The organism is Clostridium chromiireducens, assembly GCF_002029255.1.
GTDB classification, from domain to species: Bacteria; Bacillota; Clostridia; order Clostridiales; family Clostridiaceae; genus Clostridium; species Clostridium chromiireducens.
Map to the genome: position 1 here is coordinate 1 of NZ_MZGT01000048.1, position 42129 is coordinate 42129.

31 protein-coding genes and 1 other annotated feature are annotated in these 42129 nt (G+C 30.6%); of the genes, 8 read left to right on the forward strand and 23 right to left on the reverse strand.

What is annotated here, in order from left to right; translation table 11 throughout:
* Window positions 1-201 precede the first annotated feature (201 nt).
* The 4 genes from CLCHR_RS16550 to CLCHR_RS16565 all read right to left on the reverse strand — a co-directional run bounded on the left by CLCHR_RS16550 (window position 202) and on the right by CLCHR_RS16565 (window position 6886).
* On the reverse strand, window positions 202-1458 hold the full coding sequence (locus CLCHR_RS16550; protein ID WP_079440932.1) for an efflux RND transporter periplasmic adaptor subunit: 1257 nt from the start codon (window positions 1456-1458) through the stop codon (window positions 202-204).
* The gene (locus CLCHR_RS16555) at window positions 1448-4621 is read right to left on the reverse strand and encodes an efflux RND transporter permease subunit (protein WP_079440933.1); all 3174 of its coding nucleotides are present in this window, start codon (window positions 4619-4621) and stop codon (window positions 1448-1450) included. The genes CLCHR_RS16550 and CLCHR_RS16555 overlap by 11 nt, the downstream gene beginning before the upstream one ends.
* A gap of 435 nt (window positions 4622-5056) precedes the next feature.
* Complete coding sequence (locus CLCHR_RS16560; protein WP_079440934.1) at window positions 5057-6070, reverse strand: pirin family protein; 1014 nt, start codon at window positions 6068-6070, stop codon at window positions 5057-5059.
* 540 nt (window positions 6071-6610) lie between these two features.
* Window positions 6611-6886, reverse strand: coding sequence for a hypothetical protein (locus tag CLCHR_RS16565; RefSeq protein ID WP_079440935.1), 276 nt, complete (start codon window positions 6884-6886; stop codon window positions 6611-6613).
* Between the two features lie 385 nt (window positions 6887-7271).
* On the opposite strand from CLCHR_RS16565, the gene CLCHR_RS16570 reads away from it, so the two are divergent.
* A complete protein-coding gene (locus CLCHR_RS16570; RefSeq protein ID WP_079440936.1) occupies window positions 7272-8270 on the forward strand; it encodes a CAP domain-containing protein in 999 nt (332 codons plus the stop codon).
* 384 nt (window positions 8271-8654) lie between these two features.
* Here the strand turns inward: CLCHR_RS16570 and CLCHR_RS16575 are convergent, their stop codons facing one another.
* Entirely contained in the window at window positions 8655-9644 is a 990-nt protein-coding gene (locus tag CLCHR_RS16575) for a Gfo/Idh/MocA family protein (protein WP_079440937.1), read from the reverse strand.
* A 242-nt stretch (window positions 9645-9886) separates the two neighbouring features.
* Here CLCHR_RS16575 and CLCHR_RS16580 point away from each other — a divergent pair, with 242 nt between their 5' ends.
* Window positions 9887-10279, forward strand: coding sequence for a bacteriohemerythrin (locus tag CLCHR_RS16580; RefSeq protein ID WP_079440962.1), 393 nt, complete (start codon window positions 9887-9889; stop codon window positions 10277-10279).
* Window positions 10280-10646: 367 nt separating this feature from the next.
* Here the strand turns inward: CLCHR_RS16580 and CLCHR_RS16585 are convergent, their stop codons facing one another.
* The 12 genes from CLCHR_RS16585 to CLCHR_RS16640 form a co-directional block, all read right to left on the reverse strand.
* Complete coding sequence (locus tag CLCHR_RS16585; protein ID WP_079440938.1) at window positions 10647-11672, reverse strand: Rpn family recombination-promoting nuclease/putative transposase; 1026 nt, start codon at window positions 11670-11672, stop codon at window positions 10647-10649.
* A 344-nt stretch (window positions 11673-12016) separates the two neighbouring features.
* Entirely contained in the window at window positions 12017-12829 is an 813-nt protein-coding gene (locus CLCHR_RS16590) for an ABC transporter ATP-binding protein (RefSeq protein WP_079440939.1), read from the reverse strand.
* 15 nt (window positions 12830-12844) lie between these two features.
* Window positions 12845-13891 carry a taurine ABC transporter substrate-binding protein gene (locus CLCHR_RS16595; RefSeq protein ID WP_079440940.1) on the reverse strand — a complete coding sequence of 349 codons (1047 nt, stop codon included), beginning with the start codon at window positions 13889-13891 and terminating at the stop codon, window positions 12845-12847.
* Window positions 13892-13920: 29 nt separating this feature from the next.
* The gene (locus CLCHR_RS16600; RefSeq protein ID WP_079440941.1) at window positions 13921-14709 is read right to left on the reverse strand and encodes an ABC transporter permease; all 789 of its coding nucleotides are present in this window, start codon (window positions 14707-14709) and stop codon (window positions 13921-13923) included.
* A gap of 14 nt (window positions 14710-14723) precedes the next feature.
* Window positions 14724-15836, reverse strand: coding sequence for an iron-containing alcohol dehydrogenase family protein (locus tag CLCHR_RS16605; RefSeq protein WP_079440942.1), 1113 nt, complete (start codon window positions 15834-15836; stop codon window positions 14724-14726).
* Between the two features lie 9 nt (window positions 15837-15845).
* A complete protein-coding gene (locus CLCHR_RS16610; protein ID WP_079440943.1) occupies window positions 15846-17180 on the reverse strand; it encodes an aminotransferase class III-fold pyridoxal phosphate-dependent enzyme in 1335 nt (444 codons plus the stop codon).
* Window positions 17181-17368: 188 nt separating this feature from the next.
* On the reverse strand, window positions 17369-18136 hold the full coding sequence (locus CLCHR_RS16615) for an ABC transporter ATP-binding protein (RefSeq protein ID WP_079440944.1): 768 nt from the start codon (window positions 18134-18136) through the stop codon (window positions 17369-17371).
* 17 nt (window positions 18137-18153) lie between these two features.
* Window positions 18154-18924: an ABC transporter permease gene (locus CLCHR_RS16620; protein ID WP_079440945.1), complete on the reverse strand. Its 771-nt coding sequence runs from the start codon at window positions 18922-18924 to the stop codon at window positions 18154-18156.
* Between the two features lie 33 nt (window positions 18925-18957).
* On the reverse strand, window positions 18958-19968 hold the full coding sequence (locus CLCHR_RS16625; RefSeq protein ID WP_079440946.1) for an aliphatic sulfonate ABC transporter substrate-binding protein: 1011 nt from the start codon (window positions 19966-19968) through the stop codon (window positions 18958-18960).
* A gap of 69 nt (window positions 19969-20037) precedes the next feature.
* Window positions 20038-20937 carry a (2S)-3-sulfopropanediol dehydratase activating enzyme gene (gene hpsH, locus CLCHR_RS16630; RefSeq protein WP_079440947.1) on the reverse strand — a complete coding sequence of 300 codons (900 nt, stop codon included), beginning with the start codon at window positions 20935-20937 and terminating at the stop codon, window positions 20038-20040.
* Window positions 20938-23421, reverse strand: a complete 2484-nt coding sequence (gene hpsG, locus CLCHR_RS16635) for a (2S)-3-sulfopropanediol dehydratase (RefSeq protein WP_079440948.1) — start codon at window positions 23419-23421, stop codon at window positions 20938-20940.
* 151 nt (window positions 23422-23572) lie between these two features.
* Window positions 23573-24805, reverse strand: a complete 1233-nt coding sequence (locus tag CLCHR_RS16640) for a PucR family transcriptional regulator (RefSeq protein ID WP_079440949.1) — start codon at window positions 24803-24805, stop codon at window positions 23573-23575.
* A 460-nt stretch (window positions 24806-25265) separates the two neighbouring features.
* On the opposite strand from CLCHR_RS16640, the gene CLCHR_RS16645 reads away from it, so the two are divergent.
* A complete protein-coding gene (locus CLCHR_RS16645) occupies window positions 25266-26195 on the forward strand; it encodes a metallophosphoesterase (protein WP_079440950.1) in 930 nt (309 codons plus the stop codon).
* Between the two features lie 188 nt (window positions 26196-26383).
* Here CLCHR_RS16645 and rsgA read toward each other — a convergent pair whose 3' ends face one another.
* Window positions 26384-27451 carry a ribosome small subunit-dependent GTPase A gene (gene rsgA / locus CLCHR_RS16650; RefSeq protein WP_079440951.1) on the reverse strand — a complete coding sequence of 356 codons (1068 nt, stop codon included), beginning with the start codon at window positions 27449-27451 and terminating at the stop codon, window positions 26384-26386.
* 894 nt (window positions 27452-28345) lie between these two features.
* Here rsgA and CLCHR_RS16655 point away from each other — a divergent pair.
* A complete protein-coding gene (locus CLCHR_RS16655) occupies window positions 28346-29287 on the forward strand; it encodes a CAP domain-containing protein (RefSeq protein ID WP_079440952.1) in 942 nt (313 codons plus the stop codon).
* Window positions 29288-29415: 128 nt separating this feature from the next.
* Here the strand turns inward: CLCHR_RS16655 and CLCHR_RS16660 are convergent, their stop codons facing one another.
* Window positions 29416-30384, reverse strand: coding sequence for a phosphotransferase family protein (locus tag CLCHR_RS16660; protein WP_079440953.1), 969 nt, complete (start codon window positions 30382-30384; stop codon window positions 29416-29418).
* A 468-nt stretch (window positions 30385-30852) separates the two neighbouring features.
* Between CLCHR_RS16660 and CLCHR_RS16665 the strand changes: the two genes are divergently transcribed.
* The 4 genes from CLCHR_RS16665 to CLCHR_RS16680 all read left to right on the forward strand — a co-directional run bounded on the left by CLCHR_RS16665 (window position 30853) and on the right by CLCHR_RS16680 (window position 35419).
* Window positions 30853-31905 (forward strand): galactose ABC transporter substrate-binding protein, encoded by a 1053-nt coding sequence (locus CLCHR_RS16665; RefSeq protein ID WP_079440954.1) that lies wholly within the window; start codon window positions 30853-30855, stop codon window positions 31903-31905.
* A 209-nt stretch (window positions 31906-32114) separates the two neighbouring features.
* Window positions 32115-32582 carry a MarR family winged helix-turn-helix transcriptional regulator gene (locus CLCHR_RS16670; RefSeq protein ID WP_079440955.1) on the forward strand — a complete coding sequence of 156 codons (468 nt, stop codon included), beginning with the start codon at window positions 32115-32117 and terminating at the stop codon, window positions 32580-32582.
* Window positions 32583-32620: 38 nt separating this feature from the next.
* Window positions 32621-34615 (forward strand): methyl-accepting chemotaxis protein, encoded by a 1995-nt coding sequence (locus CLCHR_RS16675; RefSeq protein ID WP_079440956.1) that lies wholly within the window; start codon window positions 32621-32623, stop codon window positions 34613-34615.
* A 39-nt stretch (window positions 34616-34654) separates the two neighbouring features.
* Window positions 34655-35419 (forward strand): DODA-type extradiol aromatic ring-opening family dioxygenase, encoded by a 765-nt coding sequence (locus tag CLCHR_RS16680; RefSeq protein WP_079440957.1) that lies wholly within the window; start codon window positions 34655-34657, stop codon window positions 35417-35419.
* Between the two features lie 50 nt (window positions 35420-35469).
* Here the strand turns inward: CLCHR_RS16680 and aspS are convergent, their stop codons facing one another.
* The 4 genes from aspS to CLCHR_RS16700 all read right to left on the reverse strand — a co-directional run bounded on the left by aspS (window position 35470) and on the right by CLCHR_RS16700 (window position 41964).
* Window positions 35470-36759, reverse strand: a complete 1290-nt coding sequence (aspS, locus tag CLCHR_RS16685; RefSeq protein ID WP_079440958.1) for an aspartate--tRNA(Asn) ligase — start codon at window positions 36757-36759, stop codon at window positions 35470-35472.
* A 265-nt stretch (window positions 36760-37024) separates the two neighbouring features.
* Window positions 37025-37249, reverse strand: a binding site (T-box leader).
* Window positions 37250-37320: 71 nt separating this feature from the next.
* A complete protein-coding gene (locus CLCHR_RS16690; RefSeq protein WP_139376254.1) occupies window positions 37321-37647 on the reverse strand; it encodes a hypothetical protein in 327 nt (108 codons plus the stop codon).
* Between the two features lie 68 nt (window positions 37648-37715).
* Window positions 37716-40784 carry an ABC transporter substrate binding protein gene (locus CLCHR_RS16695; protein ID WP_169896831.1) on the reverse strand — a complete coding sequence of 1023 codons (3069 nt, stop codon included), beginning with the start codon at window positions 40782-40784 and terminating at the stop codon, window positions 37716-37718.
* A gap of 52 nt (window positions 40785-40836) precedes the next feature.
* Entirely contained in the window at window positions 40837-41964 is a 1128-nt protein-coding gene (locus CLCHR_RS16700; RefSeq protein ID WP_079440961.1) for a response regulator, read from the reverse strand.
* Window positions 41965-42129 lie beyond the last annotated feature (165 nt).

The window sequence follows — 42129 nt, forward strand, 5'->3', positions numbered from 1 at the left end:
AATATCCGGTACTTTCATTTGGAATCCTCCCTTATTATTTTTAAGTATATTATTCCAAATCTACCATCAAACAATACAAAAAAAGAATGTAGTAGATTTGTTTTACACAAATCTATCTACATTCCTTTTGCTAGTACAATTTGACTTGTTATTTTCTTTAAATATGAATTAAATCTTACAATTTTTACTTGAGTCGTTAGCCTATTGCACCAAATTCACCTTTTCTCCATCACTTAATAAATTTTGGCCTTCAGTAATTACATCTATGCCTTCCTCCACTTTGCCTGTCACTTCTGTAAATTTCTCATTTGAAATTCCGATTTCAACTGCTATCTTTTTCACCTGGCCACTGTTAACTGTATAAAGATAATTTACACCATTCTCCATTTTAATTGTTTCATTTGGAACCATTAAAATGTTGTCCTTCTTTTCAGCTGGTAAGGATATTTTAGCAAACATACCTGCTTTTATTTCATCATTAGAATTATCAATTTTAACCTTCACAACATAGAAGTTGTTTTTTGAACTTGTATTTGGGCTGATATTTTCTATTACTCCAACTATTTTTGCATCTGGTAATGCATTTATATCAACCTGTACCGATTGCCCTACTTGAATTTTCTCAAGCATTTTATCAGGAATATTTATTTCTGCTTCTAAACTGCTAGAATCTATAACAGTAACGGAACCTGACTGTGCGCTAGCAAGCTCACCTACTTCTACTGCTTTTTCTGACACAACTCCAGCTATTGGTGCAGTAATGGTAGCGTTATTTATCTGATTTTGCACTGCACTCACTCCTGCATGTGCTTGTTCAAGCGCTGCTGCAGCCGCCTTTGTAGCTTGAGGTCCTGACTTACTCTTTAATAGTTCCAAGCTATCCTGCGCATTTTTTAAGTCAATAGTTATAGCATCAAATTGGGCCTTAGCATCATCTAACTCCTTTTTAGATACTGCTTCAGCAGAATATAAAGTTTGTGTTCTGTCATAACTGTCTTTTACAGTATTATATTGAATTTGTAATTTTCCTACTAGCTGTTCCGCTTGCAATAATTGCTGCATAAACCCAGAGTCGCTAGTTCTTTCTAAGTTAGCACTAGCTGCACTCACTCCCGCCTCTGCCTGCTCAAGTTGTGCTGCATAATCTATAGTGTCCAATGTAAATAATGTTTGGCCTACACTAACCTTGTCTCCTACCTTTACATCTACAGTCGTAACTCTTCCTCCTGCTTTTGGCGAAACTACTACCTGTTTCGCAGGCTTTAGGTTACTTGCATATTCTACATTTGTTGAAATAGTTCCAGTTGTTATTTTTTGTGTTTTTACGTTTTTAACCTCTTGTACTATTTCTGCAGGTTTATTTTTAGCAAGGATTGAAATAACTATAGCCACAACAACTGCTAAAACTACACCTCCTATTAAAAGCTTTTTCTTTTTCTTTAACCCCTTAAACTTCATAGGTGCTTCCCCCCTCTAGGTTCTGATTTTTCTTCTTTTTAAAAGATACTACGCTTCTTAAATCAGCCATTAATGTATAAATAACTGGTAATACAATTGGTGAGAGTATTGTTGATGCAATCATACCACCAATTATTATAATTGCCATACTCTTTTTCATTTCGGTTCCCTCACCCATGGATAAGGCAACTGGCAACATGGAAACAATCATAGTTGCACTTGTCATGACTATTGGCCTTAATCTAGTAACACCAGATTCAATAAGAGCATCTCTTAAACTCATTCCTCTCTTCATAAGGGTATTGGTATAATCTATGAGTAATGTTCCATTTTTAGATGCTAATCCTTCTAACATAATTAATCCAATCATGGACATCAAGTTTAAAGTCTGTCCAGTTAGAGCCAGTAAAACAAAAGCACCTATAATAGCACAAGGCAGAGCCATCATTCTTATAAATGGAGTTAAGAAGGATTCATAAAGCACTACTAAAATCATATAAACAAGAGCTAAGGATGCACATAAAGCAAGTCCAAGAGAAGAAAAACTCTCTGCCATCTGTTTTTGATTTCCTCCAAAGCTTATACTATACCCATCTGGAACCGAAAGAGCCTTTAGTTTAGCATTAATATCATCGGTAACTTCTCCAAGAACTCTTCCTTGAATATTAGCTTCAACAGTCACCATATCCTGCTTATCTTCTCTAGATATCGAAGGGGCACCATCTATTTTTTGAACGGATGCAATTTGACTCAGTGGAATTTGCGCTCCTAAGGAATTTGTAATTTTCAAGGACTTAAGATCTTCAGGACTCTTGATTTGTCCATTTTCAAACTTAAGGGTTATGTCATTTTCCTCATTCTTTGATCTGTACACTCCCACATTGGTTCCTGCAAGTGCCATTCTAACAACACTTCCAACATTTGCTGTAGAAATATTGTACTGAGTAGCTGCTAGGTTATCTATATTTACCCTAAGTTCACTGCTTCTTGAACTTGTAGAGTTACTTATATCAGTGATTCCTGGAACCGTACTTAGTAACGTTTCAACTTCCTTTGATAAATCTCTTATAGTATCCGAATCATTTCCTTTTATTTTAATTGATACAGGCTTACCACTACCGCCAGAGGACGATGACTCTGCTACATTAATATCTGCTCCAGACATTTTTTTACCAAAAGCACGTAACTCACTTGCAAGTTCACTTTGGCTTTTTTTACGTTCCCCCTTAGGAACTAAATTAATGAAAATTTGAGCAATAGATTTATCTGCAGTTGATTCTCCATCATGTCCAATCAAGGAAAAATAATTTTTTACTTCTTTCGTTTCTTGTAAATATTTCTCTAGCTCAGAGACCTTCTCATCCGTTTGTTTTAATGTAGATCCTGGGGCAAGCTTCACATTAATTTGAAGAGAACTCTGATCCGCCATAGGTATAAACTCTGACTTTATCGCTCCCATTGGAATTAGCATGACGCTAAACACAACTCCTGCAGTAACTATAGCTAAAACTTTTTTCCTGTTATCTAAAGACCATATTAAAGCTTTTTTATAGGCCTCTACAAGTTTCTCAAAAGACCCTTCTGTTTTAGCATTTATTCTGCTGAATTTAGAACTTATTCTACTAATAAATTTAGGAGTTATTTTACTTAATATTTTAGATTTTTCTTTTTGTACTAGCAGCTTTTTAAGGTTTTCATTTTTTAATAGCCTTGAAGAAAGCATTGGTGTAATTGTAAAAGATACAATTAGCGAAAACATTGTAGCTGCAACAATAGTAAGTCCAAATTCCCTAAACATCTGTCCAACTAAACCTGATACAAGAGAAACGGGAGCAAATACAACAATATCACATAAGGTTATAGCTATTGCTGCCATTCCTACTTCCCTACGACCTTCAATAGCTGCGTCTATAGGATTTTTCCCCATATCCATATGCCGCTGTATATTTTCTATAACAACTATAGAATCATCCACCAGAGTACCTACAACGAGCGATAAGCCCATGAGTGACAACATGTTCAAGGTAAAGTGCATCTGATACATCATAAAAAATGTAGCAACCAGTGAAGTTGGTATAGCAATTAAAACTACTAAAGAAGAACGGAAACTGCGGAAGAATAAGTAAAGTACAATTGCAGTAGTTAAAATTCCTTCAAAAAGATTATGTTTTATTTGAGTAAGTGAAGAATTAATAAAAGTAGTAGTATCCATTAAAATATTTACTTCTGTTCCCTTTGGAAGTGCTAATTTTATATCTTCCAGTTCCTTTTTTACAGCATCAGCAACTTCTACTACATTTGAATCACTTTGCTTTCCAAGTATCATAGCTATAGTCTTGTTACCACCAAACCTTGTTAATACTGTAGCATCTGGAACTTCTAAGTCAATTTTCGCAATATCCCCAAGACGAATAGTCACTCCATTGCCAGCAGGTATTAATAGATTTCGTACAGCATCAACGGAACTAAACTGACCAATAATTCTAACAGATTGATCTAAGCTGTCTTGTTTAATCTCTCCAGCTGGTATATTAACGTTTGACGCTTGCAAGGTTCCCATTAAAGTATCAATGTTGACTCCATAATACTCCATAGTAGCTTTGTCAATTTTTATCATCAATTGCTTCTTATCCGCACCTAGCAATGAAATATTGCCCACTCCAGGTACTTTTTCTAATCTTTGTTTTAAGATATCAGATTGATTGTAAAGCTCCTCATAACTGGCATTACCATTTATTGAGACTATCATCATAGGTATGGAACTCATATCCATTTTATATAAAATAGGCTTATCAGCAGCTTTAGGAAGTCTCGCCGAAGCAAGTTCAACAGCCTTTTGAACATCTAAATATGCGGTATTTATATTTGCACTCATTTTAAAGGTTATTGTAACAGTACCATAACCTTCCCCTGAAGTTGAATTTAGTACATCAACCCCGCTTATTCCTGAAACCGCATCTTCAATTGGTTTTACAATATCTTTCTTAATATCCTCTGCACTGGCTCCGTTATAAGTTGTCATTATTGATATAACCGGAATATTCATAGATGGCATTAAATCTGCCCCCATGCTTTTATATCCCATGATACCAAGTCCAACGAATAAGATTACCGCCATCCACATGGCAGCTGGTCTTTTTACTGATATTTCAGTTATACTCATTTCTCTCCCCCTTACTCTATGTTCTTTAATTTTTTCTCATTATCTCACTCATTATTAGTATATCATTATCCGGGAAACTAGAAAATATTTTCCATCACTTCAACATAAAAACAATTAAGTTCTAAATAATACCGATTCTAACATCTATGCTATTTGTACAAAAATTAGAATAGTCTTCTCTTTAAAATAATAAAGCTGAGACTTTCTAAATTCAGAAAATCTCAGCTCATTATTAAATTCTTATTTTTTCATTAATTTTTAATATATTGTCTGTGGATATAAAGTGAAACTTTTCAGGTGGAGTTATAACTCCACCTGAATTTAGTTGAACTTATCCAGGAGCGTGCAGCCGTTATCTCCCACTTGAAGAAGGGGGAGTGTTACGGATGCTAGCTATCGGATAAAAATGAAAATACTTCCGCTTATACATAATAATTATCTGTATTCTATTTTACCATTAGGATATTGTGCAAATCTTCCTTTTTCTCTTGGATGAACAAAATCATCACGTTCCCATGGCCATCCTCCAAAGCCAGTGCTTCTATAATCATCAAAAGCATCCTTAATTTCTTTATCAGTTGTCATTACAAAAGGCCCATAACTTACAACAGGTTCTCCAATTGGTTCTCCTTCTAAAAGTAGCAGGCAGCTTTCCTTTGTACCATTTTTTATTTCTACTATTTCATCTCCTGCAAGTTTTACACTATGATAAACCTCAACACTAGTTTCTTCAATATTTATTTTATCGCCTTCATAGAAGTAGACAGTTCTGTTTAGTGTAGAAGATACTTTAGGAAGCTCGATACTAGCTTCTGGTTCCATATGAATAATCCAGATTCCTACATTGTTATTCCTATTACTTGCCCATGAATTAGGCGAAGAATCCAAACTCCTAGTACCATTATAAGAACCTGAAATCAGTTTTATAGTACTTGTTTTACCCTTTTCATTTCGAGATTGTATAACCGGTATATCTTCTGCCCAAAGCATTTTATAATGTGGTTCCACAAATTTGTCTTTTTTAGGAAGATTGACCCAAATCTGAAATAATTCTAATGGATTATTTTTCTCTTTATTAATTAAAGGAAACATTTCTGTATGATTACAACCTCTTCCAGCAGTAAGCCATTGCACGTCGCCAGCTCCATATCTGCCTGTTGCACCTGCTGAATCTGCATGGTCAACATATCCTTCTAACACTATTGTAACTGTTTCAAAACCTCTATGTGGATGCTGTGGGAATCCCGGAATATTATCACCATGGTACATATTAAAGCCATCTATTCCCCGAAAATCATTGCCAATAATTCTGCCTGCTAGAGATGCATTGGGTCCCATCTCATCATTCCCCTTTGGATAAGCATCCTTATGATGTGCACAGAATATAAAAGGGTCACTTGTCTCCCATTGAGAACTTAGTTTATTTATTTTAATTACACTATTGTTCATCATTTTAACCTCCTTAAACACCTATTACTAGTACCAATCCAATTGATTATATCTAAATAAATTCTTCTACGAATTTTTCTCCATCAATTGGCGACCACTTTCTATTAACCATTACCTTTCCACTTCTTAATACTGGATGACGATCATTGAAAGTAGGTTTCCCTTCTTCTTCACCTTTATTGTAATAAGATTCCTTATTTATATTTTACAAATAATAATTATTAATTGCAAGTGATTATCTTTAAAATTCAAAATTAAAATAGAAATTATTCATAAAACAATTGCATCCATCCCTATTTTGTTTTTCATATCTTAAGCCCCTTATATTATTAACAATTTATATCTCCACTGTAATCACTTAATAGGTATGATTATTATCTTAGAACATAAAAATAGATGACCATTGGCCATCTATTTTTATGTTTTATTTATATTTATCTTGTAGGGTAAGTTTTCCTTTATTCTAGTAAAACCAAAATGTATATTCAAAAATATACACCTTTTTAGGTTCTAAAATAATAACCACTTTCTTTATTACTTCTAAAAATCTTCAGGACTTAAGTTATTTACATAATCTAAGACAACATCTAATTTATCTGAAGTACACATTGTATCTATACCACCACCATGATAATATACACAAAAACGATCCTTATATAAGTAGAAAATATGATAACTTCTCTCTCCTACTTGTCTTTGTCCTAAACAAACTTCTTCATCATCCTCAGTTAATTTTCTCAATACCTTATTCTTAACATCTACATTTTTTAATCCATCTAATTCAGCAAACCTTGTAAAAAATTTAAATTTATCCATATAATTCACCTCATTTGATTTTTTTGGTAATTATTCTTTATTACGTTGATTATAGCATAGTTTAATTTATTTTAATATTATTTTATTTAGGTTCGCAGTAATTGATATGCCTGTGATATTTAAAATATTATTGGGGCCCATCCTTTGCACTGCAAGGTATTTAGTGATATCGTGGTGCATAAAGCAACATATAAGACCATACTCAAGAGATTTTGTGCCTATTTCGTTTAAAAGACTTTAGCAGAAGATTTTCGTCTTGAATGTTGTCATAAAAATGTTAGTATAGACACATGACCTCACTTGAAAACAGCAAACATTCAAAAAATGTTTATTGTTTATCTGAAATTCAAGGAGGCAAATAAAACATATAGAAGGAGAAAAACTTATGATGAAGAATCCTTTAAGAAAAATAATAACAGCAGTTATCGCAGCTACAACTATTGGTAGTTTCTCATCATTAGGAGTATCTGCAGCAACTTTTGATTCAAATGCTAAGACTTATTATAATACGATTTTAAATAACATTTTAAATAAAGGTTTAATAATGAATGACGGTAAATTGTATAACTTTCATAATACAGGTACAATGCAAACAGGCGTTACCAATGTTAATGGACAATCTGATTTGTTAAGCCAATTAGGTATAATGAAAATTGGAAAAGCCATAGCAAATAACGAAACTAATACAACTACTTCAAACGGACAAGTTCCTAATGAGAAAACACCAGTTGTTAACAAAGTTTTTGATTCAAATAATAACATAGTTAAAGATAATAATAAAACATCTACAGTTAGTACTTCAACAAATAATCAAGAAACAAATGCAAATTCTGGAAGTACACAAAACATAGAAAAAGTTACTAATAATACAGCCAATTTAGATAACATTGATAAGACAAATAATATTAAAAATGATAAAACTACTACTGATGCTTCTTCAAATACTAATTCAGTTGATGTACAGGGGTTACCTAAATTGCCAACAAAATATTCAATAACGGTACAGGCTTCAGCTGAACAAAAAATTCTTGAATTAATGAATGCAAAAAGAACAGAAGCTGGTCTTCAACCTCTTACTATGGATAATACATTAGTACAAGTAGCAAGATATAAAAGTAATGACATGATACAAAATAACTTCTTTGACCACACAAATCCAGACGGAACTAAATGGACAAACTGGTTACAAGATATAGGATACAAATATACTACAACAGGAGAAAATATTGCATACAATACTAGTGATCCAGTTGAATTATTTAATCAATGGTGGAATTCACCAGGCCATAGAGCTAATATGATGAATGTTTCATATAATAAAGTTGGTATAGGTGTAATCTTCGGAAACGGTAAATATATGGGATCACAAGAATTCTCTAATTAAGCATAAAAAAGAGACTAAGAATCAAGTGGAGTTTGATCTCCATCTGATTCTTAGTCTCTTTTTATTAAAACTAGTACGTGGAACTGATGGATACATTAATTAACTATAGATAACCCAAACAAGAATTTGATTTATGCTTTGAAATACTTTTCATACCAGAAAGAGAAGGTACTCTTTTACGCAGTGTTGCATTCAGAAAATGGTTGTAGGTATTTCTTCAGTAAAAGTTGTTCCAGTCCTGCTTGTCATTAGCTTGCCTAAGGAGCAAGCAGGACTGGTGCAACTTTTACTGTTAGAAATCCACAACCATTTTCTCTAGCAACCGAGTAAACGAGTACCTTCTCTTTCGGTTGGTTATATGCATAAATTTAAGTTATAGTAGGGCTATCTATATATCTGTTCAAATGGATATATAACGCCCCATTCATATCTTAATGAATCCATAATTTCCATAATTCTAAGAGTCTCTTTGTGTGGCATTTGTGGACATTCTATTTCTTTATTTTCAATTGCTTGTATAGCAGCCTCAACCTCATATTCATAACCAGTTATTTGTTTTGGTGCATCATAAACTGCAATTTCCTCTCTCTCTAAAGAAAATACACTAATTTTTTCGTAATTATTAATATTTTCAACAACAATATATCCCTTATCTCCATTAATCACACCTTGGCGATCACTTATAGCAAGTATAGAACTATTTAATACTGCCATTTTTCCATCTTCAAAGCATATTGTAATGCTATTTTGAGCATCAACGCCAGTTTCTGTTTTTATTGCAGCTGATGAAATACTCTTTATCTTATCACCAAAAACCATGGCTGCAAAGTTAAGCGTATAAACTCCCAAATCCAATAAAGCTCCACCTGCAAGTTCTGGATCCATAATTCTTGCTTTATGCGTAATTGGATAACTTAAATTTACATTTAATGAGGTTACCTTTCCAATAACACCGCTTTCTATTACTTCATTTAAAGTTTTTGACATTGGCATATAACGCGTCCATATTGCCTCTGTAATTAACAACCCTTTGCTTTCTGCTAATTTTAATACTTCCTCCGCCTGCTTAGCATTAGACGTAAAAGCCTTTTCACAAAGTACATGTTTTCCATGATTTAAACACATTATAGCATGTTCATAATGGTGAGAATGTGGCGTTGCAATATATACAAAATCTAAACTTTCATCTTTTAACATTTCCTCATATGAACCATATGCCTTTTCAAATCCATATTCCTTTGAAAACTTCTCTGCTCTTTCTAGATCTCTAGCCGCAATTGCATATGTATCTACATTGTCCATTTTACTTATTGTTTCTGCCATTAACTTTGCAATATCACCTGCACCTAAAATTCCCATCTTTATTTTACTCATTAGATCAACTCCTAAACTTTTATGGTTACTTTTTAAAAATTAAATGTATTCATTTACATTATAAATCTTAAAGTTAACTTTAAGTCAAGAATTTTTTTCTAACGTTTACCTATTACTCCCATAAATTTCTATGAACTAATTAAAGCTTATTCTTCATTTATACAATACATAATTAAAACGTTTTAAATATTTTAATTATATGGTAAAATTAATAGAATATTATAAAAAAGGGGCGAAAAATGATGTTAACATGGAAAGAAGAATATTCGATTGGTATCGAGATAATTGACGAACAACATAAACATCTATTTGAGATTGGAAATCAAGCATATGAATTATTAAAAAATGAACTTCGTGTAGATAAGTATGATGATGTTGTACAAATATTAGAAGATTTGCGTCAATACACTAAATTTCATTTTCAGACGGAAGAAACTTATATGTTGAAAATTAATTCTGACCAATTACCAATCCAAAAAATAGAGCACGCAGAGTTTATAAAGAAAATATTCAATATTGATTTTAGAAGTTTGGATGCAAATACCAATAAGCATTTGAACGAAATACTTTTCTTTATCTTAAATTGGATATTGGATCATGTGTTACATAAAGATAAATTAATAGCCCAAAGATAAGAATTTTATTAAATATCACCAAACTTCATGTAGTCTATATATCTTCTTTGGTATGATCTTATACAAATCTTTTGCCATCTCAAGGCCTTTGTTTAGTTATACTTTTCACTTTATATTTAGCATAAAAAATAATATACTATAATAATTTCTATTAAGTTCATTATTTTTTATTTATTCAATTATTCAAATCTTAATTTTTAATATTTCTTACTTAGTTTCGAGTATTTTCCAGTTTTTTATGTTTATTATTGCATAACTTTACGTAAGATAATTAAGGCTGAGGTTTTCTAAATTCAAAAACTCTCAGCCTATCTAATTTATGTTGTTATTTTCTTTTTCATCTTTAAAACTTTCATATTAATATTTATTAATTTTGAAGATACTTTTCTACATCTTTTATACTTTCAATATCTAAAATATTGTCAATGATTAAATTTAAATCATTACTATCTAGCTCTTCTATTTTTTTATCGTAGTCGTTATTTAGAACTCCAAATTTTTTAGTCAGTAAATTCTTAACTCTTCTTATATCCTTTAATCTAATATTTTCTCTTTCTTGTTTTCTAGTTTCTTTTTCAGTTTCTTTCCTCACTTTTTCTTTCATTTCTTCTATCATAAATGCATTATTAGCTACCATATTTTCCACTCCTTCTCTATTATCAGCTTCTAATATTTTAACTACATTTTCTCTTATAGCCTCATCAACAGTATTTCTAAGCCAATGCTTCAATATCTCTTTTTCTCTACTTGTTAATTTGGAAAACTTTAGTGCCACAGCTTTCAATCTCTCAAAAAATTCTAATGGATTCACCTTTTGATCTAGTAAGAATATAGCTGATGTAATATTATTATTTTTTATTAATTCCTCTTTAGTATATTGATGATTTACATCAAATAATTCGTACTTAAAGTTAACTATATCATCACCAAAAAGTTCACTATTACTTACTATGTCCTTGAAAAATCTTGGCGAATTCCACCTTCTTATAGAGTTATATAAGACTATTGGAACTACTGCGGGAATTTTAAATCCTTTTCTATTTTTCTTATTTTCTTCTTTTAAATTCTTAATATATTCTCTAAGCACCTCATTAATATAAAAAAATAATCTTAAAGGCATTTTATAGTCTACTGTTGATTGAAATTCTAAAAGAGTATAAAAAATCACTTCTCCACCATTAATACTCGCTTTATATACAATATCTGCCTCATTTTCTTCATAATCTGATAATATGTACTGTTTATCTACCAAAATTAAATTTTCTTCATTTAAATCTTTTGCCCAAGATGCACTGAGCATTTCTTTAACTAAATTCAAAAACACTATTTTGTTAGAGTAAAGATCTTTGTAAGACTTATCGTGTATATTATTAATGGCCTTTTTATAACCCATTCTCTTACCTCAATTATATCATAAATTTAGATTTAAGCGCTTATTTATCTATATTCTAATTATTTCCAATACTAAACAAAATATACGCACATATGTTCTCAACGACAAAAAAAGAAGTATCATTGAAAATACTCCCTCAACTCCATAATAATGTACATTAGAAATTTTAATTATCCATCTGCGAACTTTTTTGTTTCTTTCTATCTCAAGTAATTTTGTTTTTATTATAAAAAAGCTATCCTTTCTTGGATAGCTTTATGTTATTTTTAAGCTATTATTTAAATCCTTAAGGTGGATTGTACTTAGAATTTACTGGACCTCCGAGGTGGTAGTCGTTCAAAAAACTATATTTTAAATATATATGGCTGATGATTTATCAAATCTAATATCTCTTCCCTAATTTTCATATACTCACTTGTATAACGGGTATTATCTGAATTTTCTGCAGACATTCTGTAAGTAAATTCTGTATTGAATTCCTTAACTATTTTACCTGGCCTGCTTGACATAACAATTATCCTTGTACCTAATGCTAATGCTTCATCTACATCATGAGTAATAAGAAAAATCGTATTCTTCGTTTTCCACCATAATGTTCTTACCAATGCTTGCATATTTTGCCGTGTTAAAGCATCTAATGCTCCAAAAGGTTCATCCATTAAAATCATTTTTGGATTGTTAACTAATACTCTTGCAAGAGATGCTCTTTGTTTCATCCCTCCTGATAATTCATAAGGTTTATGCTTATGAAATTCTGTTAAACCAACTTCTTCTAAATACTTGTCAGTTAACTTTTTTATTTCATCTTTAGGCAGTTTTCTCATTTTCAATCCAAAACTGACATTATCCCTTATGTTAAGCCATGGATAAAGAGTTGGGGCTTGAAATACAACCCCTCTATGCCAATCAGCACCCTCTATAATTGCATCATCCATTTTTGCCACTCCACTAGTTGGTTTTAAAAATCCTGCAATAATTTTTAGCAATGTACTTTTACCACACCCTGATGGACCAAGCACACATATAAATTCACCTTTTGAAATATTTAAATCTATATTTTCTAGTGCAGTAACTGTACCTTTCTCACTCTCGTAACTCAGATTAATATCTTTAAGCGTTACAACTGGTAAGCCTATATTTTTGTTGTCTTCACACATGACCTAACACCTCATTTATTTTAAAGAATCTTCAATGTATTTAGGATTCACAGCTTTTTCAAATACTGATATTTCTGGACTATTTGTAATAGTTTTTTGTTCTAATAAGAAATCAGAAGTGCTCTTTAATGTCTTAACAAAATCGCCTTTTTTATCACTTGTCCCTAAATACTTATTATCAAGCTGTTCTTTTCCTGATAACCATTGCGATGCATTAATTTGATGTGCACTTTCTTCTTTACTAATTCCTAAAGCCTTTGCAATTGTTTCAATAGCATCGTTTGGATTATTTTTATAAATATCATTAGCTTTTTCAAGGGCCTTAATATATTTTGTTACAAGTTCTGGATATTTTTCTGCAAATTCTTTTCTTACAACCTCAGTATCACAAGTTAAAACACCTTGTGCTGCCAGCTCTCTACTAGTAACAAGTATCTTTCCATCACCTAAAAGTTTTCCAAGAGTTGGTTCCCATACATAAGTAGCATCAATATCCCCTCTTTGCCAAGCTGCATATATATCATTTGGCTGCATATCTAAAATTTTCACATCAGATTCAGATATATTATTTATTTTAAGTGCATTTAACAAACTATAATGTGCTGTTGAACTTGCTGGAACTGCTACCTTCTTCCCTACTAAATCAGAAATTTTATTAATACTCGCACTATTCTTAACTGCTAATGCTTCAATATCACCAATAACATCATGAATCCAAATAAGTTCTATTGGAATACCACTTGCAATACCAACCGTTGCAGGTGTTGAGCCCATTAGTCCAAAATCAATACTTTTTGAGGCAAGTGCATTATTTACATCTTTACCTGAATCAAATTCAGTTATATTAACTTTAACTCCTAGTTCTTCTTCGAAAAAACCTTTGGTTCTTGCAAGACTTTCATCGGTAGGCATTTGTTGGGTACCTATATTTACAACTTCCGGAAGTTCCTTGCTAGATTTTGCTTTAGCGTTAGTATTATTTGTGGTTGATCCACACCCTGCTAATGCTCCTGCCACTACCGTTGCTGCTAAAATCCCACTTAATAATTTTTTAAATATCATAATAAAAATTCCCCTTTCAATTCTGTTTTTTATTCTTTTCCTTTCCACGGAACAACCTTATCTTCTATGATACGTATAAACTTATCCAGCAATATTCCAGTTATCCCCATGATTATAATTCCTACAAAAATAATATCACTTCTTAAAAATTTACTTGCATCTAATACCATCCAGCCAATACCAGAAACTGCTGCAACCATTTCAGCTGCAACTAATGTAGTATAAGCTACACCTATAGCTGTCCTTAATCCAACAAATATATCTGGCAGGCAGGATGGGAATATTACATGGATAAAAACTTGATATTTATCAGCACCTACTGTATATGCACTATTTATATAATCTGCTTTTATTTTTAATACTGCTGACATACACGAAATATAAATTGGTGCAAAACTTGCTAAAAATAATAGTGCTATCTTTGATCCATTGTCGATTCCCATCCATAAAACTAATAATGTATAATAAGCAAGGGGTGGTAATGGTCTATAAAATTCTATTATTGGTTCAATAATTGCTCTTACTTTGCTGTTATATCCACTTAAAAGACCTAATGGAATTGCTGTAATAGCAGCTAATATGTAGGCAATAAGTAACCTTTCCATACTTGCACCTAAATGCTGCACAAGTGATGAGCCTTTATAGTTATTTTGAATAATATAAATAAAAGCAAGCCAAACTTTTTTTGGCGATGGAATTAAAATATCTGATACAATCCCCAATTGTGTTACAATTGTCCAGGCTATTATAATTACTGCTATGGTAGTAAGGGTTAACGCTTTTTCTACTGTAAAAAATTTTTTTAATGCTCTCTTCATTTTCTTCCCCCTCTCTATTTAAAGGTTGTATACATTTTTAAAAGTACGTCATCACTTATATCAATTGGATTATTCATTAAATTCGCATTCTTACTTTTTTCAACCAATTCCAATATATCATTATCTGTTAATTTCAAATGCTTTAAATCAACTAATAGCCCTATATTCTTTTTTAATCTATAAATATTATCAGCCATTTCATTTGCATCTTTGAAACCTAATAATCTTGAGAATTCGTTAACTCTTTCGTCCTTTTCTCCATTAAATCTAGTAAAATAATCTAGTGTTAATCCACAAGCTTCACCATGGGGTATATTATATTTACTAGTTAACAAAAAGGAACATGCATGAGATGATGTAGTCTTTGGTAATGTGAATGATAATCCCGCTATAATAGATGCTTCTGCTAATTTTTCTTTAGCAACACCATCCCTTGGATTTAGATAAGCTCTTTCTAAATAATCAAATACCAATCTAGCAGAATGAACTGCGAGTGCATCACATATAGGCTGATGTCCCTTACTCCAATATCCCTCTACAGCGTGGCATAAAACATCAATACCTGTGCTTGCAGTAATATTATCTGGTAGTGAATAGGTTAGCTCTGGATCAATAAGTGCAAGTTTCGGATAAAAGCTCTTGGAAACAATAGGTGTTTTTTTACCTAATTCCTTATCAGTTACTACACTTACACAAGTAACCTCACTTCCAGTTCCAGAAGTTGTTGGAATTGCTATAATCGGAATACTCTTATTTGGCAAGCTTAAATTTGTACCATGATATTTTTTAATTGAATCATTAGTCAATGAAACTGCTCCACTTGCCTTTGCACAATCAATAACGCTTCCACCGCCTAATGCTACAATAAAACCTATATTATTATTTCTAATGATCCCTGCACAATTATCAATATTTATAATTGTTGGGTTAGGTTCAACCTCACTAAAAATATCAATTATTTCATTTTGACTATCCTCTTTTAATTTTTCTGCAAATCCACTTTTGTAAAAAAATTTACTAGTAACTAATAAGCCCCTTTTATATCCATTATCTTCAATAATTTTTCCAAGCTTATTAATGCTGCCATTTCCGAAAATAATATTTACTGGTTGTTCATATTCCCACATATCTATACCCTAGAGAAACTTATTATCAACAATAGTTAATACATCGTCAAAAATCTTCATTGCTTCTCTTAATTCCTCTTCAGTTATAATTAATGGAGGGCAGATGTTTATATTATTTTCACGGCCAAAAGTTGCAAAACCTCTTTCATTTAGTAAGCTGATAATCTTTCCTCTAATGTTTTTTTCATCAGTTCCGTAAGGTATAAGCGGCTCTTTTGTTACTTTATCCTTAACTAATTCAACTGCTGAAAATAATCCAATATATCTAACATCACCTATGCATTTATGTTTAACTTTAAGTTCTTCTAAGATTTCTCCTAGTACTTTACCTACTTTGTTTACATTTTCAAGTATATTAGCTTCATAATAGTAATTAACACAAGCTACACCGGCTGCACACGCAAGTGGATGTCCGCTATAAGTCAAACCATATAGAAAAACATTTTCTTCATAATATTTAGCTATTTTGTCATTTACAATTACTCCACCTAATTGAACATAACCACAAGTAACACCCTTTGCAAAAGATATAATATCCGGTTCAATGTCCCAATTTTCAAAGGCAAACATTTTCCCTGTTCTGCCAAACCCAGCCATTACCTCATCGCAAATCATTAACATTCCATATTCATCACAAAGTTTACGCACCCCTTGCAGATAACCATCTGGCGGAATAATTACACCATTGGCTCCAGTTATTGTTTCAACGATTATAGCTGCTACGTTTGCAGGTCCTTCATAAAGTAATTGTTCTCTTAATTTGTCAATATAATATTTAGAAGCCTCTGCATCATTTTCAAATTTAATATTTTCATGATAGACATAAGGGTCAAAAAACTTAACAAATCCATTAGCTGCTGGATTTTCAAGTGCAAATCGTCTTACATCACCCGATAAATTTCCAGAACCTAAAGTTGATCCATGATAACTGCGATATCTTGAAAATATTTTACTCCTTCCAGTAACTGTTCTTGCCATATTTATTGCAGCTTCATTGGCATCAGATCCTCCACAAGTAAAAAATACCTTACTCATATTTTTAGGAGCTATTTCAATTAATTTTGCTGCTAATTCAGATTTTGGTGCTGCTGCATAAGCTGGAGCAATATAAGGTAGTTTTTCAACTTGTTCTTGAATTGCTTTAATAATAGCTTTATTGCCATAACCTAAATTAACATTAACTAGTTGAGAAGACATATCAAAATATTTTTTTCCATCATAATCCCAAAAATATATCCCATCTGCTTTTTCAACTGCAATTGGATTTATATTGCCTTTTAACCATGGATGTTGATTATACTTCTTATCTAATTCAACGACTTGGCTGCCATTTAAATTACTCATATTATTCATTTCCTTTCAAAATTAAATCTCATTAATAAGTTCAAATTTATTTTTCTTTTTTAGCATTATTTGATGAGCATTTTTTCTATTTTACATATATGTTTTATAGGTTTTATTCTAAAAAAATAATTAGTTTTCTCAAAGTTATGAAATTACTTATTTTTTATTTGAACCATATATCAAATAAATTAAATATTATATAAAAATGGAACCTTCTCTTCTTTGAAAAATTCTTTATAAATTTTTTCTTTTTGTACATTAAATAATGCACTTGTTCTTAATCTTGGATTCCCTAAATTAGTCTCTTCAATTTTTCTAATTCTACCAGGTCTACTTGACATAACTATAACTCTATTTCCTAAATATATCGCTTCATCTATATCATGTGTGACAATAATCATTGTTATTTTTTCTTTTTCCCATATTCTAAGCATTTCTTCTTGCATGTTTATTCTTGTAATTGCATCCAGCGCTCCAAACGGTTCATCTAATAATAGTATCTTAGGACGATTTGCTAAAGCTCTAGCAATTGAAACTCTTTGTGCCATACCACCAGATAGTTGTTTGGGATAGGCATTTTCAAATCCATTTAAACCAACTAATTCGATATTTTCTTTAATCAAATCCTCCGAGTCCTTTTCATTATCAGGTAAACTAAAACGTATATTTTCTGCTACTGTCATCCATGGAAGTAACCTATGATCTTGAAATATAACTCCTTTTTCTCTTGATGGCCCCTCAATTGGTTTTCCGTCAAAAGTAATAGTTCCTTCATATTCTGTTTCTAATCCTGCAATAATTTTAAGTAATGTACTTTTGCCACATCCACTACTCCCTATAATAGATAAACATTCTCCTTCTTTAACTTCAAGATCAATATCGAGTAATGCATCCACATAACTACCTTTACTTTCATATCGCTTGCTTAACTTAGAAATTTCTATTATACTTTCCATAAATTTTACCTCACCTCTTAATTCCACTTGGTAATTCTTATAGATATCTTCTTTAATACATCATCCATAAGCTTACCTACAATCCCAATTATTAGCATTCCTAAAATAACTAAGTCAGGTCTTGACATGTTTCTACCATCTGTAAGCATATATCCAACACCTTTAGTAGCTGCAATCATTTCGGCCGCAACAACACAAACCCATGCATTACCAAGTCCTAGACGAACACCAGTCATAATAGATGGTAATGCCCCTGGTAATATCACGCCACGAATAAACTTAGCCTTTGGGACCTCATAAACTCTACCAAGTTCTAAATACTTATCATCAATATTTTTTATCCCATCAACTACATTAAGCAAAATAGGAAAAAATGCACCGAGTACAATAATAAATATTTTAGAAAATTCACCTATACCAAACCAGAGAATTGCTAATGGAATCCACGCGATAGGTGGAATTGGTTTAATAATTTGTACTGTTATATCTGTAAATATTTCTAATTTTTTTGATAATCCTACTCCGATCCCCAAAGTCAAGGCAAGTATTAAAGCAATAAGAAAGCCTTCAAGTACCCTTAAAAAACTTGCTACTATATGCTTAATCAATGTACCATCTTTTAAAATATCTCCAGCTGTTTTCAATACTTTTTCAGGAGCTGGCATTGTATATGGTTTTATATACCCACCAATATCTGCTGCTTTCCAAATTAGTAGAATTATTACTGGTAAAGCTAAATATAAAACTAAAAATAAAACATTATTTTTAACTTTTTTAGATTTATTCATAATACATCACCCACTCTCTTATATAACATTCAATTATTTTGTAATACTAGCTTCTTCTAAAAACTTAGTATTAATAAATTCATCCACATTTACTTCATTTGAAATTATTTTTTGGTCTAAAATATATTTTTCTACTGTCTTAATTTCTTGAATATCATCTTTTGTTAATGCTTGAGTAAATGTTAAATTATTAAAAATCTTAACCATTAACTCTGGAGTAACTCCAAAATCCCCAGCTATTGCTTCAGCAGCTTCTTTGGGATTTGTTTTTATATATTCTGATGCTCTTTGACCTGCTTTTATATATGCTTCAATTACTTGGGGATTTTTTTCTGCAAATTCCTTTGTTGAATAAGTTACCATATTCCCTTTTTTTATCCCTGTACCATCAACTATAACCTTAGCTCTACCTTCAGTTGTTAATTTTGATACAAATTGTTCCCATAAAACTGCGGCATCAATTTGTTTCCCCTCGAGTGCTGCTGGCATATCTCCTGCTGCAAGATTCACAGATTCAATATCATCAAAAGTTAATCCTGCATTTTTCAAAACAAGTGCTAATAAATGCTGTGCATAAGATCCTTTTACGTAAGCGACCTTTTTGCCCCTTAACTGACTAGGATTTGTAATGTTAGAATCAGCACCTACAAGAACTGCCAATGCTTTTTCTCCATAAGCAACATTTCCAATAATCTCAATATCCTGACCTGAAGATTTTGCTAAAATAGCAGGCATATCTGCCATGAATCCAATATCCTCACTTCCTGCTGCAACTGCTTCATTTACAAGTGGACCTGACTTAAAATCTGTCCATTCATAAGTTGCACCTACTTTTTTAAGCTCTTCATCTAAATACCCTAATTTTTTTGCAACATATATAGATGAATAAAGTGGATAAGGCTGTGCTCCAATTCTAAGTACTACATTTGATTTTTCTGCATCCGTTGTTTTTTTTGTATCGCTATTTTGGCACCCTGCAAATAACCCCGCGAATATTAGTGTACTTAATCCTAACGCCATAATATTTTTTATAGATTTTTTCATAGTTAAAACTCCCCCTGTTTTGCAACTTCTTATTCTACAGTAAATTTAATTTCCAATTGGATTCATCTTTTAATACTTCGACTTTATATAACCATTAATAAATTCAAAAAATCTTTCATCAAGCTTTAAATCACCCATTAAGTATTCTTTTCCAAGTGATTTATATTTTCCCTCACCAAATTTATGATATGGCAATAGCTCATAGTTAACATTAGGTTTATTTTTTAAAAATGCTACTATTTCCTTTATCTCTTCTTCATTATCATTAAATGTTGGTATAACAGGAGTTCTAACAATTTTCTTTAGGTTTGGAAAATCAATACACAGTTTATTGAAATTTTCCAAAATCAACTTATTGCTGACTCCTGTAAATTTTTTATGTTTTTCATCATTTAAACTTTTTATGTCAAATAAAATTGTATCTAAACTTTCTGCACATGCCTTTAATATTTCATAATCTGCATAACCACAGGTTTCAATTGCTGTATTTATTCTTCTTTTTTTAGCCTGCTTCAATAGATTAATTGTAAATTCGCCCTGCATAAGAGGTTCTCCACCACTTATAGTGACGCCCCCTTCGCAGTGAGTGTAAAAAACACTATCCTTCTCAACAATATCTAATATTTCCTTTATTGTTTTTAGTGTTCCCTGCGTAGTGATTGCTCCTGTTGGACAATCACTACTGCATTTTAAGCAATTGGTACATTTATCTCTATTAATTACTGCTTTATTATCACTATCAAAGCTAATTGCATTATTTATGCAGCTATTAGTGCAGCTGCTACATTCCTTGCTGCCTATACATTTATTGTTATCATAAAAAATTTCTGCCTCAGGCTTTTGTGATTCTGGATTGCTGCACCATTTACATTGAAGCGGGCATCCCTTTAAAAATACATTTGTTCTAATTCCTGGTCCATCATGCAAAGAATAATGCTGAATGTTGAAAACATAAGCCTGATCACTCATTTATATAGCCTCATGCTCTGTTCTGTTTATAATATCATTTTGTAAATCCTCAGATAATTCAGTAAAGTATGCACTATATCCAGCTACACGTACAAGTAAACTTTTATATTGCTCAGGATTTTTCTTTGCTGCAATTAATGTATCTCTATTAATAATATTAAATTGCAGGTGCCATAGTTTTAAATCACACCATGTTCTAATAAATGAGATAAGTTTTTCTGTCCCTACGTCACCTTTAACACATGCTGGACTAAGCTTAACATTTAAAAGTCTTGCAGCTCTTTCTTTATGGTTATAATTTTTACTTGCAAAATTAGAAAGTAAAACTGCTGTTGGTCCATTTATATCAGCGCCATGCGAAGGTGATGATCCATCTGCAAGCGGTGTATATGCAAATCTACCATTAGGAGTTGCACTAACAACTTTGCCGAAAGGTACATGTGATGTAAATGGTACATATCTTAAATCAAGATTTACACCTAATTCCTTAGAATATTTTTCAGTAAATTTAAGTGCTTCTAAATCAAGTCTCTTTGCAATAGAATCAGCATATTCATCGTTATTACCATAGCTTGGACCATTAATCATCAATTGTCTAATTGCTTCATATCCCTCATAGTTATGCTCTAAAGCTTCTCTTAGCTCTTCTAATGTTATCTTCTTATCCTCAAAAACATTTTTCTTAATTGCTGCCAATGAATCAATAACTGTACCATAGCCAATAAATTCAAAATATCCTAAATCTATACCACCATCAATATTCGGTTCATGAATATCTTTAAAATTTTCTCTACATAATTTGTGCAGCGCAGATCCTAGCGGTGATGCAAAATGATTTTTTCTAAGTCTTATAATTTCATGTTGTTGTATAAACGCATGTTTTAAGAAATTCTTCTGTTGAACAAGGTATGCATCAAAAAATTCCTCAAAAGTTTTAAAGTTTGTTAACTCACCAGTTTTAATACCTATTACTTCATTACCATATTTTTGCATTTTACCATTATAAATAGTCATTTCAATTGCTGCTGCAAAATTTATATATGCACATGGACTTGTGTAAGTGTCTCTGTTAGGCATACGGCATTCAGCACAACCTGAAACACTATAATCATATGCTTCTTCAAATGTGGCTCCTTTTGCAAGTAGAAGAGGTACAACTTCTTCATCATTTATAAGTTTAGGAAATCCCGATCCATCCTTAATAGTTTCTGCAACTTCATACAAATATCTTTTAGGACTACGAGCATGTATTCTAGCTGCTAAATCTGGATAGTTAAGAGGAAAATTTCTCTTTGATTCTAAGAAAAGATAAGTCAAATCATTAACTGCATCTTGTCCATTTGGAGTTTGTCCTCCAATTGTAACTGCTTCCCAATGAGCATATCCCTCATTAAAAGCACCACCAGTTGTTGATAAATAAAGATCTACAAATTGTGCAATATTTACCCAGACATATTCTAATAATTCAACTGCTTTTTCATCAGTTAAAATTCCTTTTTCAATATCAGCTTTATAGTATGGATATAAATATTGATCCATTCTTCCATTAGAAATAATAGTCCCTGTCTTTTGTTCTATTCTCGAAAACATTTGCGTAAACCATTGAGCTTGAACAGCTTCATGAAAACTTCTTGGAGGATTTGCCGGAACATGATAACAAGTATCTGCAATTAACTTTAATTCCTCTTTTCTTTCAGAATCATCTTCCTTTTCATATAGTTCTGCTGCTAAATCTCCATGACGTTTTGCCCATAATGTTATTGCATCAGCCACATTAATAATTGCCTTTAAAAATGGTATTTTTTCTGTATTATTAACTGGACTAAATTCATCAAGTTCTGCTAACTTTTCTTCTGCCTCTTTTTTAATTCCATTAAATCCAATATTTAAAACTATCTCATAATCATGTACCCATTGAATAGATGAACGAAATGATGCAGTTTCATTAACTATAAACCTTGAAGTAAGACTTTCATCATTATTGTAAGTCAACTTAAAAGTTTCAGGATTTAATGCATTTGCTAAATCTTCATGAAAAGTTTTCCCCTTCCAATATGGTGAAATTTCATTTATAACAATTTCTGCATCCTCTTTTGAAATATCAAAAGGCGAAGTTTCCCTTTTGGGTAACTGCTCAATTGCCTCATCTAAGAAATCGCCATCAAGCTCTGGATATAATAATCCATAACGACCTTCTTTCCCGCCTCTTCCAACAATTATCTCATTATCATCAATGTATATTGTTGCGTTTTTAGCATAATGCAATAATGCTTTAGACCATCTTAATATTAACGGCTCTCCCTCAGTTTCCTTAAATGATTGAGTGAAATATAATCCTCTTTCAATATCAATTTTAGGTCTTGTCCCCTTAAATGTATTTAAGATATTATTAACTCTATTACTTGATTTAAAATCGACTATATTACTATTTATTTCTCTAATAAGTCTTTCTTCTTGTGGTGATAAGATATTATTGTTTTGCATTATGGCCCCCTCTTTCTACAGTAATTTTATATCCTTAGTAGGTTTTATATTACTATAATACACATTTATATATATTAATATAGACAAAGAGCACAATCATTTTTGTATATAATGTACAATCCCTATCTAAATACTATGTTTTTAATTTCAATTAATTCTCCTTATTGCTTATAATTTTCTTTGCATCAATTGCCAATTTTATATCAATACATTGATTTAACTTACGTAAATCAACATCTAACAATTCTTCAATTTTATTAATCCTATATCTAAGACTATTTCTATGTAAGAATAATCTTTCTGAAGTGCTTGTATTATTACAATTTTCATCTAAGTATACTTCTAAAGTTTCAATTAATTTTGAATTGTTTATATTATCATATTCTATGATAGGTCTTAATTTATCTTCATAATACTTGTTTAAATTTCTGGTATCTTCTAAAGAAAAAAGCATTTGATAAACACCTATGTTTTTATATTCTAAAATACAATCCTTTAATCCGTCTATTGTGATTTTCTTTAATGCTAATTGAGCTTCTTTTAATGAATCTTTTATCATATTTAGATCATTATAACAATCACCGACACCAATACTTACTGTCATTCCACCTATTTGATTACTGACTAACTTTTTTATTTTATCTAAAGCTTCATCTAATACTTTTATTTTATTTTTATTCAATTTATAGATAAAAATTACAGAATCATTTTTATCTACTATTGGTACTTCAATACTATGATTATACAAAGTATCCCGAATTATTTTTTTCAGTTTAGTTTTAACTTCAAAAATTATACTTTCATCATCTATATTATTATCTTTAATATATTTTTGAAAATTATCTATATCTATAATATATACTCTGTATTCTCCAGATAAATTATATCCAAAATAAGCTGCTTTATCTATTAAATTACCCCCTAATTTTTCATCCCCAAATAGCAGCTGGTGAAAAAAGTTAACGCTCGAATCTTCTTGAAGCCGTTTCATTGCAATGGCTGTATAAATATCTTTAGTTGCCTCTGTTATTCTGATTTCCCACGGAAGCTCAAATAGCGGAAGATTTAGACTATTTACCAAATCGATTATTTTTTTTGGTATCTGCTTAATATAAGGCCCTATATTAATTATTAATCCTGCTATATTTTTCTCATTAAAACCTTCTATCAGTCTACTTAATAAATTTATATCTCCCTTTATAGATCTTCCTGTAATAAATACAATTTCTCCTCCATAAATCCAATTCAAACTCTCAAGTGGGTTTTCAAAACACTCAGCAACATATATCCAATTTACAGTCTTATCTAATCCACTTCTCCCCCCTACCAATCTCATATTTTTGAATGACTCCAAATTTATAACATCCTTTAGTAGTATAGACATACTATCAGCCCCCCAACTTGTTTAATATTAATACATTATTTCATTGCATTTACTTTACTAATCCTAAATTTCAAAAAAAGACAGCACTAAAGTTCTACAATGCCATCTTTATTTCCTACTATTTCTATCGGTATTATAGTTATATTGTATGCAAAAAAATCAGCCTTGTCAATAATATTTCCAGTTTATATAATTCTAACCTAAATTGTTCATAAACAGAATTTAACTAATATTAAAGATACTTATAATTGTTTTATAACTCCCCTTTAAAATACAATATTTTTAACGACGATAAAAATGTAGTGGTTAAAATCAACAACATAATTCATGGACCTCCGAGATGGTAGTCTTTAATGAATTAACTCAAAAATGAAATCCATTAACATATATTCTTATTTAAAAGGGTAGATTAACTACATATAATCATATTAATTTTAAGTGTTATAAAAAGAGGTGTACTATGATATCGGAAAAGAAGCTCGCAGAAAAGAGATTAACAGAAGCTTATAATAATGCTAAAATTGAATATTTTGATAACAATTCTAAATATATATTTTTCAGTGATTGCCACAGAGGAGATGGTACACCATCTGACGAATTTGCAAAAAATCAAAATATCTTTTTATTCGCATTAGAATTCTATTTTAATAATGGATATACTTATGTGGAGGTTGGCGATGGAGATGAACTTTGGGAACACTCTAATTTTAAACATATAAGACTGGCTCATGATGAGGTATATGCTCTATTAAAAAAGTTCTTTGATTTAGGTAGATTAATTGTTTTATATGGTAATCACAATATACACTTAAAATGCAGCAATTTTGTAGAAAAGAATTATTATAAATTCTACGATGAATATAACGAAGAAGACATAGAGTTGTTTCCCGGGATTACGCCATATGAGGCAGTAGTGTTTAAGCATAGAAATACAGGACAGGAAATACTAACTGTTCATGGCCACCAAGGAGACAGAATGAATGATAAGTTGTGGCATTTTAATATGCTTACAGTAAGATATTTTTGGAAATTTCTTCACTCAGTAGGCTTTATAAATCCTGCAAGCCCTGTAAAAAGTTCTGAGAAGATTCATAAAATCGAACGTATTTATAGTAATTGGATTAAAATGAAAAAAATTATGATCATCTGCGGACATACCCATAGACCCCATTTTCCAAAAGTCGCAGAGTTGCCTTATTTTAATGACGGATCATGTGTTAGGGCAAGTGGAATACAGGGCATTGAAATTGTAGATGGAAATATAATGCTTATTGAATGGAGAATCAGAACAGATTCAGATGGTGGTCTTCATATAAAAAGAAAAATATTAAGAGGACCAGAAAAAATCGAAAAATTTGATTTAAGAAATAATGAAACATATTTACAGTAAACCATAACGTCAGAAGGTTTGTGTAAGACGTGGTATTTATTAAAGCTGAGATTTTCTAAGTATAAGAAAACCTCAGCTTATTTAATTTATATTGTTATTTTGTTTTTCATCTTTAAAACTTTCATATTCTATTTTCTGTTTCTACAATCATCTCTGTAACTTTAACAATCTTAAGCTGAATAAATAAGCTAATATTTCTTTTTTAATTCCTTTTGAAATTTAGAAACATTTTTCCATAAAGCTTTTTTTCTTAAACGTACACTCGCACTTTCTTTATATTTAGCAAATTCCGATTCTTTCTTGAGTTTTAAATAGTTATTCCATCTCTTTATTGACAGCTCCCCACTTTCTAAAGCAGCTTTTACAGCACATCCTGGCTCTTTCTCATGGCTGCAGTCATTAAATTTACACTTTTTAGATAGATCCTCAATATCTTCAAATGCTACATCCAATCCTTCTGATACATCCCACATTCCAAGTTCGCGCATACCTGGGGTATCTATAACCATAGCATGGTTTTTAAGTGTAATAAGCTGTCTATGAGTTGTTGTATGACGCCCTTTACTATCATCTTCACGAATAGTATTTACTTTCATGATTTTTTCACCACAAAGAGCATTAACAAGTGAGGATTTACCAATACCAGAAGATCCTAAAAATACAATAGTTTTTGCTTCCTGTACATATGCCTCTAACTCCTCAAAGCCTTCTCCTGTAACGGAACTCACTCCGATTATAGGAACAAAAGGAGCTATTTCAGAAACTTTTTCCCTATAAGAATCATAATCATCACATAAGTCAAGCTTAGTCATTATTATAACTGGTGAAGCTCCGCTTTGCCATGCAGCAGTTAAATACCTTTCTGTTCGCTTTATATTAAAGTCATTGTTTAGAGAAAGCATTATAAATACATAGTCAAAATTAGCAGCTACAATCTGCTCCACTTTATTATAAGAGTCAAGTCTTGAAAATTTACTTTTTCTCTCAAAGACATAATATATTATATCTTCCCCCATAGGATTATGCTTTGCTAAAACATAATCTCCGACAGTTGGATATTCATTATATATCTTATCATTATAAAATAAAGATCCCTTTAACTTTGCATCATTTTCACCATATTCTGTTACAATCTTATATTGCTCTTTCTGAACTTCAATTACCCTTGCTGGTATTAAATCTGTTGAAGTTATATTAAATTTACTTATTTGATTCTCAAAAAATTCACTAAATCCATATTCTTTTATATTATTCATCGTTTTCCTCCATACTTTAGGCACATGAAAGAAAATAACAGATAATCACATCAATCCTAGTAATTCTTTAAATGTGCCTCAATTAAATATTTATTATTCTCGTATTTTATAACTTTCATATCACATCTCTCCTTTCAAGTGATTGCTTAATGTCTCTAAAAATGGGCAGAAAAATCCCGCAGATATCAACCTCAAAAACGGCTGCTATCTGCGGGATTTATATTAAAATTATTCAAATAGAATTTTATTTTCCTTTGAATTCATTTAAATTATCCTGAGTAGTCAGTGTATATTTATGAAAGGTTAATTATAGCTGCAAAAATGCATCACAAATAAAGGGTGTAGTTCCCCCTAAAATTGCATTTTGCCCATATTTAGTTTTAGTAAGCAATCACCTTTACACTTGCCTTCATAATACATTTCCCCTTTCATAAGATTATACTGCATTTTACAATAAATCCTTTTATAAAGTAATAATATCATTTTGGTAAATTATTGTCAATTTCCTTATTCTATTTATTATGCTTTTTATCACATCCATTCTTTTTCATGTTTTGGAAGTTTATATATTTATTGCAGTATATATCTATGTAGAATGATTGAAATAGAATAATTGAAGCTGATAATTTCTAAATATTATTGGGGCCTACCCTTTGCACCGCAAGGAGTTTAATAATATCATAGTGCATAAAGGACTATAAAGGAACATACTCAAGAGATTTTGCGCCCATTTCATTTAAAAGACTTAAATAAGAAAAACCTTTGTTGAATATTGTCGTTAAAATGTTAGTATAGACACATGACCTCACTTGAACGCGGCAAACATTAATAAATGTTTATTGCTTATATTTAATTCAAGCAGGCAAATAAAACATATAAGAAGGAGAAAAACTTATGATGAAAAATTCTTTAAGAAAAATGGTAACAGCAGTTATTGCAGCTACAACAATTGGTAGTTTCTCATCATTAGGAGTATCTGCAGCAACTCTTGATTCAAATGCAAACAATAAGTACAATACAGCTACACATAATCATTTAAATAAAGGCTGGGTTATGAATCATGGCAGATGGCATTACTTTGATAATGCTGGAAAAATGCAAACAGGTGTTATTAAAGTAAACAATAAAACTTATTGTTTAAATCAATTAGGAATGATGGAAACTGGGAAAGTTGTAGTAAATAACAAAGAATATACAACTAATTCAGATGGAGATATTACTGGAAACACAACTCCAGTTGTTGATAAGGTTTTTGATTCAAATAATAATGTAGTTAAAGATAATAATAAAACTTCAACAGTAAGTACTTCAACTAACACTAATGGAACAACTGCAGGCACAGGAAGCACAACTAACGTAGAAAGTAGCAAAAACACTACTAATGCATCTACTAGTACAAGTTCAGTTGATATACAGGGGTTACCTAAGCTCCCAACAAATTATTCAATAAGTGTACAAGCTTCTGCTGAGCAAAAAATTCTTGAATTAATGAACGCAAAAAGAACAGAAGCTGGTCTTCAGCCTCTTACTATGGACAATACATTAGTACAAGTAGCAAGATATAAGAGTAATGACATGATACAAAATAACTTCTTTGACCACACAAATCCAGATGGAACTAAGTGGACAAACTGGTTACAAGATATAGGATACAAATATACTACAACAGGAGAAAATATTGCATACAATACTAGTGATCCAGTTGAGTTATTTAATCAATGGTGGAATTCACCAGGTCATAGAGCTAATATGATGAATTCTTCATATAATAAAGTTGGTATAGGTGTAATCTTCGGAAACGGTAAATATATGGGATCTCAAGAATTCTCTAATTAATAATTAATATCTTTAATAAATAGACTAGTTGCAAAATTATAGCTTTGTAACTAGTCTATTTACACATGTTTCTAGTTAAGTATTTTTATTTATAAATAGATAACTTTGCCCATCTAAACTCTCTTCATTTAGTCAAGTTCATGTAAAGCAAAGTTAATTATAACCGATGCTAAATGTTTTCTTTCCCAGTGCTGTGGATCAGAAAGTGCAAGTCTTGTGGTTCCCTCTGTAAACATAATAAGCCCAAGTAGAAGACGTGAAAGGGCTAACCTTGCTCTTGCGTGAGGAGTAAATTCGATTTTTTCTTCTGCTTGAGAATTATATCCATCTATTAACCCTTTATTATCTTTAAGGTAACCAAGATAATCGATTGCAAAAAAGTCAGCATAGTAATCCCCAAAGAAAGATCTTTCCGTATCAATAAGACCAGCAAAATTCAGATTTTCGTCAATAAATACATTATTGTCGAATAGGTCATAATGGATAAGTCTTGGTACCTTTACTTCCTCAAGGGCTCCTTCCCATTTTCTTATAAAACGAAGTATTTCGGAAAGTTCTGGTAGTATATTTCCTTGCTTATCTGCATCTTCTATAAGGGTAAATATCATATCATAATAAGCATCTTTCCAAGTATCATGCAAACGTACCTGGGTATACCCAAATTTCTCGTTTTTGATGTTATGTATTTGCGCAAGTGCTTGACCAAACTGGTATTGCCAGTTATACATCTGCTCTTCAATCAAATTTACATCACATAGTAATTTTCCTTGAAGCTCAGTCATGATAAACCAGTGATTGCCGATTATTTCATGACCGCTATGTATTATTTGAGGTATTTTTATATTAGTATACTTTCTAATCTGTTCATATGCCCAAAGTTCAACATTCATGATTCCTTTCTCATGTGTAAGTGTTATTGTTCCTTCGCTTGGTCCAATTTTTAGTATATATTTGCCAGCTTTAGTATAAATCATGTATGCAACATTAAATTCTCCACCTGTTAACTCCTGAATTTTAAGCAAGTCCTTAATACCAGCTACTTCAATCATTTGTAGTAATTTTTCTTCACTTATCTTTGCTTTCGTCCTAGAATGCATGTTAAAAATCCCCCTTATAGTTCCAAATACTATATACGCTATTGATACTTCCCAATTTATCTTAATATGTTATATTAATGTTTATCCCTTCTATTATATCTTTAATTTATTTATAATTTCTATATGTTTTCCAATAAATTATATTATTCTAATTTAAATAACCAAATCTATTAAAATCACATTTAATTATTATATGATTAAATTAAAAGTAATATTTTTAAGATTTAATCAATTACGCAATCATCTTTTATTACTATCTATATAAGCTTTTATCACCTTTATATAATGATATATGTACATATTTATATGTGATTCATTTCTCAAGTATAAACCTAATATAAAAGTACATACTAAAATTAATGGAGATATATGGTGATTTCTTTTATAGAGATGAATTCACCAATATATGAGAGCATAATATAATATTTTTATTCTAATAAAAAACTAAACTTTATTTAGGAGTACAAAATGAAATCCATAAAAAAAATTTCCTCATTTATTACTTTTTTAATACTATTATCTACAATGCTACTACAAAGTTATAATAAAAATTTAAGTAGCCCAGTATTGAAAAATAGTAATCAGCCAGTTAAAATCAGTGTGTTAATAGGAAATTACAACATCTCTATAACTTCTTTGGTAAAAGATAGTCTAGAAAAAATTGAACAAGAAAATCCTGGCACTGTGAATTATACTTTTTATAATGGAAAAGGAGATCAAAATATACAAAATATGCAGCTTAACTCAATACTTGCTGAAAAAAATATAGATCTTATAGTATTGGATATGGTTGATTCCAAATATACAAAGTATGCCGTTGAAAAGATTAAACAAAGCAATATTCCGGCAATGTTTTGGGGTAATGTTGACATACCTGCTACTATGTCTTATAGTAAGGCTTGCTCTATTAGGCCAGATCCTGCTGAAGGAGGTATTTTACAAGGAAGTATTGTTGTTGATGAATGGAAGAATGATAAAGATAAAATAGATAAAAACAATGATAACATAATACAATATATTATGTTAGAAGGAACTCCAACTAATATATATGCACTTGAGAGAACAAAATACTCTTTATTGGAGATACAAAGTAATAACATTAAAACTGAAGAACTTGCAACAAAAATTTGTAATTGGAGCGAAGAGGAAGCAAATACCACAATTAGCAGTTTACTTTTAAAGTATGGAAATAAAATTGAACTTATTATTGCTAACGATGATGCTATGGCTATTGGTGCTATCAGCGCTTTACAAAAATATGGTTTGAATCTTGAAAATAATATGCAGGATGTCAAAGTAATCGGCTTCGATGGAATAGAAAAAGCTCGAGAATTAATAAAAAATGGAGTTATGACTGGAACCGTTGTGGAAGATCCATATTTTATTGCAAAAACATTATACACAGTTGGATTGAATTTATTAAATAATCAAAATCTTATTGATGGCACAACGGCTACCATAGATATCACTGGTAAAATAGTGAGCATCCCTTACCAAGGAGTTCTTGTTAATTATAAATAATAAAAAATGATTAAAGCTGAGATTTTCTTATTGTAAGATAATCTCAGCTTTATATTGTAAAATATTTAAGCTTTTATTTTGTCACAACTTACTATCCCTTCAGTCTCTTTTGCAACAATGAAAATACAATTAGTAAAAATAGTTGTCATTTGATAAGTATTTTGTTATAATTTTTTTTAGATAATAATAATTATTATAGGAGATTTTATATGAATAAAAAAGATAATCGAGATTTAATATTAAATATGGTTAATTTTTATAGTTTATTTAATGTTGAATTTATAGACCTTATTCCCGACCTAACTAATATAGAAATCACCCCTCTTTTTTCAAAGATATTAAATTTTATTCATTTTGAAGGTACTACTACAGCATCAAGAATAAGCAAAAAATTAAATATATCTGTACCCAATACAAGCAGAAGTATTAATACTTTATATAATCTTGGTTATTTAATAAAAAACAAAGATGAAAAAGACAAAAGAATTGTTTATATTTCACTATCAAATAAGTCATTAAATATAATTTTATCTGTCGCTTCAGCTGAAGAAGAAGCTTTTTTAGAAAGATTTAATGTTCTTTCAAATGAAGAAGTATCCGAGTTATCTCAATCGCTATTAAAAGCTCAGAACTTGATTATAAAAATCAGGGATTTAAATGAATATAAGACACAATAAAAAAAAAAGTTAATAACGGTTAAGGAGCTGACTTAATAATGTTAATAAAAACTATAAAATCAAAATTAATTGTTCTGATAGGTATATTACTCTTAGTAGTAAGTACTGGATTTGGAATTATTTCTTATATTAATGCATCTGATGCTTTAATATCAAATATTACAAAGACTTTACCTGAAATAGCTATTCAAGCTTCAAATACAGTTCAAGCTAATTTAGATAATCAATTAAATTCAATGGAAGCGACTGCTAATGTTGTTTCAGTAACAAATAATGATCCTGATAAATTAATGACTATTTTAAAGGCTGAAGTAAAAAGAAATGGTAGTATAAAGATGGGATATGCTGATGTCAATGGAAATATTACATATACCACTGGGCAACAAGATAATATAAAGAACACTACTTATTTTAAAAAATCCATATCTGGCGAAAATTTTATTAATGATCCTGAAGTTAATGCTGACAAAACTGCAATGACAATGGAATATTCAGTACCAATAAAAAATAATGGCTCAATTATAGGTGTATTAGTATCCGTTAGAAATGGAATGGAACTTAGTGATATTATTAAGAAGATTTCTTTTGGTAAAACTGGAAGTGCCTATATGATTAACAGTCAAAGTAATAGTATTGCTTATAAAGATCCAAGTATGCCATTAAATCAATATAATTCTATCAATGAAGCCGAAAAAGATCCTAGTCTAAAAGGTATCGCTGATATGCAAAAAAAGATGATAGCTGGTGAAACTGGACTAAGTTTATATACTTTTGGTGGAAAAGAATCTTATGGAGGATTTGCTCCAATTGAAAAAGAAACATGGTCTGTAGTTGTTATTTTAGAGAAATCTGAACTTTTATCAGAACTGGATTCTCTAAAGTTCTCAATAGCACTTACTTCTATATTATTTATGATTATTGGAATTCTAGTAATTTATATTATTTCCCATAAACTATCTACAAGAATCCGATATGCTTCAAACTCTTTAAATATATTGGCTACCGGAAATTTTACTAATAGGATAAATGAAAAATATTTACACTTCAAAGATGAGATTGGCGATATGGCTAACTCTATGAATACAATGCAAAGCTCAATTGGATCGATGATTAAAATATCTAAGGATAGTTCTTTAATAATAGATGAAAACTCAAGCAATTTATCAACTATATCTCAAAACATGGTTTTATCTTCTAATAATATAGCAAATTCAATGCAGGAAGTAACAATTGGAATTAACTCTCAAGCTAACAATCTATTACAAATCACAACAATCTTAAACAACTTCAGTAGTAAACTTGAGGATATAGTAATGAACATCAAGGATATAGATAAGAATACAATAGCAATGAACGAACTTGCAAATAATAGCAGTTCAAGCATGAAATTATTAATGAATGCAGTAAGCAGCATAAGCTTATCCTTCAAAACTTTATCTAATAAAATTACTACTTTTAGAAGTAATGTAAAAGAAGTAAATAACATAGTAGAAATGATTAATTCAATAGCGGATCAAACTAATTTATTAGCATTAAATGCATCTATTGAAGCAGCAAATGCTGGTGAAGCTGGTAAGGGTTTTATAGTGGTAGCTAATGAAGTAAAAGCTTTAGCTGAGCAAACAAAAGCTTCATCCAAAAATATTAGTAAATTAATATCTGATATATCTAGTGATACCAATGTAATAACAGAAGATACAATTAATATGAACACAAATCTTAGTAATCAGATTAACGTTATAAATGAAACTATAAACTCATTTGAAAATATAGTTGATGTTATTAAAACTGTGATTCCAAAAGTACAAGCTGTAAATGTTGCAGCTATAGAAATAGATAATGAAAAAGAAGATATTTTAAATAAAATAGAAAGTACATCAGCTATAGCTCAGGAAATATCTGCTTCATCAGAAGAAATATCCGCTTCTGCTGATGAAATGTACAATCTATCTAATGAAGTAGCAACAACTGCAACAACTTTAAATAATATGACAAAAAATTTAATCAATGAACAAAATAATTTTATAGTTTAGACAAAGAATAAAGAAAAAATTTTTTGGAGGTGTTTATATATGATTAAACCTTTATTTTTAGCTCATGGTTCACCTATGATGGCAATTGAGGAAAGCGAATATACTAATTTTTTAAACAGCCTTGGAAACTCTATTAAACCAAGAGCTATAGTTGTATTTACAGCTCATTGGACAACTGAAACACTTACTATTTCTGCCTCTGATTCTATATATAATACTATGTATGATTTTTATGGATTTCCAGAAGAACTTTATAAAATTAAATATCCTGCAAAAGGTTCTAGTGCTATTGCAGCAAAAATTCAAAATAAATTTATTAAATCAGATATTGATGTAAAGACTGATTTAACAAGGGGCCTAGATCACGGTACTTGGACTCTTCTGCAACATCTTTATCCAAAAGCTAATATACCTGTTGTTCAAGTTTCTATAAATTATACTCTGCCTATTGAGCATCAAATTAAAATAGGTGATGCTATTAAAGAACTTGCTAATGAAGATATTTTAGTTCTTGGAAGTGGAAATTCAGTTCATAATCTAAGATTAGTTGATTTTGATAGCAATACTATTGATTCTTGGGCCAAAGAGTTTGATGATTGGTTGATTGAAAAAATAGAAAACAAAGATATAAATGCTCTTAGTAACTATAGAAAATATGCTCCACATGCTAATTTAGCAGTTCCAACGGCTGAACATCTTGTCCCTCTATTTATAGCTTTAGGCAGTAGCTTTGCATTAACTCCTAGAGTTATATATAGAAACTATCAATTAGGAAACTTAAGTTATCTTTGCTTTGAATTTTAAAAAATAACCTTGAGAATAAAACCTTTTGGGATTTATCTCAAGGTTATTTTCTATGGAACTAGTCTTGTCCTGTCCCTTGGAATTAATGTGGTTTTTCTAACATTATCTATATCAAGTAATAATGCAGTTATCCTTTCAAGCCCTATTGCCAATCCTCCATGAGGGGGCATTCCATATTTAAAATTATCAATATAACTTTCATAATTTGACGGATTTAAGCCTTTGTACTTTATATTTTCTCTCAATGCATTATATTGATGAATCCTTTGGCCTCCTGTAGTTATTTCAACTCCTCTAAATAATAAGTCAAAACTATGCGTTTCATTTTCTCCACAAGGCATTGTATACATTGGTCTCTTTTTTCTTGGATAATGGGTTAAAAATATAAAATCACTACCAAAGGCTTCTTTTGCATATTTGCATATTAATTTTTCGCCTTCTGGGTCCATGTCCCCATCTAAGTCTGTTTTATTATATCTAGTTTTTAAAATCTCTATAGCCTCACTGAACTTTATTCTAGGAATACTATTTTCTAAAGCTGGAATTTTCACATCGAGTAACTTAAGGTGTTTATCCCCTTCAGAGCTTACCTTATTTAAAATAAATTTTAATAATTCTTCTTCTAAACTCATTATATCCTTCTCATCTTCAATAAATCCCATTTCTAAGTCCATACTAACATATTCATTTAAATGCCTCGTAGTATTATGCTCTTCTGCCCTATATACATGACCAATTTCAAAAACCCTTTCAAAACCAGCACCTACCATCATCTGTTTATAAAATTGAGGACTTTGTGCTAAATATGCCTGTTTCTCAAAATACTGAACCTTAAATACTTCGGTTCCTCCTTCTGCACCTCCTTCAACGAGCTTTGGAGTTGATATTTCTGTAAAGCCTTCCTGAACTAAAAACTTCCTAAAACCCTCTACTATAATATTTTGTATTTTAAATATAGAATTAACTTTTTCATGTCTTAAACTAAGCATTCTATTATTTAGCATAATATCTAAATTAACATCTAGATTTTCCTTATTAATTTCTATAGGAAGTTGTTCATCGCAGCTTGAAATCACATTTATATCTTCAATGTTCAATTCAAAGGAATTTAACTTATTATTATTTTCACCAACTCTTCCATTTATACTCACTACAGATTCTAGCTTAATATCAATATCTTTTATTTTTGAGTTTTCTACGACGCACTGTACAAGACCAGTTCTATCCCTTAATATTATGAAAGTTATAGCTTTTAATTTTCTAATCTTATGAACCCATCCTTTAATTTCTACATTTTTATTTATCTTTTTATTTAATTCATTTATCATTGTTCTTTGCATTTTTTTCACTCCTCAAAATATCGGTATAAGATAATAAGGACAAATTTTCATTTCAATCCTTCAATTAAAAATCAACCTAAACCGTACTTATTATTATAATTGTCTATAAAAAATCCCCTCCAGCTAAAACTTAACTGAAGGGGCGAAAAATCCGCGGTACCACCCTAATTAACATAAATAGTATACATAGTTAAATTTAAACGATACATAAAATGAACAGGCCTTAATTCATTTTAAATTGAAATATAAAAAGCCTCCACTTCATTATAGAAGTGAAAGCTATACTTCACGGTACCATTCTACTTTGACTAAGTACATAACTTAAGTCGTCTCAAATCCTTTTAACGGGGGAATCCGTCTTATCTTACTGATATTTTCAGATAAGCTTCTCCGAGATGTCTTCAATAAAACTTTTCTCATAGAGCTTCCACCGTCCTCTACTCGCTTAAGATACTAAGATAATATCTACTATTCTCTTCATAGAATTTGTATATTTATTGTATAATAGCAATAAAATTCAAACTTGTCAACATTATAATTTAAATTAACGTTATTCACAGTCTACACAAACACTATAAATATTTCCTTTCCTTCATAGTGTATTATTTCTTCTTTGTAGTCTTTATCTTTATTAAAATTATAAACAATAAGATATCCCTTATCTAAGGCTTGAATATCTAAATAATCATTTAATTTATATGCTTTTATTGCAAGAAGCACTATATTTACATATGAAGTTATATACCAAATTTTTTGTGGTGGTGCTCCTATTAATAATTGCAGCTGAGAATTAAATTTGCCATAGAATTCCATTATAGACATTAGAGATAAAAACCTTCCAGTATTTGTAATTACATCTGTACCATTTTCAGTATTACTATTAGTCACATGACATGTAACTAAGAATACAACATTTTTAGTTACATATTTTTTAGCATTAGTCGTTACTCTTTTTACTAATTGTTATTAGATTTCCCAATATGACTTATATCCTGAGCATGCAACGTAAAACATACGTGTGTACCTTCATTTATTTTCGAATACATATGAAGTTCTGTGCCATAATACTTCATTAATCGACCCTTAATATTTGAAATACCAACTCCACCCTTTTGCCTTTTTAACGAGTCTCTATTATTTAATATAGCTTGAGTGTTCTCAATTCCTATTCCATTATCCTCAACCGAAATCTTAATTCCATCGACGCCCTTCTTAACTGTTACTTTTACAGTTCCACCACTTTTTCTTTTCATAAGACCATGTCGTATTGAATTCTCTACTAGTGGCTGGATTATTAATGGTAGTATTCTTTGCTTCCTCAAACCATCATCTATATAGTATTCTACCGCTAGCCTTTCTCCAAACCTAGCTTTTTCGATTTCTGTATATGCCTTTGTCAATTCCAATTCATTTTCAAGACTGACAGTAGTATCTGTGTTATCGATATTAAAGCTTTTTTGTAGATATTCACTTAGATACGCCAGCAATTCCCCCGCTCTTGCTCCATCTGTATAACAAAGTGACATTATTGTACTCATAGCATTGTATAAAAAATGAGGCTTAATCTGAGATTGTAAAAAAGCCATCTCGTTTTTCAATGATTCCTGCACTGACTTTTTCATTTGCAATAGATTAGAAACTCTTGCCCTAAGTTCTTTTGCTACAAAAGGCTTGGTAATAAAATCATTTGCTCCTGCATCAAAACCAATTGCAATATCATCAGGAGTATTCCTAACTGTCAATATCAATAATGGTAATTCATGCAAAGAATATTGTTCCCTAATTTTTCTACAAGCTTCATATCCAGATATACCCTGCATCATTACATCCATAAGCACCAGATCTATATCTTTCTGATTCCTTATAATTTCTATGGCTTCTATACCACTTGATGCAGTTAAAACTTCATATTCCTCACTATCTAAAATGGATTTCAACACTCTTAAATTGGTAGGTTCATCATCTACCGCAAGAATCTTGAAATTCTTCGCTAATTTATTCCCAGTCTTTATAATATTATATATTTTTTCTGGTTTCACTTCAGATTTTTCTATCCTATTCACTGGTTCACCTGTTGCCTTAGGAAGTAAAAATGAAAAACATGTACCTTTCTGTGGCTCTGATCTTTCTAAAAATATCTGTCCCTTCATTCGTTCTAATAGTTGTTGTGAAATATATAATCCTAATCCACTTCCCCCATACTGAATAGAATTTTTGGTTTCTACCTGTGTGAAAGCATTGAATAATTCCTGCTGCTTTTCTTTTGAAATTCCAATACCAGTATCCTCTATACTAACCTTTACAAATTCTTCATTTTCCTCAGCAGATAATGTAATAGTTCCTTTTTCTGTGAACTTAATTCCATTATCAATAAGATTATATAGAATTTGCAGTAACCTGGTTTCATCTGCCAATACTAGTGAAAGTTTTTCTGGAATATTTATCAGAATTTCTATATTATTACTTTCAATTAAATGTCTTAATACTTCAACTACTACTTTTGAAGCAGACTTAATATCAATAGCTTTGAGATTAAGTTGAATTTCATCTCTTTTTATGTTTTCAAAATCTATAATATCTCTTATTAATAAAGAAAGCCTTCTAGATACGGAGAATATTACCTCGAGTTCCTCCTTTTGCTCTCGATTCACATTCCCATACTTTCCCTCTGCCAGTCCCTCCGATATATTTATGATTCCATTAAGAGGGGTTTGTAGCTCATGTGATGTATTAACAAGAAATTCATCTTTCATCTTATCAATACAGATTAATTTTTCAGTCATTGCTTCAAGTGAGCTATTAGCCTGAACCAATTCTGCTTCAGCTCTTCTTCTTCTTCTTCGATTGATTAACAGTACAAAAATAAGTAATGCTTCCAATATAAGTAAAACAAAAATTCCTATAATATAGCCTTTGTATAACTCCCAAACACTTCTATCTTTATATAGAATTACACTATCACTTGGCAGCTTATCCTCTTCTATTTTCCAATATTTGAGTTGTCTCCAGTCAAAAGTATAGACTCTAGATTTAGCATGAATTACCTGATCGTCTGATGACTTCTTTCCATTCAGAATATCCATAACTACATCACCAGCAGTTTGCCCTACCAATTCTTGATTACCTACATAACCACCAATTACTCCACTTCCGAGATACTGAGCTGAAACTCCATACACTGGCACCACTGCTTCTTGGCATATGGTTTTAACTACTTCTGTAGGAATAAAGCTTTTACCATTTACATCAGAATACCATTGAAAATATAAAATTGCAGAATCATCCTCCGCACTTTTTACAATTTCAATCATATCTTCATAAGACAAGTTATTCAGTAAATCAAACTCTACCTGATTAGAATATTTATTTTTTATATCTGAAATAGATTTTGAAATAGTTCTTTTATCTATTGAGCTACCAATTACCATGTAAATTTTTTTTGTATTAGGCTTTGTTTTCAATATTAGCTGTATATTTTCATCAACTTCAGATAGTTGAGATATTATAGAATAGTTTGGTGGCATTGGAGTAGTAGGAATACTTTCTTTGTCCCAATCCAAGATAATAGGAACACTTGAAAATATATTATCCCCATATTTAGAAAAAAAGGAATCTAAGCTAACAGCAGTAATTATAAAATCTGGTTTATCCTTTAAATATTTGGACTTTAGATATTTTGAGATATCTTCGAGATATCCTTCATCATTACTGTGCCGAGCAAGATCCATGTATTCATAAGAATAGCTAAATTTAAATTCTGAATTCTTTTCCAACGTACTTTTTATTCCCTTAATATAGAGTTGACTTCCAGGATAATCTTGTGTAAAAGGATTGATAATCACTACATGTTTTTCTATCTTGCTATCTGCAAATGCATTTTGACCTTGGAAATAAACCATAAATAGAAAAATACCAAGGAAAATCTTTATTATTTCATATTTTCTGCTTCTACTTGAAAAGTAACTATTTCTTTTATGTATCTCTTTAAATATAAATGTTACTACTAATGCAAGTTTTTCTTTCATTCTCCCCATCCTCTTAGTATGCTTTTCGTTTCTTCTTTTGTTACAAATTCTTCTACAATTCATTTAGTAATTTCATGAAAAATTCATTTGTTTCACCATGTGGTTCAATACCCATTTCTTGAAATAATTCTAACTTGAACTCTTCATGGGATTTTACTAATAAAGCTCTATTCTTCTGGATAGCAAATATTTTTAGAATGTTTAGATGAACTTCCTCATCGAATGGTGATTTCCTTTTTGCAGTCAATAGCTTGTCCATAGCATTCTCATATAATCCCTCTCCTAAATAAAAATATGCAATATTTTTAAGCATCTTAGTATAATCTCGACTTAAATACTCTCTTTCACCTTCACACCATCCATAATCCTTTTTTGAAAATAAATCATCTCTATATAATGAGCAAATCTGCTCAAATCTATTAATATTACTTTTATTTACAATTACATTTTTCAAAGCTGCATTTTTAAATTCAATAACGTCACTAGATAATCCATGTAAATAGCATCTATATACTCCTTTTCCTCTTTTTTTAGAAGAAATCTCTATAGGTAAACCGTTTTCTTTAATGGTTTTTCTAAGTCTAAAAAGTGAAGTATCAAAGTTTGCTTTAATCTTATCTGGTTCTCCTTCTGGCCATAAAATCTCTCCTAGTTCCCCGCATTCAACATTAGAATCTTTATGGAATATAAAATAAGCAAACATTTCCTCTACCTTCCGCGTAGGCCATTTAATCACACCATTATTTCCATGCACTTCAAAATTTCCAAAGCAACATATTTTTGTTTTTCCCATATGAGTTTTTTCTTGGTTCATTGGAGTCTTTAGCTTATTGAGTCTTGATACACACTTTTGTATTCTGTTTGAATTAACTGGCTTTAATATATAATCTAATGCGTTTACTTCAAAAGCTTCAAGGGCATATTGATTATAACCAGTAACAAATACGATCATTAATTCATCATTCTGTTCTAACAGACAATTGGCAAGTTCTAATCCGTTTATTTCTGGCATTTCTATATCTAAAAATACTACGTCTGGCTTTATATCAATTATATTTTTAAGAGCTATACTAGAATCATGAAAAGTTTCCAAAACATTCACCTGCTCCGTTTTTTGCAAAAACATTTTCAACAAGTTAAGAACATGAATTTCATCATCCACGATTACAGCACTAAGCATAAGAACACCTCTTTTCTATATCTTTAAAAATATTACATCACACATTGCATTTCCTGAATTGGAAATCACACCTTTTTTAAAATAATATTACCATAAAATATGTCTAAATATCAAATTTAAATATTTAAACTGTCGAAATAATACTCAATGTGTAATCTATAATTA

Excerpts from the sequence above, each read along its gene's own strand:
- CLCHR_RS16550 (WP_079440932.1), bottom strand. The coding sequence starts at position 1,458 with ATGAAGTTTAAGGGGTTAAAGAAAAAGAAAAAGCTTTTAATAGGAGGT.
- CLCHR_RS16555 (WP_079440933.1), bottom strand. The coding sequence starts at position 4,621 with ATGAGTATAACTGAAATATCAGTAAAAAGACCAGCTGCCATGTGGATG.
- CLCHR_RS16560 (WP_079440934.1), bottom strand. The coding sequence starts at position 6,070 with ATGAACAATAGTGTAATTAAAATAAATAAACTAAGTTCTCAATGGGAG.
- CLCHR_RS16565 (WP_079440935.1), bottom strand. The coding sequence starts at position 6,886 with ATGGATAAATTTAAATTTTTTACAAGGTTTGCTGAATTAGATGGATTA.
- CLCHR_RS16570 (WP_079440936.1), top strand. The coding sequence starts at position 7,272 with ATGATGAAGAATCCTTTAAGAAAAATAATAACAGCAGTTATCGCAGCT.
- CLCHR_RS16575 (WP_079440937.1), bottom strand. The coding sequence starts at position 9,644 with ATGAGTAAAATAAAGATGGGAATTTTAGGTGCAGGTGATATTGCAAAG.
- CLCHR_RS16580 (WP_079440962.1), top strand. The coding sequence starts at position 9,887 with ATGTTAACATGGAAAGAAGAATATTCGATTGGTATCGAGATAATTGAC.
- CLCHR_RS16585 (WP_079440938.1), bottom strand. The coding sequence starts at position 11,672 with ATGGGTTATAAAAAGGCCATTAATAATATACACGATAAGTCTTACAAA.
- CLCHR_RS16590 (WP_079440939.1), bottom strand. The coding sequence starts at position 12,829 with ATGTGTGAAGACAACAAAAATATAGGCTTACCAGTTGTAACGCTTAAA.
- CLCHR_RS16595 (WP_079440940.1), bottom strand. The coding sequence starts at position 13,891 with ATGATATTTAAAAAATTATTAAGTGGGATTTTAGCAGCAACGGTAGTG.
- CLCHR_RS16600 (WP_079440941.1), bottom strand. The coding sequence starts at position 14,709 with ATGAAGAGAGCATTAAAAAAATTTTTTACAGTAGAAAAAGCGTTAACC.
- CLCHR_RS16605 (WP_079440942.1), bottom strand. The coding sequence starts at position 15,836 with ATGTGGGAATATGAACAACCAGTAAATATTATTTTCGGAAATGGCAGC.
- CLCHR_RS16610 (WP_079440943.1), bottom strand. The coding sequence starts at position 17,180 with ATGAGTAATTTAAATGGCAGCCAAGTCGTTGAATTAGATAAGAAGTAT.
- CLCHR_RS16615 (WP_079440944.1), bottom strand. The coding sequence starts at position 18,136 with ATGGAAAGTATAATAGAAATTTCTAAGTTAAGCAAGCGATATGAAAGT.
- CLCHR_RS16620 (WP_079440945.1), bottom strand. The coding sequence starts at position 18,924 with ATGAATAAATCTAAAAAAGTTAAAAATAATGTTTTATTTTTAGTTTTA.
- CLCHR_RS16625 (WP_079440946.1), bottom strand. The coding sequence starts at position 19,968 with ATGAAAAAATCTATAAAAAATATTATGGCGTTAGGATTAAGTACACTA.
- hpsH (WP_079440947.1), bottom strand. The coding sequence starts at position 20,937 with ATGAGTGATCAGGCTTATGTTTTCAACATTCAGCATTATTCTTTGCAT.
- hpsG (WP_079440948.1), bottom strand. The coding sequence starts at position 23,421 with ATGCAAAACAATAATATCTTATCACCACAAGAAGAAAGACTTATTAGA.
- CLCHR_RS16640 (WP_079440949.1), bottom strand. The coding sequence starts at position 24,805 with ATGTCTATACTACTAAAGGATGTTATAAATTTGGAGTCATTCAAAAAT.
- CLCHR_RS16645 (WP_079440950.1), top strand. The coding sequence starts at position 25,266 with ATGATATCGGAAAAGAAGCTCGCAGAAAAGAGATTAACAGAAGCTTAT.
- rsgA (WP_079440951.1), bottom strand. The coding sequence starts at position 27,451 with ATGAATAATATAAAAGAATATGGATTTAGTGAATTTTTTGAGAATCAA.
- CLCHR_RS16655 (WP_079440952.1), top strand. The coding sequence starts at position 28,346 with ATGATGAAAAATTCTTTAAGAAAAATGGTAACAGCAGTTATTGCAGCT.
- CLCHR_RS16660 (WP_079440953.1), bottom strand. The coding sequence starts at position 30,384 with ATGCATTCTAGGACGAAAGCAAAGATAAGTGAAGAAAAATTACTACAA.
- CLCHR_RS16665 (WP_079440954.1), top strand. The coding sequence starts at position 30,853 with ATGAAATCCATAAAAAAAATTTCCTCATTTATTACTTTTTTAATACTA.
- CLCHR_RS16670 (WP_079440955.1), top strand. The coding sequence starts at position 32,115 with ATGAATAAAAAAGATAATCGAGATTTAATATTAAATATGGTTAATTTT.
- CLCHR_RS16675 (WP_079440956.1), top strand. The coding sequence starts at position 32,621 with ATGTTAATAAAAACTATAAAATCAAAATTAATTGTTCTGATAGGTATA.
- CLCHR_RS16680 (WP_079440957.1), top strand. The coding sequence starts at position 34,655 with ATGATTAAACCTTTATTTTTAGCTCATGGTTCACCTATGATGGCAATT.
- aspS (WP_079440958.1), bottom strand. The coding sequence starts at position 36,759 with ATGCAAAGAACAATGATAAATGAATTAAATAAAAAGATAAATAAAAAT.
- CLCHR_RS16695 (WP_169896831.1), bottom strand. The coding sequence starts at position 40,784 with ATGAAAGAAAAACTTGCATTAGTAGTAACATTTATATTTAAAGAGATA.
- CLCHR_RS16700 (WP_079440961.1), bottom strand. The coding sequence starts at position 41,964 with ATGCTTAGTGCTGTAATCGTGGATGATGAAATTCATGTTCTTAACTTG.